The organism is Paenibacillus hubeiensis (genome assembly GCF_032334105.1).
Taxonomy (GTDB): Bacteria; Bacillota; Bacilli; order Paenibacillales; family Paenibacillaceae; genus Paenibacillus; species Paenibacillus hubeiensis.
Map to the genome: position 1 here is coordinate 115,343 of NZ_JAVYAE020000011.1, position 57,671 is coordinate 173,013.

Below are 57,671 nucleotides of genomic sequence, written 5' to 3' on the forward strand. Positions count from 1 at the left end.
GATGAGCCACCAGAATATTCAGATGTGTCGCAGCGATCGCTGCAGCCAGCATTTCTCCTCGGTCTCCCAACACAAGGACAATATCCGGTTTAGCCTGTTCAAAGGCTTGGGTCATACCCAAAATCCCTATCGCAATTGAACGTGCCATATTCCCATGTGTAGCACCCTGAAAAAGTGAATCTACCCGATAGTCTACCGTGAATCCATCCTGTTCAATCTGCTGCACGGTATAGCCGTACTGGGGCGAGAGGTGCATACCTGTCGCAAGAATCAATAATTCCAGCTGTTCATCCGCACGAATAGCCTCCATGATAGGCTGATAAATGCCATAGTCTGCCCGAGTTCCTGTGATCACCATAACTTTTTTCATTGCACATCATCCCAACTGAAGAGCTCTTCTTCCTGGATATCTCGGTTCACAGTACGTCCGATCAATGAATAGTAATGCTTCGGTGCCAGCCCCGTACCAGGACGCTTCACAGTTAAGTCTTCTGCTTCCAGCACCTTGCCCATTGGGATCGCACGTGCCGCCACGACACTTTTGCGCGCAACCGCCCGAGTATTGGCCTCGGACTCCATGCAACGCTTCCTTCCATCCCCCCAAGCCAGCTCCAAGCCTCTCAGCGAACGCACCAGGTGTGACAGTTCTTGCGGCTCCAGCGATGCTTTGTGATCCGGACCGGGAAGTTCCCGATCCAGCGTAAAATGCTTCTCGATCACTTGTGCACCAAATGCAGCCGCCGCGAGGGAAATTTCGATTCCTTCCGTATGATCCGAGTAGCCGATCGTCCGCCCAAAGGTTCGTTTTAAAGTTCCGATCGCCGAGAGATTCACATCCTCCAGCGGGGCAGGGTAGTCTGACGTACAATGCAACAGAATGACCGGGCAGTCCAACAAGGCATCCAACGATTCCTGAATTTCCTCCAGCTCCGCCATACCCGTCGACAGTAACACTGGACGTCGATAGCGATTCAGTTGATGCAGGAATGGTATATTGTTCATATCTCCCGATCCAATCTTGAACGCCTCAACACCGATTGAATCTAGAAATGCTGCGCTTTGCTCATCAAAAGGCGTCGATAAAAAGTCGATTCCCTTCTGCGCACAGTAATCTTTCAGTTTAACAAAATCTTCAAAGCGAAGCTCCAATTTCTTGAGCATCTCCAGCTGACTTTCGGTAGAAGGCGTATTCTCCGTTTGATATTCTGCTTTATGAGCCTGGCGTGTCACCAGATTTTCGCTTACAAAAGTCTGAAACTTCACCGCATCTGCGCCTGCCACTACCGCTTGGTCGATGCAATCGAGTGCGCGTTGCAACGATCCATTATGATTGACCCCGACTTCAGCAATCACATACACCGAGTGTGACTGAGACAAATTCGAGCTTGTTGTTTCAAACAAACGTGTGATACTCATTGGTTACTCTCTCCATTCTCATCAGGGTGTTGCAGCATCCACTCTGCCAAACGAAAATCCCAAAGCGTATCGATGTCAACAGAACGTTCAGGAGGCATGACAAAGCCTTGATTGGACGCACCTACGATCTGCTCCTGTTTAATTAGCAGATCACGCTTCATCAAATACAGAGCTCCATTCAGTTCATAAAGTGCTGTCAGATCCTGACGTCGCGCATGTGCTTCTGCTACGACATAAGGACTCATCTGCCCAGTATCGCTCCTCAGGCGCAGCAGATATGGATGAGTCCGTGCGGGGGTGACGCTTTGCAACGAGTCGGCACCACTTTGCAAGAATTGATTCATGGCCTCTTTTATATCTCCAGCTCTACGAAGTGGGGAAGTGGGCTGTAATAGCAAGATGCAATCGTACTGCTGCCCGTTCTCCTCGACAAACTGAACCGCATGACGAAGAACATCGATGCTTTTCGCTTCATCTGTAGCCAACTCAGCCGGACGTAAAAATGGAACCTCAGCACCAGCGTGCCGGGCGACATCCGCAATTGACTCGTCATCAGTCGATACGACTACACGCGTGACACAGCCGCTCTTTAGCGCTGCTTCGATCGAATACACGATTAACGGCTTACCGTTCAGGAGACGAATATTTTTTCCTGGAAGACCCTTCGATCCCCCTCGGGCGGGAATGACGGCGAGACATGTAGGTTTGCCTGCAATGACCGATTTTGCTCTCATCATCGTATCCTCACTTTCTTTGACCAAAAGCACCAAAAGCCAGGTTATTCGCTTCGAGCAATTCTCTCAACGTCTCCTTGTGCAGCTGTGGAGCAGTATGAGAGGAATACTCCTGATGGGGGGCAGGCACAAAACCCTCGTAGTATGGTCTTTCTATATCGAATACTGTCGGAATGATATACAATGTCTCGTTCTCTACTGCACGTTCCGACTCGTCCAGCGTCATCAGTTCTTCGTAGAGCTTCTCTCCTGGACGTACGCCCACCTCTTCGATCCGACCTAGGTATCGCAATCCTGTCGCCTGTTCATAAGATTCGATCAGACACTCTGCCAAGTCCGTAATTTTCAGAATTGGCATTTTCAGTACAAACACCTCGCCGCCCTTCGAATATTTTGCAGCATTCAATACAAGCTCGGCAGCCTGAGGAATCGACATCATAAAGCGTGTCATCTCACGATGAGTAACTGTAACCTGTTTCCCCTGCTGAATCTGATCACGGAAGAGAGGGATGACCGAACCTCGCGAACCCATCACATTGCCAAAACGCACACAAGCAAAAACCGTAGGCTTGTTTCCCTTGTAAAAATTAGCCGCAGATATCAGACGTTCTGAAAGAAGCTTTGTGGCGCCCATCGTATTGGTTGGATTCACGACTTTATCGGTACTGATCGAGATGACTTTCTTTACGTTATTCTCCAGAGCCGCTTCGATCAAGTTTTGCACACCAATGACATTCGTCTTGACCGCTTCCATTGGGTTATACTCGCAAGCCGGCACATGCTTAAGCGCAGCCGCATGGAAGATGTAATCCACCCCCTCCATCGCATAGCTTAGACGCTGCTTATCACGGATGTCCCCAATCAAGTAACGAATATTTGAATATTCCTTCAATTCATGTTGCAAAGCGAACTGCTTGCTTTCATCCCTACTATAGATACGGATAGCTTTGGGCTGATCTTGCAGAAGTTGTCTCACAATCTCGCTGCCGATCGAACCCGTACCTCCAGTGACAAGTATGATTTGATTTTTGAACATGGCTATCGCTCCAGGTTAGTTATAGGATTCACTATGTTTTCTTTCAATACGAGCAATCGCTTCATCCAAAAATTGCAGCATCGTATCCACATTTTCGCTAATTACCTTTGCAAGTTCAGCCACAGTGTTACGTACGAGTACTGATTTTTTGATTAATCGTTCTTCATTAAACAACACAGGAAGCTTGCGGTCAAAAGCAGCCAGCTCCGCAGGCATAAATGTCTCCCATAATGGCGAGAACCAGTTGGCTCCTGCAATCGACTCCCACAATTCTACGACTTTATCAAAAGACTTGATAGCTTTACTCGGCTTATCTCTACTGTACAACTCCATATTATCGATTTCTTTATTTAATCGTCTGATCTTCAAAGGCAACTCGGAAACAGCCCGACGGACTCCAGATAATCTTTCATGCAAAAACTCGACATCTTCCTTGTCCGGTATGATCGGATGACATTCCAAAAGATCCTTGATGATTCGCTCACTAACCACAGGTTGTTGAAGTAATTCATCCACTAGACTCTCCATCGGTCGGAAGGGTGCACCTTTGATCTCTGCACCCAGCGAACTCGTATTCACACACTCTATCGGCTCCAATGCAATAATTAATTTTTCAATTCCCTGCTTCATTGAAAGGAAAGACAAGTCGGTGCGATTCTCCCCACCCTTCACATTGGTAACTTTAAGATGAGCATGATTGACAAAAGTTTGCGTAACTTCTGGTGCAAAATGGTTAACACCTTCTGCATAAGAACGATCCTCAGGGAACGACAGATCCTGTCCAGCAAGTACAATTCTCTTCGCTCCCAAAGCAGCAGCAACCTGGATTGCTGTACCCGCCACCGTTTCTACCGGAAAAATAATCGTGCTTTCATCAGAACGATTTAAGAAATACTTGGACAGAGAGTCATTTCTCATTATGCTATAAACTTTATCTGATGACTTTTGATCCGATATCTGATAAAAAGAAGATGATGTAAAAAACAAAGTGGGCGCTAATGTGGATGGGTCAGAAAAGATTTTAGTATTGACCGCATGTCCATCCATGATAACAGTAATATGCGGAATGATCCCTTGTTTGACGAGCGCTTGCACGCTAGAACCAGCTGCAATAATGATGACGTGCTGCTGTAATTTTTTGATTGTTTCAATATCTTGAGATAGGGAGGGCCCTGAGGATACGACCAATGCTGTTTCCACATCCAACTTACCTATCAATTGTTCAATGTGAATATGACTAACTGCATCAACCAAATGGTTTAGGTAATTTTGTGTCCATTCATGTTTAAAACGGTCTTCCGTAAAGAGATTGCTCAGCATATCCCGACGATGTATTTGAAAATCTTCTTTGATTTTCTGTACATCTTCTATATGAAGATCCAGATAGTGCCGCTGCGCGATAAATGCCAATCTGTCTTGCATGTAGGTACCTAACATGCTAAAAATAAGCTGAAGCTGATCTTCGCCTACCGATAACCAATAAAGGTTCGGATGGCTCAATACTGGGCTAAGATCATATTCCGTCATCGCTTTCGCAAAATGTTTGACACTGGGCTCATAGACGAAAAACCATTTATGAGGATGCTCTTCGATCAGATCCGCAATTGCAAAGCCGCGTTCAAATCCATACACGAAGACAACTTGGTCATCGCCAACAAGTGTGCGTACAGCCTGCAGCCATACCTCGTCTCGCTCAGTCTGCTCAAAAAAATACTCAGACTCCAGTTCTTCGTCAGTGAAATCATGTAATTCATTACTTTTCAAAACATGAGCAAAACGCTCACTCAATACCTGCTTATTTATGGAAAAGTTATCCAAAACAACGAATCCTCCTTGATGAGCTTTCTCAATCAAAGACTACTAATAAAAGAAAGAGCCGGCAAGAGCATTCTTGACCCGGCACTTTTTTTCATTTTCTCTGATCGAAAAATAAACTGTCTGCCGAGTAGGATTGGTGGTAAGCATTGCGCTGAATCTTGCCCACCTGCAGTCGATTTAACGAATCCTCGGCTTCTTTTTTCAAAATCTCCATTCGTGCCAGAATCACATGATCATAATTTAGAATATCACGAATTTGATGCTTATGAGAATCGAGCAAATCAGATTGAACGGGGTTTAGCTTTAAAATCAATTGCTCCCGTTCCTCGATAAACGCCGTAAAATCATTTTCTGTCATCGCATCTATATTATGAACAGCCTTAAGAGTAAGAACCCTCAACGCATCCAGACATTGCTGAATGTCGAACTCAGGTGCCAGCGTCATACCCCAAAACCCACGCCTATTTGTTTGCTTGCCTCAACCCAAGCTTCGCGGAGTTCTTTTAAATGCTCCAACACTTCTTTTGCAGGTCCAACCTGTTTCTTAACATTAGATTGTATTAATAAATTCAACATATACTCATAGATCCGTACCAAGTCATTGGAGATTGAGTAATCAAAGTTTAAAGATGAGACAAGCTCATGAATAATTGCCTGTGCTTTACAAAGATTGTTATTGGCCTTCTCATTATCATTTTCATTGATCCCTTCGATTCCACCTTGTACAAAACGAATCGCCCCATCGTACATCATGATCAAGAGTTTGGGCTTTGAGGCCGTTTGAGCCTGAGCTTGCTGATACTTCTGGTAAGCAGAATTAATCAAAAGTAGTCCCCCTTACAAATAACTCGAAAGGCTAGATGACGTGTTGTTGTACCTATTGATTGCTGTCTCCATTGCCGAGAACTTTTTGTAATAATTCGTTTCTTTTGTATTCAGTTTGGCTTGGAATTCACTGATTTGTTTTTCCAAGCGACGCAAGGTTTCACCCATCGTGCTATCTACATTAAAACTAGACGTTAGATCACTACTCACTTTAGACGTACCTGCAGTTGAAGCCAGCTCAGACAAAGCATTTGTCGATATTTTCCTCATCCTAGCAAAAATACCATCACCCTTCATGCTTTCAGTATCTGTATAAGGAGTACTTGTGAACGATGAGGCAAAATTTGATCCGAAGAAATCATTTACAATGTTCGGGTTATCATCAAGAGCTGCTTTAAACTTGTCCTCATCGAAGATAAGTTGGCCCTTGGATTGCCACGTTCCAGTCGAAATTCCGAGGTAAGACATATCAACTTCCGTAATCGGGCTCCCGTTTTTGGTAACTACTTGCCCATCCTTCATCAGAGAACCTGATAATTTCACTGGTGTCATCATCGCTGTACGGAACTGACTAAGCGTTGATTCTAAAATGCTATCATTCTTCAGCATGCCGCTTTTGGCTTTAGATGTCCACAATTCGATTTCGCTATCTGACATGTCTTTCTTTTGATCACTGGTTAGAGGATCATATTTTCTATAACGCTCTTCACCAACTTTAGAATTCACAGCACTAAGCAGTTCATTATAGGCAGTCACAAAAGCCTTAACATTCTCAACGATCTTGTCTGTATCTTTAACGGCTTCAATATGTGCTGGCTTTCCTGCTTGTGTGAGAGCATTGAGCGTTAATTCAACACCATTGAGCATAAATGTGTTAGAAGTTTGCTTCATCTCCAGACCGTTTGCTTTAATTACAGCATCATCGCCACCAGTGAAAGCATTGGCACTTGCAAGATTAAAGCTACTTGCGCCGAACAACCCCGTGCCATTATCATTTAGAGTAATATTGTTTCCAGCGGCCCCTGTCGCTTTGCTCGTCAGCGAAATTTTACCGGTCCTAGAGTCATAGACCGCGGATACTCCCGCTTCTGTGTTATTATTTATTTTACTAACGAGCGTACTGATCGTATCGTTCTCGGTCAGTTCGATATCCTTTCCTCCAATGGAAATTTTACTTCCTGAAGAAACTGTCACACCCGAAATATCAGATAGTTTCAAGCTTCCCCAATCCGTTGGCGTGCTCACACCAGAATCTAACGTTGGCGCATTCGAAACAGCACGAGCGGCAGAGGCAAGTTTTGTAACTTCGATATCCAGCACTCCACTCGCAGCACTTCCAGCTTTTGCTGTTACAGCAGATGTATCTCCACTAACCTTTGTTGTTTGTGCATTAAGCGAAGAAGCCTTGGAAAACAAGTCTGTAATTTTTGTTTGAGAAAAGGTGACCAGCCTGGTGCTCATTTCACGATAGCCTTCGCGTTTCCATTCCATCAACTGCTTTTGGGTATTCATCTTGTTCAGTGGTGCGCTTTCAGCAGAGATTAACTTTTGGACTAATGATTCAACATCCATTCCCGAAGCCATACCTGTAATGCGAGTTACCATTTTTTACTCCCCCTTAAATTTTTTTATCAATCAAAATCCCGTTGAGTTCCATCATTTTAGCTACTACATCAAGAATCTTTTCGGCCGGCACTTCACGAATGACATCTCCAGTTTCCTTATTCATAACTTTAATCATAATGGTTTGTGTTTTATCATGGACTGAAATTTGCAAAGTTTTAGGCGGTCCCTGTACTGCTTCCATTGCTTGTTCAAGTTCTTGCAGAGCCTTAACTTGTGCTTCATGTAACTGAGCCACACTGGGTGCAATTGATGCACTTACAACCGCAGCTTCTAGGGACGGATACTTTTGAGGATCTCCTACCGACTTCGACTGAGACACTATACCTGATGTTCCTCCCATCGAAGATACAGTATGTTTTCCACCCATGATTGTTGAATCCATGTGAAAGCCTCCCTTCACACATATCAGAGTAATTACTTTCGATTCTAGACGACGACATACTATGAATTTTTATAGGCTATCTTTTATATCGGAATCTTGTTAAATGAACTTTATGTATTTTATAAAAAAAGCCTCGCCGAAGCGAGGCTTTTTGAACCAAATATGCATATTACTGTTAAGATTAACGGAGCAAGGACAGAACGCCTTGAGGCGCTTGGTTTGCTTGTGCAAGCATCGATTGGGAAGCTTGCAGCAAGATGTTGTTTTTGGACAGAGCAACCATTTCCTTCGCCATGTCCGTGTCACGAATACGTGATTCAGCAGCTGTCAGATTTTCAACTGTTGTTCCCAAGTTGTTGGAAGTGTATTCCAAACGATTTTGAACCGCACCAATCTGTGCACGTTGCTTAGCAACAGAAACGATCGCATCAGTAGCACTTTTCAGAGTAACACCAGATGTAAGTCCTTTAAATCCAGTTGTGCTGATGCCGCTGATTTTAATTTTGAATGCATCATCATCAGCTTGAATATTAATCGAACTTGTGATCTTGATACCGTTGAACTTCGTGTTCGAAGTAATGGCATCAATTTGTTTACCAAGTTGGCCCAACTCCATTTTGATGTTGGATTTATCGCTCGCTTGGTAAGTCTGGTTTTCGGATTGTACAACCAGTTCTTTGATACGAACCAGCATCGCACTAACTTCATTCATCGCACCCTCAGCCGTTTGAGCGAAGGAAATACCATCTTGAACGTTACGTTGTGCTTGTTCCAAACCACGGATTTGACCACGCATTTTTTCGGAAATTGCCAAACCCGCTGCATCGTCAGCTGCACGGTTGATGCGCAGACCGGAAGCCAATTTCTCCATGTTTTTGCTAGATGCAGTTTGGTTCAGACCCATATTGCGGTGAGTGTTTACCGCAGGAATGTTGTGATTGATAATCATTTTATTTTTCCTCCCTGAAATTATAATGTGCCCACATCCATGTGGTATAAGCGTCTTCACAGGTCGGCCGCCCTGAAGAATCATCGCTCTATTCTATATATCGACGCACATTTGTGGTTTGTTTATAGCATTTCGATATTTTTTTGCCCTAGACAAAAAAATAGTGTTAAAACTTAAACACTCAACGCGTGTTTAGTCGAAATAAAACACTCACACCAGCGATTCGGATCACTTCTCAAGGTACAACGCTACCTCACCGAAGCCGTACACGCGGTACGAAACACGGTTCAAGGCACGTTGTCTTACGGAGCACGACCTATCTGCAAACAGACATGGTTTGCTAAACGCCCAAATGGATGTCCGGTGTTGCTCGAGCAAGCTCGACTGTAAAGAGGCCTTCGCAGCCTGGTATGACTGTCTCTCATCTGCAATTAGATCGCTAACTTCGCCAAGGAAAATTAATCTAGTATCCATTGTTGGCGACCTTCCCAAAGACGATCACTCGAAACGGGCCTAAGGGGCCTCTGCAACTTGGATCAGCCATCATTTTGGCCTAGCTGTTTAATGATATTTTTTAATTCTCCCAAATCCATTGCAGCATTTTTATTATTTTGCTGAATTGCCTCTAAAACCTCTCTACGATAGATATCGATTTCTCGTGGTGCCTCTATACCGATCTTGACGTTCTCACCGTCCACAGCCAGGACCGTCAAAACAATATTGTCAGCTATGACGATGGATTCTCCTTTTTTCCGAGTTAATACCAGCATTAAAGGTCACCGTCCTTTTTCTCGGGATCACCATTCTTCCACAAAAAATGTTTTATTTTGTATTCGGTGTTGTGAAGTACGATTTGTTTCCCTAATTTTTTTTGATGATTAAAAACCACAGGAGCTAACAGATTACCTGTTGCCCTCTGAATGTCCTTATGGAGCGTTACAATGCATCTTACTATAATTTGTCCTGGATCCGTGATATCGAGTTCTTCCAAATGTTCGGGCGATAACTCAAACTCATATTCTTCATGAAAATCAAAAGGATTTACGATCATAAACGCCACAGCTGGATCGTCTACTGCACTTAACAAACTGAAAATATCATCATACTGCTGTAATGAAAATTTTCTCAACTCTTCGAATCCAGGCAACCCCTTATTAAATGTGTACACATCGGTAGTCTGATTTTCTTCCATTTCGTTCACCTCATTTTGTTGATAAGTCCAGCTAGATTTTAGAATAAAAAAGCTATGGACCACCTTTATCCATAGCTTAAACAATATTTTGTTCGTTACTACCTCATAAAGTCCATCAGGGAAGGCAGCATAATTTGGGCGGAAGATTTCAATGAAGCCTCGTAGATGGTTTGTGCCGAGGTGGCTTGGATCATTAATTTTGCTACGTCTGCATCCTCTGTCTTGGATTGAAGCGTAGTGAAGTTTAAGTTTTGATCCATCAGACGATTTTGTACCAACTCGATTCGATTCGAACGTGCTCCAACTTCCGATAAAGCAGATTGGATTTTATTTGATCTGGATTCAATGTTATTCAATTCTTGACTTATAGCATTCTGGTTTCCGTTATTCAGGGCTGCTGATAGATTGTCAAGGATTCTAAATACATTGTCCGTATCCGTTTTTGAACCGAAGAGCTCATTACCACTCGTATTAATCTGGAAGGTTACCTGCTGACTAATGGAATAAATAACGCCTTTGGTATCCGTTTCTACATCGGCATAATCGGTTACAGTGGAGGAAAGCTGATAAGGAGCCTGGTCGTACATCTGTCCATTAAAAATGTATTTCCCCCGAATCTGGGTATTGCCGATATCAACCAGATGTTGCTTTAATTCATCCACTTCGAGATTAACAGCTTCCAGATCCGAATCGGACAGCGTTCCGTTGGCCCCCTGAACAGCCAACTCTTTCAATCTTTTCATGACGTCCAATGCCTGCTGCATGTTAGAATCCGTCGCGTCCAGCCAGCTTACGGCCGCATCGGTATTGGACTGATACTGTTCATTTGCAGCCAATTCGGCTCTATAACGAAGAGCATACGTTACGCCCACCGGATCATCGGAAGGTTTATTGATTTTTCGACCCGTGGCGATCTGATTGGACATGTTGTCCATGCGGTAAAGATTCCGATTCAGGTTGCTGAGCATTTGAGTACTCATCATACCGGAAGTTACACGAATAGCCATCTACTTGTTACCCCTTTCTAGACATTAACGACCGACGACGCCGGTACTGTTAATGAGTTTGTTCAGCAGCTCGTCATAGGTTGTCATGAATCGGGCGGAAGCACTATAGGCATGCTGGAATTTAATAAGATTGCTCATCTCCTCATCCAGTGAAACCCCGCTCACCGACTGGCGATTCAAATCAACCTGCTCCGTCAACAGCTGCGCGTTCTGTGCCTGCCGCTCGGATTCCTGTTTTTGGACCCCCAATTGTCCGACGATCGCTCCGAAGTAATCGTCCGAGGTTGTTGGTCTGGACCCACCAAAATCAAACTTGGCATCCTTCAACTGCGACAAAATCAAAGCCAGGCTGTTATTGCCCAGAACTACGCTTTCATCGGCACCTGTACCGGTCGTTCGCATGGAAGTTGCGATCTTGTTAGGATCGTTCTGGATGTCGGTATTCAATGTAATGTTACCGGCTGTGATCGTCCCGGAACCGTCCTTGGTCGCAAAAAAATCACCGCCAGCCGTAGGCGTCGACCCGCTCAGCGTATAACCAAGGTGGTGCAAGCCGTTAATCCCTTGAACCGTCACTGTCAGGTCCGATGCTAACGTTCGGTTGTTGTTTGCATCCGAATACGTAATATTGTTGAACACCGTTCCATTTGGAAGTACGCTGCCTGCAGGAATCGTAATTTCAATATCTCCTGTGGCGAGCGTGTTAGCCAATTTGTTCATCTGGTTGCGATAATCGGCCACATGTACGTCACGGGCATAAATCATGCCGTACACTTCACCGCCACCAAGCGTCCCTGCCTGATAGGAGTTTTCGAGAATCGCGGATGTGACAGGTACAACTGTATTCCCCGTTACCGCAACTTGGCCAGCTACGGTAACCTGATAACCACTATCCAATTCGGCGACGTTAACACCGACGATTTTGGACAGCTGATCCACGGCATAGTCCCGCTGGTCGCGCAAATCATTGGCATTATCCCCAAGTTGCTCTACCCTCATAATGTTGTTGTTCAGATCCGCTATGCTTTGCAGATACGAGTTAATCTCAGTCGTTTTAAGTTCAACATTATTGGTAAGGTCGTTCGTCAATGCATCCAACTGTAAACTGATCTGATTAAGGCCGTCAGTAAGCGCAAGAGTCGTTTCCTTGACGATCTTCCGGTTCGTTACGTCCTGAGGATCTTGGCTAAGATCGGACCATGCGCTCCAGAAGTTATTGAGGACCGTACGAATCCCCGTTTCAGACGGCTCATTCATGATGGTCTCCAGCTTCTCCAGCGTGCTGTTTCGAACCGTCCAACCGCCAAGTGCCGTGTTCTCGTTCCGATACTGTGCATCTAGGAAACCCTCTCTGACACGTCTGATGGAATTAAATTCTACCCCTGTTCCGAGCTGCCCCGGAGCCGACGTACGTAAAAATTGAATGGCATCGATGGGATCCGCTGCCGTCATGTTTACAACCTGGCGCGAGTATCCCGGTGTATTGGCATTGGAAATATTGTGCCCTGTCGTATTCAGGGCAGCCGTCTGCGTAATGATACCGCGTTTGGCAGTTTCAATTGAATGGAATGTTGAAACCATCTGTTAATCCTCCATTTTAAGCCCTTGTATCAAACATTCCGGAGCGTGTCATACCATAGCTTTTCTCCGAAGGGTTCTGATATGTGGCATCAGATTCAGAATGAAACGACATTGTCTCGATAACAAAATCAAGATATGAGAGCGATTGCTGAATAAGCTGTTGATTTGCTTCGTTTAGATGTTTTACTTTCTGTAGAACATCCGTTAAAGAAGATTGGACCTGGTGTAGCAGTCTTTTTTCCTCCGGGTCAAAGACAAGCCTGGACAACTCGCTGATCGTCAGGTTTAGTCTGGACTTAATTCCCCGTCCTTCCAAAAAGCGATGGACCTGCTCAAGCCTCTCGGCCTCGATTTGCTCAATTCGCTTAACCAATTTCGATTCATGATGAGTCAATTGAATCAACACATCCACTTTATTGGAAATAATGGCCTGCTGCTTCATCTCTCCCAATTCCAACATTTCCACATGTGAAGCCTCCAGTTGCCGCAAAACACCTATGATCGGTTCGATCAGCATAGTTCCTCCTAATTATTAGGGAAGTTCTTGAAGTAAGGCAGCAGCTTGTCGGCAAGCCTGTTGCTGTCTACCTGATACGTCCCCGAGCTTATTTGTTCCTTAAGCTCCTGAATCCGCTGCGCACGCGCCGGATCCTGTGTACGGCCTTGTTCCTCAAGCATTTTCATCGCCTCCGGAGAAATGGATACTTCATCCTTACGGCGGCTTTTTTTGGCGTCAGCCTGCTGCTGATTGGATTCAACGTTCCTCTGATATGAATTGATTGCACCAATTCGACTCGGTTCATTGATTTTCATTCCGAACTACACTTCCTTCCACCACAGGATTTTTTCATTATCTTGCATCTGTATGTTCTTAAACTCGATTGGGATAATTAAAAAAACCGATAATCTTTAATAAGTTTATCGGTACGAAATAAAGCAATTGTTATAGTAAAAACGGTATTTAAGCCCTCATTCCTACGAATCCCGTAGTTTGTCGACGGTTCTGTAGGTTCGCCCGCCTAGGTCGTCGTTCTCCTTCTGACCTACTTCCCGTGCGGCTCCGGCCAAGTCCTTGGTCAAACGCGCACGGCAAGAGTCACACATATGCCCTTCCCTGATCAGGTTTCCGCATACTTCACAAGGATACATCAGATTAGGGGCATTTTCGATGGAGATTCTCCCCTCACGGATAAACTTTGTAATCTGTTTGATGGAAACATCCGTAGCGTCGGACAACTCCTGTATGTTAGCACCTTTGTTTTCCCGCAAATACTCGGCGCATGTTTGGTACTCCAATTCGATCTCCTTGATGCAGTTGGAACATACGTCCCTGAAATTCAAGGCGTACAATCTGCCGCAGCGAGGACAATTACCCAAATTCATTCCTCTATCGCCCCTCTCAAGCTTCCTCTTTCCGTATATCGATGTATCTATTACATTACCTTATTTTTAGTCGTGAAGCCATAGGACATTTTACAAAAAAGAGAGAAACAGAATGCATACATGCGCAAGCTGTTTCTCTTGTTGGATTACTAAGTTAACGCTTTGATCGTTAAAACGGCGGACCATGCACTTGAGTTTTGTTCACTAACGGCTCTGATCCGGTATTTGTGCTGACTGGAAGGGAGCAGATCTGCATGATTCCATTGGGGATCACTTGTCGTTCCAACGACTTGCCCATCCGCTTCAATCTCGTAAAACGTGGCGCCTGCTACCGCATCCCAGCCCAATGCGATAGAGGTGCCGTCTGCTGTGCCTTTCAATACCGGTGTACCTAATAGCGTCATGCCGCTGATCAAGTCACTCCACGCGCCCACGCCTGCTGCGTTCTTCGAACGGATACGGAAGGTATGCTCCGTATTGGCGGCAAGACCGCTCTTCGTATACGCCACGCCCGTCACAGGTACCACCGTGCCGTCGATTTCCAGGTCATAGCCCGTTGCTCCGGTGACGGCCGTCCATTTCAGCGCAATTGCTACATTTGTTGTGGAGTTGATCGCCAAGCCGCTTACTGCTCCTGGGACAGTGTTTTGTGTCAGGACTGCTGTCCATGCACTGGTGTTCGTATCGGTCAACGCACGCACCCGGTATTTATGTGCCGTTCCCGGCAGTAAATTGCTATGTGTGTAAGTGGGCTCGTCCACTGTGCCGACAACCACGCCATCCGATTCTACTTCGTATGTTGTGGCATCGGCAATCTCTGCCCACGTCAGGGTTACCTTCGTTTCTTCCGATGTCGCTTTCAACACCGGTGTATTCAGTAACGTAGTCGCGCTAATCGGTTCGCTCCATGTGCCCGGACCTGCTGCGTTCTTCGAGCGGATACGGAAGGTATGCTCCGTATTGGCAACCAGACCGCTCTTCGTGTATGCCACCCCCGTCACAGGCACTACGGTGCCATCAATTTCGAGGTCATAACCTGTTGCTCCGGTGACGGCTGTCCATTTCAGCGCAATCGCCACGTTTGTTGTTGTATTGATCGCCAAGCCGCCCACTGCACCTGGAACGGTGTTTTGCGTTAAAACTGGTGTCCATGCACTTGTGTTCGTATCGGTCAAAGCGCGCACCCGGTATTTATGTGCCGTTCCCGACAATAAATTGCTATGCGTGTAAGTGGGCTCGTCCACTGTGCCGACAACCACGCCGTCCGCTTCTACTTCATATGTTGTGGCATCGGCAATCTCTGCCCACGACAGGGTTACCTTCGTTTCTTCCGATGTTGCTTTCAATACCGGCGTGTTCAGCAGTGTAGTCGCATTAATCGGTTCGCTCCATGCGCCCGGACCTGCTGCATTCTTCGAACGAATGCGGAAGGTGTGCTCCGTATTGGCGGCAAGACCGCTCTTCGTATATGCTACGCCTGTCACAGGCACTACCGTGCCGTCAATTTCGAGATCATAACCCGTTGCTCCGGTTACAGCTGTCCATTTCAGTGCAATCGCCACGTTTGTTGTGGAGTTGATCGCCAAGCCGCTTACTGCACCAGGAACGGTGTTTTGTGTCAGAACTGCTGTCCACGCGCTTGTGTTGGTATCGGTCACCGCACGCACGCGGTATTTGTGTGTCGTTCCCGGCAGCAAACTGCTATGCGTATAGGTCGGCTCGGTCACTGTGCTGACAACCACGCCGTCCGCTTCTACTTCATATGTTGTGGCATCGGCAATCTCTGCCCACGTCAGGGTTACTTTCGTTTCTTCCGATGTTGCTTTCAACACTGGCGTATTCAGCAGCGTAGTTGCACTAATCGGTTCACTCCATGCGCCTACACCTGCTGCATTCTTCGAACGAATGCGGAAGGTATGCTCCGTATTGGCAACCAGACCGCTTTTCGTATACGCCACGCCCGTCACAGGCACTACGGTGCCATCAATCTCCAGGTCATAGCCCGTTGCTCCGGTGACGGCCGTCCATTTCAGCGCGATCGCAACGTTTGTTGTGGAGTTGATCGCCAGGCCGTTTACTGCTCCTGGGACAGTGTTTTGTGTCAGGACTGCTGTCCACGCACTGGTGTTGGTATCGGTCAACGCACGCACTCGGTATTTGTGTGCCGTTCCCGGCAGCAAACTGCTATGCGTATAGGTTGGCTCGGTCACTGTGCCGACAACCACGCCGTCCGCTTCTACTTCATATGTTGTGGCATCGGCAATCTCTGCCCACGTCAGGGTTACCTTCGTTTCTTCCGATGCTGCTTTCAATACCGGTGTATTCAGTAACGTAGTCGCGCTAATTAAATCGCTCCACGCACCTACACCTGCTGCGTTCTTCGAACGAATGCGGAAGGTATGCTCCGTATTGGCGGCAAGACCGCTCTTCGTATACGCCACGCCCGTCACAGGCATTACGGTGCCGTCGATTTCCAGGTCGTAGCCCGTTGCTCCGGTGACGGCCGTCCATTTCAGCGCAATTGCTACATTTGTTGTGGAGTTGATCGCCAAGCCGCTTACTGCTCCTGGGACAGTGTTTTGTGTCAGGACTGCTGTCCATGCACTGGTGTTCGTATCGGTCAACGCACGCACCCGGTATTTATGTGCCGTTCCCGGCAGTAAATTGCTATGTGTGTAAGTGGGCTCGTCCACTGTGCCGACAACCACGCCATCCGATTCTACTTCGTATGTTGTGGCATCGGCAATCTCTGCCCACGTCAGGGTTACCTTCGTTTCTTCCGATGTCGCTTTCAACACCGGTGTATTCAGTAACGTAGTCGCGCTAATCGGTTCGCTCCATGTGCCCGGACCTGCTGCGTTCTTCGAGCGGATACGGAAGGTATGCTCCGTATTGGCGGCAAGGCCGCTCTTTGTATACGCCACGCCTGTCACAGGCACTACGGTGCCATCAATCTCCAGGTCATAGCCCGTTGCTCCGGTGACGGCTGTCCATTTCAGCGCAATCGCCACGTTTGTTGTGGAGTTGATCGCCAGGCCGCTTACTGCACCAGGCACCGTGTTCTGTGTCAAGACTGCTGTCCATGCACTTGTATTGGTATCAGTCAGCGCACGCACCCGGTATTTGTGTGCCGTTCCCGGCAGCAAACTGCTATGCGTATAGGTTGGCTCCGTCACTGTGCCGACAACCACGCCATCTGCCTCCACTTCATATTTCGTCGCGCCGTCAATCTCTGCCCACGTCAGGGTTACCTTCGTTTCTTCCGATGCTGCTTTCAACACTGGCGTATTCAGCAGCGTAGTTGCACTAATCGGTTCACTCCATGCGCCCACGCCTGCTGCGTTCTTCGAACGAATGCGGAAGGTATGCTCCGTATTGGCGGCAAGACCGCTCTTCGTATACGCTACGCCCGTCACTGGCACTACCGTTCCGTCGATTTCGAGATCATAACCCGTTGCTCCGGTGACGGCTGTCCATTTCAGCGCAATTGCTACATTTGTTGTGGAGTTGATCGCCAAGCCATTCACCGCACCTGGCACAGTGTTTTGCGTTAGGATTGCCGTCCATGCACTGGTGTTGGTATCATTCAGCGCACGCACGCGGTATTTGTGTGCCGTTCCTGGCAGCAAGCTGCCATGCACATACGTTGGCTCGGTCACTGTGCCCACAACCATGCCATCGGCCTCTACTTCATATTTCGTCGCGCCGTCAACTGCGGGCCACGCCAACATGACTTCTTCTTGCGAAGGACTCGTTTGAATAACTGGAGTACTCAGTTGCGTTGTCACATTCAACATTTCCGTCCATTTGCCTGCCCCGCCTGCATTTTTGGATCTGATCCGGAAGGTGTGCTCCGTATTTGCACCAAGACCCGTCTTTGTATAGGTCGTACCCGTTACCGGAGTGATCACCCCATCAATCTCAAGATCATATCCGGTAGCACCTTTAATCGCATCCCAGGATATTGAAATTTTGTTCCATGCCACGTCGGTTGTTTTCAAACCATTCGCCGAATTAGGAACAACCAACTGGGTGATCGTGCTGCTCCACTCACTCTCATTGTCCGACGAAAGGGCTTTGACCGAATATGTATGACTCGAATTAGCTTCCAGACCCTCGTGTACATAGGAGGTTACATTTCCTATATCTATGGCTTGTCCGCCATCAATAACCAACTGATACCGATCAGCGTTGTCTACGGCCGTCCATGTTATCGTGTTTTTTCCTTCTTCTGAACTTGAAGACAATTTCGGTTTGGCCAAGAGTGTTTTGACTTCATATACACTGCTCCAATCGCTCGTACCCAAAGGATTCAAAGCCCGGACCCTGTACGTATGGTTCGTATTCGGTGCGAGTGCATTGTTCGTAAACGTTGTACCGTAAAACGGTCCCTTAATCACGCCGTCCTCTTCGATCTCGTATTGAAAAGCCTGCTGCACATGATCCCATGACAGCATAATAGCCGAATCGTTTTTGGTCGCGCTGAGATTAGATGGAGCCGCAGGAATCTGTTTGAAAGGAGTCGGGCTTCCACCTTCAAAATCAGGAATAGCGTACTCTCCCTTTTTTGTATAGTACGGGTTCAAATCGGAGTAGAAATCTACGACTTCTCCGGTATCAGCATTAACAACAAGCGTTAACGGACTCTCCTGGTAGTCATATACATAAGTCGGTGTCGGCAGCCCCAACACATCATCATTAGTGATGGTCCACTGACCAACGTTCATGCCGGATTGTCTATACGTCATTTCGGAATAAGTCTCATAAATCCGGCTAAAATCAACGAAAAACGCATGATCTATCTGCCCTGCATACTTGGAGTTGTAGGATCCGAACTGAATCTCAGTGATATAATCCACGTTTCCAAGAACCGATTGTCTGCGGGTAAAAGAGTATCCTGTAGTAGAAACGCTGTAGGACCTTACCCAACTTAAATTGATGTCCTTCTGGTTCACCTGCAATTTACCGCCGTCCTTTGTCATGACGTAACGGTAATCGTTGCTAGCCGAAACAATCGTTCCCCCACCAACCGCTGCAGCCTGCGCAACCTCCCCTCCATACAAGCCAAGTTGCCCGAATACCAACGTTAAAACCAGCATTCGGACGGCCCACAAATATAAACGGCTTTTTTGTTTTCCTGGTACCACCATCGTTCTCCCCTTCAAAAGATATATTGTGCCACCTCCGGGATATGGCCGATTCTGGAAATGGCAGCAATATGTATTCTATGCCGTGAACCTAATTCCTCTTTTTAACATGGAGGTTATTTATTGTTTTTTTATAAAACCGGTAAGTTCAGCAAACAACATATTTACATATGATATGGATTAATATTAACTCATGCAAAAATCAGCATATTTCAAACGAAATGTACGCATCTCATTATTGAAAATCAAGATCTTGCCAACGTGAGTGTATACACCTCTGTCAAGATGCCGGCTTCCTGCGCAGCCTTCAGGATGACTTCTCCGCAAGCATCCAGGGTGCTCCCCGTCGTATAGATATCGTCTACCAGCAGCAAGCGGAGCGGCGTTTGTGAACGCATGGGTTCTTCAGAACACTTACGGCGTCCTAAATCGACCAGCAGCTGCATCGCATCCGGCTGCAGGGCAAAGGCATGCTGCATCGTCTCGATCCGCTCCGCGCGAGACTTGAAGCTCTGTTTGGCGGTGTTGACCGGGCGGCTGAGCAGGTCAACGAGCGGCATGCGGTGCGCGGCGGCGAGGCCTGCCGCCAGCCGCTCCGCCTGGTTGAAGCCGCGCTCGGCGAGGCGTTCCCCGCTGACCGGAACATAGGTCACGGCGTCCGGCCGCCATGGCGGCAACGGTTTGCGCAGCAGCGACCCGGGTCTTCGGGTCGCTGCCGAGAGGTGGACGCCCGCGGCCATGGACGCGGGCGGGACAGGTGGATGGGGAGCGTCATCCACCCGCAACCGTGCAGAAGCGGCCGGTTGTGCCGCCAAAGCGGGGATCTCTTTTGCCACAGCCGCATTCATCTCCTCGCTCATCGCCCGGAAAGCCTGTACCACCATGGCCGTCAGAAGCGGGCCGTACCGCCCATGCCCCCGGAATTTGTACATGCCGATCCATTCCTTCATCAAAGCATTGTATTGCACGGCACTGCGGTTGCATACAAACGAGCGCTCCCGCATATGCGGGCGAAGGCAATCGGGGCAGCCGATGCCCCGGCCGCAGCGCAAACAGCGGATCGAACGAATCCACGGTATTTGCTGTGCGCAGCGGAAGCAGATGCCGGGATAATCCGCCGACAACCTCGCTCTGGTGCCGCAAGTCAGACAGGTCTCTCCCGGTGGGGCGAGCAATTGATGCAGCAGGCGGGCGAGCCCTCGCAGTTGGCTGGATACTCCTTCGAACCCATTGAACATGATGGCTGAATACCTCCGTTTACGATTTATTGGGATTCCGGCGTGTTCAGATACCCTTTACGGCGGGCGATGGCGTTCATTTTGCGGATTTGAGCCACGGCTTTGACTTGGGAACGCGTCCGTTTGGGAGAAGCAAACACGACCTTGCCTGCCGGATCGTCCAGCGAGCGCCCTGCCCGGCCGGCCATTTGTACCAATGACGCCTCATCGAACAGGCCGTTGTCTGCATCCAAAATGAATACGTCGCTCCGCGGAATGGTCACGCCGCGCTCCAAAATGGTCGTCGTGACGAGCAGCCGGATGTCGCGTTCCCGAAAGGCGACGACTTTGCCGCCCCGTTCGGCGTCCTGGGAAGAGGTGCCCTCGACCCGCACATGCGGAAAGCGGCGGCGAAGCAGAGACACAAACGGTTCGATCTGCGCAATGCGCGTTACGAAAACGAAAACTTGCGCGCCGCGTTTAAGGGAGATCCGGATTTGGTTTTGCAGGGAAGCGGGAAGATCGCGTTTGCGAATGCACTCCGCCACGGCGGGTAACTTCAGCAGTAATGGCACCGGCAGCGGATGGCGATGAAAACGTACCGGTACTCGGGCATGCTCCAGTTTGCCCCAAGCCACTTCTCTTTGCATGCCGGCAGGCGGCGTAGCCGATAAGTAGACAAAGTGTCCTCCCGGTTTGCAGGACGCCGCCGCGGCATGTGCGAGCATGGGATCTCCATGATATGGAAACGCATCGAGCTCATCAATCACAACCAGGTCAAACGCCTGGTAAAACCGCATGAGCTGGTGAGTGGTGGCAAGGGTCAGCTGTGCGTCTTTCCAACGCTCGGTGCTGCCGCCATACAGCGTGGCGAGCGTAGCATGCGGGAACGCTTTGGCGATCCGTGGCGCCAGTTCGAGCACGACGTCCCTGCGCGGCGTTGCCACGAGCGCTCTCCCTCCCCGCTCCACGACATGCTGCAGGAGCGGGAAAATCATTTCGGTCTTGCCGGCCCCGGTCACGGCCCAGAGCAAGAACCGCCCCGGCCGCCCTCCTGCGGGCGGCCGGCCCAAAAACGCCAGCGCCGCGGCAGCCGCCTCGCTCTGCGCTGCGCTAAGCCCCCACCGGGCGAGCCCGCCCCCGGTGGCACCGGCCGTGCCATGCACGGCCGCAGGCGCTGCGCTGCGCAGCAGCAGCGCACAAGCCCGGCTGCGCCCGAGCGCGAGGCATGCCTCGCAGTAGGCGCACGCCGCCAGCCCGCAGGCAGCGCAGGGCACGCGCTGCCTGGCAACGCTGCCGCAGCGGCGGCAGCGGGGCGCGCTTCGCGCGCGGGGCAGCCACGCGGCACGGCGGCGCGTGGCAAGCTCCAGGGCGGCAGCGAGCTGCAGCCGCCCGTGCAGGTGCGCGAGTTGCGCTGCCGCGCACCAGGCAGAGGCCAGCGGCGGGGCGGTGTCCGCCAGCAGCGCCTCTGCCTCGGCCGCCAGCAGTTGGCGGCCGCGAAACCGCTCGGCCAGCAGGGCAGCATCCTGCCCGAGCTGAGCCCAGGCGGTGGCGGGATAAGGCTCCGGCATCCCGCCCGCACCCTCTGCCGCCCAGAAACTCGCCGGGCGGCCTCTACAGGCTTCGCGTTCGCCCGAAGCCTCCTCATACTGCAGCAGTCTGCGCCGCATATACTGCTGCCAATGCTTTCTTTCCCACTGGTCCATGCCCCGCTCCGCTTCGAATCCGTTCACCAGCCAAGAAGCTTGACTCATCGCGAGCGCGCCATCCAGCAAAACCCACCGCAACGCCGCCTTCCCGCCCCTGTCTTCCACCCACCAGGCCGCATCGACCCGAATATCCAGCGACAGCTTCATGACCCATCCTTCGTCTAAACGGACGACATATAGCGCAACTTTCATACTCTCTCTCCTCCCTGTAGCACTCGAATCTCCCCAAACGGGAACCAAAAAAAAGCACATACCGCCCGACAAAATGTCGGGAGCATGTGCTTCATGTCCACTGGATAATCTATTTTTGATTAGCTTGTCCTCTAAATATATCGTGTATATTCGTTTTCCACAAGAACCATTCGTTCATCAACTTGGATGTAAGGCCAACCTTTTACAGTGCGCCGTGGAGCCTCCCCCTGGAATCGTCTCAATAACCAAAGAATTCCCCCGCTCCATCCACTCTCCGTCCATTTCTAAGCGAAAGTGGTCACCTCGTCCGTTCTCATTTCTCGATGTGTCCAACTTGGGAAAAGTTTCTCGAAACACGCGAAACTTTTCCCCGTTCGCTTCGTCTATACTTTTAAATTAAGAATTCCAGGTACGAACAAGTGACGTATGTGCTCTCCTCACTTATGAACCAATATACAACCATAGATTGCAAAAAAATCCATTATAACTTTAATAGCAGAATTGACTACAATGACAAAAAAAGACTACAGCTGCATGCTGTAATCTTCGCTTGTGGATTTATGGCATCCATACGTGGGTTTTGCCCACATGACGACGTAATCCAATCATTCACTGCGCAGGATCACGGAGGTCAATCAGGCGATACGCTGAGCTCCCTTGTTGTTTGGACAAATCCAAATCTGCCGGAACAGCCGGCAACACCGACAGCTCCATCCCCTGCCTCAACATCAGTTTCTCTATAATGCGAACCGTCTCCGCTTCCCTGCGTTCAGCAATGACTGTCATCGTAAAGCTCTTTCCACGATAAAACAGCTCCCGGCAAAGCGTCCGTACAATACCTTCGATCCGTTGTACCTGATTGGAAGGAATGAGCACGATTTGCTCGATGCCTTCGGATTGCGGATGGGACAGATGACGGTGATGCATGACATGAACCGCCATTGCCGCCAGGAAGTAGATGAGCAGAATCATAGTCAGATGAGCAACCATGGCAACTGCACCTCCTCGAAAGGTCATGTTCACCCGTGGCGAACATCCCTGTATACGACAGTATATGCCGCACTTTCGAAAGGGTTACACTTGCTGCAGGTTTATCGCCTTGCTCTGAACATTCGTTCTGCACGTCCCTGCACTTTGTTCATTTGCAGGATTAAAGTCCATTAACCCGCATACCGGTTCAACATTTTGAACAGGCGCGAGTGATCCATAATCCGTATATGATTTCGTTTGCTGCAATTCCCCTTGCTCCTTCAGCCATTACAGCGTAACCCAGCCATACTTAATAGAGTTGATAACAGCCTGTGTACGGTCATCCACTTCCATTTTTTGCAGAATGCTGCTGACATGGTTTTTCACCGTTTTTTCGCTGATGAACAAGAACTCCCCGATCATTTTGTTGCTCTTGCCTTCAGCCATCAGGCGCAGTACCTCAGCCTCGCGACGCGTCAGCGGATTGTTGTCGCCTGCAACGAACTTCACGCCCGCCTCCTTCGACACCCCTTCGCTCATGGCTCCCGTCTCATTCAAATATGTCATGCGGCGCAGCTGCATGATCAGCTTGCCGGTGACCTTCGGATGAATGAACGCATGCCCTTCATGCACGGAACGAATCGCATTGATCAGAGATTCGGCCTCCATGTCTTTCAGCAAATATCCGTTCGCGCCTTTGCGCAGCGTCTCGAACACGTAACTCTCGTCATCGTGAATGGACAAAATGATGACTTTGACGTCCGGGAACAGCTCGCGCAATTTCTCGGTCGCCTCTACCCCGTTCTCCACCGGCATATTGATGTCCATCAATACGATATCCGGTTTGTCCTGATTGCAGAACTCAAGCACCTGGATGCCGTCGCCGCATTCGCCGATGACCTCAATGTCGTCCTCCATATTCAAAATGCGTTTCAGTCCTTCGCGGAACAGCTGATGATCATCAGCGAGCAGAACCTTAATCGGTGCGTTTCCAGTATCACGGTTTTCCATCATGCTACTCCTTTCCCTTATCCACGTTTGTCGGAATATGAATCACGATTTTGGTTCCCTGATTCTCCGCGGATTCAATTTCTATTCTGCCTTCCAGTAGCTCAACCCGCTCTTTCATCCCAATCAAACCGAAATGGTTGTGCTCCTTGCTCTTCTTGGCGAGAAGCTCCGGTTTAAACCCAAGCCCATTGTCTTGAACGACAATTTTGACGAGCTGAGCCTGGTATGTAATTTCCACTACAACATAAGTGGGATAAGCATGCTTTGCGGCATTGGACAATCCCTCCTGCACGAGGCGGTAAATGGCTGCCTCCATTGCAGAAGACAAGCGATGTTCCTTTCCCCTTGTTTCAAAAAGCGCGCGGATTTTCGTTTTTTCCTCAAAATCCTGCACGTATTTCCGAAGCGTGGGGATCAGACCAAGATCATCCAGTGCCATAGGACGCAAATTGAATATCACTTTTCTCATCTCTTCAAGACTTGAGCGGACCTGGCCTTTCAAGTCTACTATTTCGGCCTGGACCATCTTAAAATCCTGCTTGGTGAGCATTCTTTCTACAATTTCCGTCCTAAGCACTAGATTGGCAAGCATCTGCGCAGGGCCGTCATGAATCTCGCGGGCAATGCGTTTTCGCTCTTCTTCCTGGGCCAAAATGATTTTCAAGCCGATCATTTGTCGGTTTTTGGCGGACTCAATGATGCGTGTCACTTGACCTAGTTCGCCAGACAGGTACTCCAGCACAACCCCCATCTGAGAACCGATCGTCTCGGCACGCTCCACAGAAGCCTCCACGTTTTTGGCGCGCTTCTGCAGATCGTCCCGACGAGCCTTCAGATACATTTCCTTCTCACGGTAAATCATCAAATCCAGCTGCAGCTGCGTGGCCTTCTCGTAGGCCTGCTTGATATCATGCTCGGAATAACGGACAAAGTCGCGGCTGACCTCGGTCAAACGAATGCGGGAGCGGCGGTAGTTCAACTCCAATTGATCGACCTTTTCGATCGTTTCCGCCGCTTCCTTCAGCACGGACTTCAGCTCATCGTTGAGCGTCTTCAGCTCCTCGCGCGTGGAGTCCATAATTTCGAACATCTGATATTTGCTGTTTTCCATGACTTGTATGGCGTTTTTGATGACGCGATCTATGGCATCGGCTTGTAAATCCACGTTAATTCGACTCCATTTCTATCGTTTCCGGTATATATCATACCATATCACGATGAGATGGTAACGGTCTTCGTGTTCTGTTCCCATTTTACGGTCAATCCAAGCTGCTCGGATACGAGTCGAAGAGGGACTAAAGTCCTACCTCCACTTACGTAAGGCGCAACCGCTGCGCTCTGTCGTTTTCCGTTCAAAACGAATTCTTTCTGCCCGACCACAAGGTCGATCAATTTTCCGCCGCGGATCACGGTAATGCGCTGGTTTTTGCTATCCCAGCCCGCCTGACCGCCAAAAGCGTCGAGCACATGTTTGATCGGTACGTAGGTTGTGCCGTTTTTCAGCACGGGTGCGGCATCAATCGTTTTTTTCGTGCCGTTTACCGTCATTGATTTTTGCCCCAGCACCAGGGATGCCATGCCTGTCGGCAAACCGACCTCGCTCGATTTGGATGGCATCGTAAACGCGATGTTGTCGAAGGCAACGGTTCCTGTTTTTGCGCGTTCATCCTGCCCCTCTTCCACGTTTACGACATAGACGCGTTTCAGTTTGGCCGGATAAGCGATATTCAGGCCGTTCAGATCAACGTTTACCGTTTTCCAACCGGTCCAATCAATCGCTTTGGCGATATCCGCGTATACCGTATTGCCGTTTGCATCGGTGAACTCGGCACGCATCCAGTTCAAACTCTTGTCGCCCATAACGTCCATCGACATGGATGTGGCCGCAGCGGATACTTCTTTGCCCGTCGTACCGTTAAGCTGTGCGTATGCATACATTTTGCCGGTTCCAGCCGTCATGTCATAGCTTAATTGCAGCACTTTGGAACCTGCTTTGTCCCCCGTTCCCGCCGCTACCGTCGCAGAACCGGTCACTCCTGCCGCGTTGGTCGTGAAGCTGATCGGGTAATTCACGTTCTCGAAATTTTCCCATATCGTTTGGCTGTCTGCCGCCGTAAGCACAACTACCGTGCTGAACCCGTCATACCGCCCGATGGCATATCCGACCTGTGCTCCGGAATCCACGGAAGATACCGTAAGCTGGTCCCCGGACACTTTGCCTTTGAAGCCGATGAATTCCCATTTCAGCGAATCCGCCGGAACCGTTACGCTTTGTCCGTCCTTCGTTTTGGCCGTTACCGGAATCGAAACGGTTGCGCCGGATTTCAGCGAGCCCATGCCCGATCCTGCCGTCAGCGAAGCCAGCTCGCTGCTGCCCAGCACCGTCACTTTAACCGAGGAAGAAACGCCGTTGCTTGTGGCCGTCAATGTCGCCGTACCCGGCTTCACGCCTTTGACCGCGCCATTGCTTACGCTCACGATGCCGTTGTTGCTGGATTTCCAGGACAGGGTAACGTTGCCCATATCAATCGGGTTGTAGTAGGTGTCATATCCTTTGGAGGTATACTTCCCTTCCTGGCCGACCAAAAGCGTTTTGGCACCACTGATCGCAAAGCCTTTCAGCTTGCCTTCCGGCGCTGTAGAGAACACACCCAGGGAATTCACAACTTGACGCTGCTCCGTGCCATATTCCGTATTAAAGGTCAGGCTGGCCGTTTCCTCTCCAAGTGGCCGGGTTACCATCGTTGTGGAACCGCCGCCGTCCAGATTCATTCCTTTCCAGACGCCGATGTTGGTCATGAACGACTGGAGCTCCGTTAACGACATGCCGCTGCTGCTGCTGTTTTTCTCCGCGGCCACGATGTAAACATAACGACCGTCCTGAGAGTAACCAACCGCCGTTCTCGCCCGAATGCCTCCAATGCCGGAAGCCGCGATATCACGCGAAAAAGACGCCGCCTTCCCGCCGTTAACCAGAATGGTATGGCCGCCGATCATCGTTTGCAAATCGGATGGGTCGATCGTCTGTCCCGACGTTTTGGCCTTGAGCTTGTAATCCGTTCCCAGCTTCTGGCCAACAGCCAGATGGTTCATGATCCACGCCGCAGCCGTGCCATGTGCACGCAGAATGTACCCATCTTCAGGAACGGTCATATTGAGGGCAGCCTTATCCGAAATTTGGGTAATAACCCCGTTCTGCACAAGCACTTCGGTTGGCGTGGTCGAAGGATCGTTTGGACGTTTGGTTGAAGTCCAAGCCGGTGTATAAATATACATGGAGTTGGCATGGCTGTATTTGACGGAATCCGTTTCCACCGTATAATCTTCCTTATTAATACCACGAAGCGGGAACGTTGAACCATCATCCGCCGTTACAATACCTTCAAAGGAATATTCGTCGATCATCGGTTTGCCGTCCTTGGTCACCGTGAGGGCATACATGCCCGAAAGCTCCGAAGGCGTCGACACGATTACGCCATCAGACACCTGTCCGCCAATCGGCGCGAGTTCGCCCGAGACGTTGAAATAATCGCCGTTCACGGCAGCTACCGCTTCGTTTTCCTTGGCCATGCCGCCCGTGCTTTGTTTGCTGTTCAGATTGCCGCCTTTGCCGGTCATGACATCCAGCTTCACGTATGGATTTTGCAAATCCACCTGCACGACATCAGCCAGCACATTCACCTTTTGTCCTGAACGCGTCGTAGTATATTGATATTTGATCAGTTTTGCCCCTGATGTCAGAATTTCCTCGCTAAGCTTGCTTGTGTTCGTTGCCGCCGCGGCAGCCACCGACCGCCACGAAGTGCCGGACCATACCTGCGATCCCGCGCCCAATACGGGAGTAATCCAGATCACGCCTGCGAGCGTGACGATCATCCATTTTTTCGTTCTGCTGCCCTTCACGTCTTTCCGTAGTTTCCCGTGTTTCCCCAGCATGTTTGAAACGACTCTCCCATCTTGTATATCAAACTTAGGCATTCCGGATCCGGCTGCCGAAAGGCAGCCAAACGATCGGATTCCTAGCATACTCTACTAGTAATAGACTGCTTTGGGCCCGAAAAGTTACGCAAGCTGCTAGAATTGTCCGGCTAGATCGTGATATTCGTTCCCTGTTTGCGTTGAGGGTTACTCTCTCATTTTGCAAAAAAAAGACTTCAGTTGCGCCTTTTCTTTGCGCACATCTGAAGTCTGATAAATTGTGGATTCATTATGAATGTTTAATCTATATAAGTTGAACCGATGATTTTTACACGGAGTCACTACGTGGTCAGAACCATCTTCCGATCACTGTTATCCCCAGATTTCTTGATCCTCTTTGTTCAAAGGGAAAATCCGGTGATAAATGCGACCGCTTCGCTTCTCCAGATTCTTTCTGCCCTCTCCGTTATCGTGTAAATGTCTAGTTCAACCTATATACTATAAATATCCCAGTTTATTCAGCACACGTTTCAGCATCACTGCTGCCTGTGCCCGGGTCGCATTGCCTTGCGGTTGGAAGGTCGTCGAAGTCATGCCCTGAATGATGCCCTCCTGTACGGCTTTGGCGACCGAATCCTTGGACTGAATCTTTTTGTTGTCTTTGAATTTGGCCAGCGTTGCGGTCGTGGAAGACTGCAATCTTACCGTGTTTCCGCCATATTCAAGGGCACGCACCATCATGATCGCCATCTGCTCCCGCGTGATCAGGCTGTCCGGCTTAAACGTGCCGTCCGTATTTCCGGTAATGATTCCGGCATCCGCAGCTGCGCCAATGTAGGCGCTGGCGGCATTTCCTCCGCGAATATCACGGAAACGCATCGCTCCCGTATCATTGCCTTTCAACCCTAATCCTTTGGCAACCAATTCAGCAAACTCCGCACGGGTAATTTTCTGATCCGGTCCATAATAAGAACCGTTGGAAGTACCGATGATCCACTTGGAAGCCAGCTCCTTGATGACTGCACTTGCCCAATGATAGTTGGTGTCCTGGTACACGACCTCATGCGTCACGGGCACGATCATTTGATTTCCATTCAATTGGCCCTTTATGATCATTCCACCATTGTAGGTCGTGAACGTGCTCGGAACGTAAGACAGCAGAAATGTCATCGGATCGATCGTAGTGAATGTCGATGCATTGGTTAGCGTATTTCCGGACAACTGCTCCGCTAACTGGCTCGTGTTGTTTTGCTCCACTCTTTGATTGCTCACACTGTTATAAGCATACTGATACACGTCCGTTACATTCGCAAGCTTTTGCGCACCCGCGCTTGCCAGCATGCTATCCATGATCCCCGTACCCGACACCGGGACAGGTTCGATCTGCACGTAGTAGTAAGGACCGGTTGAACCGGATGTGGTGCTCGCCCCAGTTCCTACGCTTTGCAGCATGGAAGTCAAATTCAGATCGGATAAAGACACCATCCATAGACGTTCACCATATTTGATGCCGATCTTGCCTGTTCGATGGCTTGACGCGATCTGGACCAGCGTATTTATCGGAAAACCGACATATGCGGAAGATTCGGTCGCCGGAACTTCGAATACAACAGGTTGTGCCGACTTTCCGACTGCTGCCGCGTATTCAAACGCCTGAGTCAATTTGGCCGCATCTACGTTGAACTGACGTGTATTGCGATTATTTCTTGTCATGGCCGACACCGAAGTCGCCGTATCGCTGCTCATCGCAAGCAAAGCCTGGCCGAAGCCCGAATCGGCAGCCCCTGCTTCTGTAAGCCAACTTGGACGGCTGTTCGTTGGCGTCGATGTATTGCCTCCGCCTTGTTGCAGCGTCAATGGGCCGAAGGCCGCTACGGTTGTATTGAGCGAATCCCTTAATGGAACAGCTCCCGGTGTATAGCTGACTGTTCCGGTCTGTCCTGCAGAAGCGGCATTGGACAGCTTCAAGGTCACTACCGAACCAGATGCCGATGCCGAAAGAACACTCGCCGTAGCACCGGCAATCTGCACGTTGAACTGTGTTACCGTTAACGCCGACTGCGCTTGAAGCGGATTGCGGAAGTTGATCTGCACCGTATCTCCTTGCAGCGTCGCGGACAGAATTGTTCCGTTACCATAAGTATAAGTGACAGGTGTAAGGTTAAGGTATCCTGCGGGATTGCCGTTCAGGTCCGTCAACCGCAGCGCACCCGGTACATACGACAACGTCACATTCTGTGTGCTCGAGACGGAAGAAGCCAGTGTCAGGGTGACCACATCGTCTTCGATTTCGCTATCGTTAACAAATATGGCTTTGCCGTCTACCAATACGGAATACTGGCTCTTGAGCGGTTTGTTCGTGCGGCTCAGCGGCTCGTTGTAACGTATCCATAATTTGTTCCCGCTAACCTCAGCGCTTTGGAATTCAGGGGCTTTATTATCGACGCTGTTGCGAACGTAGAAGCCACTGAACCCTGCCAACGCCTGACCTCGACTGTCTTTCACGGGCCAACTTCCGGGTTGATAGGATACGCGAACCACTTCGCCATTCTGGATGGAACGGCTCAGATTAAGCGTAACGAGAGAATTGCTGCCGGTTGAAATACTGCTAATGCCGACGTCCGATCCATCTGCTGTAACACTGAATTGTCCAGATGTGTCACTCGATGAAATATACACAGTCTCAGGATAATAGAGGCTGACCGTATTATAGTAAGCTGTACCTTCTCTCGGCTTCGACATAATAGAGTCCAGACCGTTTTCCACATCTCTGGCACTGAAGGCTGCCGCTGGATTGGACGATAGATCCTGAATCTTGCGCGCACTTGTTCCAGGAGCATATGAAATGCGGACGACTTGTCCTACAGCAACGCCGGTATCCAGAACAACATACACGCTATCGCCAGATACATATGAAGTGCTCACATTTCGTGTCTCTCCGTTAACCGTTACGGTGAAACTGGACCCATACGGATCTGTGCTGGACAGGAATTTGTCATACGTCAGACGGATGATCGTATTGCTGTACATTTTGGCTGTTTTGAGAACCGGAGCCGTCGTATCCGGGCTGAGCGTTCTGAATGTCCATGATGCTGCGCCATTTAATCCTGCGAACAAGTTCCCCGATTTATCGCGCAGCACCCCGCCGGGAATATCTACGGTGTAAGCCGTATTGCTTGTAAGGCTGCTTAACGGAATAATGCGCAGCTGTCGTGGATTGGAGCTGTTGATTTCAACCTTTGTCGAAACGACGCTTCCGCTGGAGTTTTTCAGCGTGACCGAACCTGAGTAGCTTGGGTCCAGCTCTTTGCTGAAGGTCACGATCAGTTCCGGATTCAATGCAATGCCGGTCGCTCCATTTGCCGGTGATACGGAGGACATCGTCAGTGCTGTGGGATCGGACTGAAACGCTGTAAACATCCACTCATTGGCATTGATGCCGGCAATGTCGTTGTCCGAGGCATCCCGTAATGCCCCCGTCGGAATCACAACGTTGTATGTAGCATTATTGGCAAATTTGCTAGAAGGCGTTACCGTAAGCGTACTACCGCTCACACTGACGCGAGAGGAAGTTGAAACGTCGAATTCTTCAACGGTATTTGCTCCCTGCATAATCTGAATTTTTCCCGTTCCTTTACGGATTGCATCATTATAAATAATTTGTAGTTGCGAATTGACAGGTACATTCGTCGCCATTTTAGCCGGTAAAAAAGTTGCTGGCTTGATCGCACTCATCCCAATGGTCTTGAATACCCATGTCGTATTCCCAGTAATGGCTTGCACTTTCTGCGGAGATGTACCTTCTGGCTCCACGGTTTCAAATGAATCCGCATCGACCTCAATGTAATACGAAGTATCTTTCTCCAGCGTGTTATGCATGATTCGCAACACATTTCCCGTTGCGGAGCCACTGCCCGCAGCTGTGAGATCAGAATGAAGCGTAACTTTCTGATTATCCGAAATATTGATTTTCTCCGCTAATGTCCCGTTGCCGGACAAACGCATAATTCGAATTTCCCCCTGCGTTCCCTCAATCTTGCGAATTTCTTTCGAAAATTGAATATATAGCGGTGCTGAACGATCTACGTTGGTATCGTTCGTTTTAGGCAAGAATGTTAAGTCAAGTGCACTCGTGTCACCATCGGCAGCATGCGCCGTATTTAAGGGACTGAGCGGAATGCCTGACCAACCTGCAGCGGTTATTATAAGTACAAGCAAAACGATCATGCCCTTTTGAGCCCATTTTTTTACGCTCACGTTCTTTCCTCCTCCTTAACTAGATATCAACCGTCTGATACACAGACTTCATGATGTATATCGGCTTCGGGGAAAAATTTAATTAGCCATATGTAAATGATTAGGAATGAAACTCTGTGAAAATGTGGATACGCAAAAAGCCCCGATTCCTCGTTCAAGGATCGGGGCTTCCATACATTCGAACGGTGCAGCCGAGCTTACAGGCCTGCCTGGGATTTCAACGTATCCGCTTTGTCCACGCGTTCCCAAGGTACATCCAGGTCTGTACGGCCGAAGTGGCCGTATGCAGCCGTTTGTTTGTAGATCGGGCGACGCAGGTCCAGCATGCGGATGATGCCTGCAGGACGAAGGTCAAAGTTGTTGCGAACGAGTTCAACCAGCTTCTCTTCGCTGACTTTGCCTGTGCCGTATGTATCGACGTTGATCGATACCGGGTTGGCTACGCCGATCGCATAAGCAAGCTGAATTTCCACCTTGTCCGCCAGACCGGCAGCCACAAGGTTTTTAGCCACATAACGAGCTGCATACGCTGCGGAACGGTCTACTTTCGTCGGATCTTTACCGGAGAAGGCACCGCCGCCATGACGGGCATAACCGCCATACGTATCAACGATGATTTTGCGTCCGGTCAAACCGGCATCGCCTTGAGGTCCGCCAATCACGAAACGGCCGGTCGGGTTGATGAAATATTTGGTCTGCTCGTCCAGCAATTCAGCCGGAACGACAGGCAGGATCACATGTTCCTTGATATCTTTCTGGATTTGCTCCAGGGTTATTTCTTCGGCATGCTGCGTGGACACGACGATGGTATCGACGCGTACAGGCTTGTCGCCATCGTATTCAATGGTGACTTGCGTTTTGCCGTCCGGACGAAGGTACTCCAACGTACCGTTTTTGCGGACTTCAGCAAGACGACGCGCGATCCGGTGGGACAAAGCAATTGGCAATGGCATAAGTTCAGGTGTTTCGTTTGTGGCAAAACCAAACATCAAACCTTGGTCGCCTGCACCGATATTTTCGGTTTCACGAGCCATTTGCTCTGGATCACGATTCTCCAGCGCAGCGTTTACGCCTTGGGCAATATCCGCAGACTGCTCATTCAGGGAAGTCAGGACTGCGCAAGTGTTGTAATCGAAACCGTATTTGGCACGAGTATATCCGATCTCCTTCACCGTGTTGCGTACGATGGACGGAATGTCCACGTATTCCGATGCAGAGCTGATTTCACCGATAACAAGCACAAGGCCTGTAGCCACCGAAACCTCGCACGCCACGCGCGCATTGGGGTCATTCGCCAGGAATGCGTCCAATACGGCGTCAGAGATCTGGTCACAGATTTTATCCGGATGTCCTTCGGTCACAGACTCCGATGTGAATAAATGCCGGCCTTTCACAGACATTGAAGCTCAACCTCCCATAACTTGTAGTATGGCTATTGCCCGAATAAAACATTTACGGTAATTTCGTTAATTGTACGCGCATTCTGTTTTCACGAGAAACCAAAGAATGACCTACGTTGGCGAAAATGAAATTGTTCAGGTAATTGCCTCGAGATTCCAATAAAAAATCAACCTTTTCCGCTCGGGAAAAGGTTGCATACCTCAAATGCCATCTTATCGCATTTGTCAAACGGTGTCAATTATAGCAGTAGGGAATAAAACCTTGGAAAATGCCTATAAAGACTGTTCTGCCTGACGGATGAGCCGCTTGGTGATCTCCCCGCCAACCGATCCGTTTTCACGCGAGGTGAGATGCCCCCACCCTTTGTATTGTCCGTAAGAATGATTGCCGATTTCCCCCAGCTCGGAACCGAATTCCGTATCTGCCCCAGCCGATCCTCTGCTGCCATACCCAACGTTCAAACCGAATTCAGCCGCGATTTCGTACTTCATTTGATCCAACATCTGCCGGCTCTCCGGCACGACCTTACGATTGCTTCTCGCCACGATAAACTGCACCTCCGAATGATGGTTTAGTACAGTTATAGAGTAAACCGCCTGGTCATGGGTTAGCCGTATTAATGTTTGTTAGAACTGGTTAATCTGGACAAGGCATGATTTTCATGAATGTATAATTACCGTCAACACTGCACAACTTATTTCAGAGTATAACCGCCGCGAACCATGACAGTCAGGCTGTATTTGTTGCCTTCCACGACCTGAATGCCCCGTCCTTCCTTCGGAATCGTAAGCAAATGGTTCATTGGCGCCGCTTGACCATTGATCAAATCAACACCATCCGTCAGGTCGGCCACGCCGTTGGTGCCTTCGCTGATGATGACCGCTTTCCCGCTGCGAACGATGAATTCCGTTCCTGTTGATCCGATCAACTGTTGTCCAGGCTTCACAGTGACGATCTCCAAAGCCTCGGAAGCGCCTGAAGCAAGAGGAGGAAGCTCGGTTGCACTACCGGCACTACCCGCATTTGCAGAAGAGGACGCATTGCTGCCAGTACTGGCTGCATTTCCTGCATTTCCTGCATTTCCTGCATTCCCGGTATTTCCGGCATTCCCCGTTCCTGAACTAATACCGCCCCCAAGCGCCTTCTGAATCTGCTGATCCACATAGCTTTTCGTAACGACAGGATCATCGGCCGTTCCCGGCTGAATGGTACCCGCGCCCGTAGCCGTATTGCTGTATACGGACCCGATCCACACACCTGCGCCTATGGCCAGTGCAGCCAGGGACACTTTCATATAAGATTTCATTAAACTACCTTCCTTTCTAATTCCATATAGACTTTCTATCACTCTATCATAGCTTAGTAGGAAGATTCTACATTTTCTCGCAACTTACTCCCCGCCTGGTAGGTTGCCTACTGCCGGGGCAAATCCCATCGCTTGCGTGGCCAACTTAATCCGTTGCCCTTGAAACTCATCATAGATAGCGATCGTGTAAGCACCGCTTCGTCTATCATCAAAAACAACGTCCTGGATGGTCCAATTAATGAACTGGTTATTGCCTTCTTTTAAATCCTTGTCCAATATAATTTCTTTATCAAAAGATTTTCCTGTCGGCTCGATGATTTGCAATATTAACTTATGCTCATTTTCAGGCAGGTTTAAATCGTTAATTCGGGATGCATCATAATTCCAAGAAAGATTAACCGTTGTTCCGCCACTTAACGTAGCTTTGAAATCCTTGGTTTCTAATGTATATGGATAAATATTTATATGTTTGATTGTCTCTTGCGCCGATTCCTGGTCAGGTTTGAGCGCAAAAGATACTGCATCGACATAACCTTTTCCCGACGTTCCTTGGGTTCCTTGAGTTCCTGTCGTGCTCTCACCTGCCACGGTTTGGCCAACCAGCAGTTTCATGTCCGACACAATCGTTTTCCGAGGAATTTTTGCCCATACGGTTACTAATGCAGAGTTGCCCGGCCCGGCAGGATAATCAATCTGCTTCACGGTTGTTTTATAATACTCGCCATTTTTGGATTCATAGTACCCCGTTAACTTAGCCAAATCAACTTGACGGTCTTCTACGTTTTTAACCTCCAGCTCGGTATACACGATATCGGAAGATGTTCCCGGATAGATCAAAGTTCGTTTCACTTTCATTTCGGCTTTCTTCCCGGAGGCATTAATCGCATAATTATTCCCTACGTCAATTGTCGGAATCGCAGGCAGCTGTCCAATATGCGTAAGTCGGATCAACTCGGAGGAGTTTTCACCAGTAACTTCTGATAATGCTACCTGCAGTTGAGTTACGTCCAGATTGGTAGGGAGTGTAGTCAACAAATGGATATCAACGGACATCCCCGGTCCGAGAAGAGCGGAGCTCTGGCTCGTTAACAATTGCGTATCCGGAATATCGGCAGAATCAATAGACAACATTCCCTTTAGCTCAGGAAGTTTAAGCGTGTTGGTTGAGATGTTACGTAAAGTAACTCTCGCAGACAGAACGTCAGCATTCTCCCATGGCAGACGCTGAATCGAATTCCATGTAACCCCTAAAGTCCCATTCTGTAATTGGAGGGTGTTTTCAGCACCGATCGATTTTTGCAAAGAAGTAGCTTCTGGCATAATATAAACTCCCGCAGGGTAGGAGAATTTAATTTCCTTGCTTTCAGCATTTTCAGCTTTAGGTGTGTTCATAACCAGCCTTAATGTTCCACTGGCCTCCTCATACGGAAGCTTAAAGGTCAAACGAATTAAACGCTCCTCATCGGGCTTTAATTTCAGATCGTCCAGCGCTTTCGTTGTTAAAGGATAATCATTTCCCTTGGCGTTCTGCACCGAAAATTCGTACTTGGGCACAGCAACTTCACGGGAGCCGATATTTTTTAGCCTGAAGCTGACCGTATAATAGTTATTCCAGTGAACCTGGCTATAGCTAACGTCCTTGACCTGTGTCTCGATCTTTCCTTTGTTATCTTCAAGCGTAATGACATTCTTTTTACCCACTGCGATCTCAGAACTTTTTATCGTAGAAGCTTTTGGCATCTGCATGGTCGCTAGCGGAATAACCGATTTATCGGCTTCATTCTCCTGCACCATAATGAGCTCTGCTCCATCCAATTTAACCTTTTTGGGAATGGTAGTAATGTAGTTAATGCTTTTGGACTCCTGAGGCTGGAGACTATAAGTCGCTTCATTGGCATTTATGTTCAATGGATAACTACTGCCGCCAGCTGTCCTCAGTATCCATTTCACTGCCGGATTCTCTAAACCTTTGTAACCGACGTTGTGCAAATTGATTTTGACGCTTGCATAATTGTTGGTGTCAGAAGCAGCGAACGTTTGCAGGCTTTGGACTTTGATTTTTACAGGTACATCATTGATGCGAACCTTTTTGGACGTGTTCATTGGTGTTGCCACCACATAGGATGATGGAATATTAATTTTGCCGAGCACATTCTCATAATTCGGTTTGCTAAAATCCCATTTCACGATTTCGAAATTCAGATTGCTCAACTGGACGTTTTTACCGACAGTAGTCACATATGTAACGGATAACGTCGATCCAGCCGCAACACTTTTTTTCTCTGCATCCTGAGCCAACAATTTGGAAGTATAACTTGTTCCACCCTTACTGCGAACCTTTGTCCAATAATCAACCAGCTGCAAGCTTTTTTTCTCATTGTTCGTATATGTGAGGGTATATGTAACAAGCTTGCCTTCATCCTGTGTCAGTACATTCACATCCGAAATTTTAACACTGCTTTTGTTCGATAGCTTGACACCCGGAACATTGGCCAGCGTTTTTAAGGTTGTTTTCGTTTGGGATATGGATTTCGAAGCATTTGCAGCTTGTACAGCTGGCAGATCATGTACCCAAACGGTTTGAGTGATTCCCAGCACGACACTTGCGATCATGACTTTCCTCAGGTTATTTTTCACTTGAAACCTCCAAACATTAATTTCCATAGTATCTATAGTATAGACGATATTTTAGAGGAGGAAGTTTCAAAGAGGTAACTTTTAATTGAATTCAAGATTTCAGGATGATGAGAGCATAACAAAAAGCAGCCTTGCATCTATAAAGATGCAAGGCTGCTACAGAAAATATTAGTTAGTCAGCAGTTTTCCATAAGAAAACTCATCCAGCGCATTACCACGTCCATCAGTAATAGCTTTAGCTGCTTTGTTTTTAGCACCATCAAATTTCACAGTTGCAACTTGATTAGTTGTATCACCAGTTACATTTGCTGTAATAGTGATCGTTCTCTTATCAGATTCGATATGAGCACCAGTAACAGTAAATTTCACATTAGCACCTGCATCAATACTGAAGAGTCCATCGATGTATTCTTGTTTGTAGTTTCCAAGGTCTGCCTCAATATTCTCAGAAGCATAAACAGTTACTGTAACAACACCACTATTTCTAACGATATCTTTCAAAGTAACAGTTGGTTTAATACCATCTTTCACTTCTGCTTCAGTAAATGCTTTGAGTTTGTTACCAAAAGCATCTTGAGTACTTGGGTTAATTGCAGACAATTTGAAATCTTTAACATCGTTTCCGATTGTATTATCGGCAAATTTCAAGATAATCGTTTTGTTGGAATCAGCCAAAGTGTAGCTTGTTGGACGAATGCCATTCAAATCAAAGTCACTCAGATTAACATTAGACAATGCATTGTTAAACTTAACTTTAACTTCATTATTGCTTGTTGCATATACATCATCGGTAGCAGCTTCAACTTGGGAATTATTCACATTGTTTCCAACGGAGTAGTTCGAAGAATTGAAGTATTTACCTTCTGAATCTTTGATGTAGCTTGCAGAAACTTTAGCATTTTTCCAAGAAGCCTTAGGAAGGTTCTCATTTGTAACGGCAATACGCACTGTGTTTGTAGAAATCAATGTAATATCATTGTTTTCTTTTGCAATTTGATATTGAGTATTGTTCAAAGTAACCATATACTTCGCTGCATCCAGAGCATTTCCATCACCAGATGTAGCTAACGTTTTGTTGAATTGAACGTATACATATCTAGGTTGGTCGTTTAATTCAAGTTGCTCTGCTGTAAGGTCAGTCCATACACGTGTCACACTACCGTTTTGTGCAGTATTAGCATTCAACGTAGCAGTGTAAGGCAACAATACGTTTCCGATATACGCAGTATCAATAACACCAGATACAGTCAAAGTATAAGTAGCATCAGGTTTCAAGTTGCTTCCCAGATTAACTTTAACGGTTTTGTTGTTTTCAGTATAAACTGGTTTGATTACTGGGTAACCTTTGGAAGTCAGACCAGAAACAGTTACGACTTTACCTTCGGCATCTTTCAATACATAGTTTTCAGGATTTTCTGCAGAATCTACTTTCAACGATTTGCTGAATTGAATTTCAGCGATATAGTTGCCGTTTTCCATTTTGAACTTAGTATCTACAACTGCTGGACGAACTGTATCCAGTGTTGGAGTTACTTTAGTATCAACGGAAGCAGAGTTATTGCTGTAGTCGGAAACTGCAGTCAGGTAAACTGTGTTTTCCGATACATTCAACGGATTGTTGAATTTCAATGTAACTTTGTTATCGTTGATTTCGATGGATTGAGCAGTGTTGCCTGTAGTGTTAGCATAAGCACTTGCTACACTTTTCACAGTTTCGTCGAACTCAACAGTTACTTCTTTCAAGTCGTTGGATTTAACACCTACAACTTTAGGAGCAGCTGTATCTTCAGTTGCTGTAAATTTGCTTTCCACTGGTACGATCGACAGGTCAGAGTAGTCTTTCACGCCGCTTACACGCAATGTGTGCTCACCAGCAGTCATATCTGTAGTTACGATTGCCGTATTAGGGTAAACGTATTTTACAGAAGCTGCAATTACGTTGTTATCTACACGGAACGAAGTTGCGTTCACTGATTCAGGTCTAACCGGCTCGCTGAATACAACTTTGAACGCTTTAGTTCCGAGTGCTTTAACTTCTTTCACTTCAGGAACTGCAACATCAAGTGGAGTGAACTCTACTTTTTGTGTAAATGTTTTAGTCGCATCAGCATTTTTAACGTTGTTAATTTGCAGGCTTGTTGCTCTTTGGTTAGTCAGCGTAGTATTACCTTCGCTCACCAACAACGTTACAGTTGTTTTGTCATCGGACAATGTAGCGCTTTTGAACGTCAAGCCGCTAACAACATAGTTATTAGTGCTTTCAGCGGAATTCGGGTCTACAGTACCGTCGAATTTAACTGTGATTTCTTTCAAGTTAGTCGCGGATACGGAAGATACCGCTTGAGCTACTGTAGTTACATAAGTAACTTTTTCAGTGAACTCTTTATCTTTGTAAGTAAATTTCACTTCAGTTTCTTTGTTAGCTTCGAGAGCTTTATCCAAAGTCACTTTTACAGTTTCGCCGTCGCTGATTGTGAAAGTAACGACTTTACCTGCTTCACTTACTTCATATTTTGTAACTTTCAGGTTTTGCGCTTGGTCAATTGCGTAAGCAGCGCCTACGAGCAATTCACGGGAAGCGTTTTTGGTGAAGTCCAAACCGGAATCAAGCAAACCAGCGTTGATTGCTGCTTGAACATAACCTTTAGCCCAAGCTGGAGCACTGTTGTTAGTTTCAGTTGGAACTTCCAGATCCAGTGCACGAGTCAGGATTGTAGCCATTTCAGCAATGGTTACTTTACCGTTGAAGTCGAAGATTTTTTTCTCAGTGTTTTTACCTTCCATGATACCAGCAGCTGTTACTGCTTCGATGTAAGGTACAGCCCAGTTTTTAGCTGTGTAGTTTGGATCGTTGTAGGAAAGAGTTCCAGTAACTTCTTTCAGACCCAGCAATTTAGTGATGACTTTTGCGAACTCAGCGCGAGTCATGTCTTTGTCCAGACCTGCTGTACCATTTGGATAGCCGTTGAAGATGCCTTTAGCTTTCAAAGCATCGAATTGTTGTTGAGGTGTTACTGCTGTATCACCGAATGCTACAGATGCAAACATCGAGAATGCCATTGCTGTAGACAAAGCGACGGATAAAATTTTCTTCATAACCTTTTTTTCTCCTCCTTGGGCGTTCATAACATGGGAATTTTCTTTAATAAGTTCGCTCGTGTTCCTCATATATTGTTGCACCCCCTTTCCAGAGTCCTGAGCAAGTTAATATAAATGATGTCTGTGAGCATATCACAGAAACTTGTAAACCAAATCAATCACACAAAAATAGAGTAGTTTCCTAATCCTACCTACGTATTATACAATGGGTCCCGCGTGGCGTAAAGCAATTTTTTCTAATAAATAGACAAGATTCTTCACGAGGTCATTCTTGGCAAGAGGCCCAATGTTTTTGACTCTACATCTTAAACGCAGCAAATTTCAAAAAGTTGCGGGTTACTCAAAAAAAGTTTTAGATTTTTTTTCGTTTAGCTGCCAAACAAAGAATCGTTTGGTTTAAAACCGTATGCAAAAGCCTGCTGCATCAGCATTTCCGCTCAACTTTAACCATGCTTCACTTTAAACATTGCCCCCGTATTACCCCGGATTAAACAACATTTTCTTCAAAATAAAAATAAAAAACACCCCAATAATGGGGTGTCCATAATTCCTGAGGTATCCATGAATCAACGGATTTTCATCGCCAAGTCGATAATTTGCGCCCGCATTTTGGGATCACTGTTCAATCTCAGGTACATATCATCGATCGGTTGTCTGTTCTCGCGATAGGTTTTCTCATGCTTCATCGTTGTATGGGACCAGTCGATCAGTTCGTTTTCGGCAAGAACCAGGTTGTTGTATGCATCATGGAAACCGGTCGCTTGTACAAGGCCTTCCATAACCTCCTGGCTGATTTCCTGCGTTTTGCGTGTATCTTCAATCTTTTTCTCCAGAATGACAGCTTGCTTCTCAAACTGTGTCTTCGCCTTCATATAGCTCAACTGAGCTTTCGAATAAATCGGTTTCATTTGCTAACTTCACCCTCTAGATCATTGTGTATTTACCGATATTGTATCTTAAACTCTAGCAAATTACAAAAATAGTTATTGGTAAAATTTATTTTCCTACTATTATAAATGTGTCTTTTACCAAACGACTTTTGGCCATAAAAGGACCCGTCCCTCTGTCCAAGAGACGGGCCTTTATCATTCCATCTTGTTCCCCAGTGGTGCTTAGCTCAAGTTTTTAGGAAAGACTTTGGTACTTTTCTTGAGCAGCTCCACGGCAATCTTACCCGCTTCAGCGCGCGTCAGGTTGCCTTTCGGATTAAATGCATATTGAGGTTTGGTTTGTCCAGCAACCGTTACAGGCGAACCTTCCATGATTTTCGCCTTGGACACGGCCTGAATTGCCGGTCTTGCATACGTCTCCATGCTGCCGGAGTCAATGAATGATTTAGCTAAAGCCGTCTGCAGTTTACTGTCATTCGCAGCAACCTTCAGTTCAAGCGCCCTTGTGATCATTACGGCTGCCTGTTCGCGTGTAAGCGGCTGGTCCGGACCAAATACGCCATCAGTCAATCCGGTAATGATCCCCGCTCTTGCCGCCGTTTCGATACTGTCATAATCCCACGTAATGGAGCGTGTGCCCACGCCTACATCTGTAAAGGTCGGATTATTGTCTGTTGTCGTCGGCAGATTAAGACCCTTAACGAGCAGAGTAGCGAACTCACCTCGGGTTGTCCGATCATCCGTACCAAATTGTTCGAAGCGGAGTGGTGTCATGAACCCTTTGGCATACAGGGCATTAAGAATGTTTCTTGCCCATCCATGGTTGGTGATGTCGTTATAGCTTCTTTTCAATTTCATGACTTTGTAATAGCCGAAATTGTCAAATGGTACAGTCACCGTATGTTTCTTGGAATCCACTTCCCCACCAATACGCTTCCACTCCCGATTTGGTGTGTAGTAGAACACAGAAATCGTAGAACCAGCGTCATCAACGACGTTTGAATCATAAGTCAACGTGAGTGTACCACGCTGCGAAGGCTGGATCTTTCGTTCAGGAAGCATCTGAGGGTCGCCATATAGCGCCTCCGTTGTGTACGGACCAATACCATTCGTTGCAGCTTTGTAATTGGAGCTGCCTTTTGTTCCCGATTCGCCCAGACCACCACTGATCCAGTAAATCTCCGAAATCGGGCTAAAGTTCACGGAGTCTCCCTCAATGGCGGAAAATCTTCTGTAATACAGTTCAGGCACGACTAGAGGAGAAGGATCTTCTTCTGCCGTTCTGAAACCGACAAGGCTGCCATAGTCGTTACGACGTTCTACAATTCCTGTCGTTGGATCAGCAATTCCGAATAACAGTTTGTTATTCGGATAAAATGTTTTGATCCCGTTCGTGTCCGTGCTTTCCATTACAGTCCCTTTCGGGAAACTCAATGTCAGCTGTTTATTAAACGCAGAATATTTGGTATTCACTTTAGGTGCCATATACTGTGAGTCCACTCCTGTGGCACTCGTGTAGTATATCTCGATAGTGTCTGTGGTTTTCACGCCATTCCGGTCAACCGTAATTTTAATCTTATTGGACTTGTCTTGTTTCAAACCTACGTAATCCAGTGCAAAACGATCTGTTTCCGTGCCTTGCATCTTCGTGGCGTTCTCCTTGTCGATCACGACAGAAGTTGCACCTTCAGCCTCGATATCAAAATGCACGAAGTTTTTGTTAACGACAATTTGCTTGCCGGACGTCGGTTGTGGGGACAAAATGCGGTACCCCGCCGCTTCTCGTACAAGTTCTACCTTCTGGCTTGTTTTTGCACCTGTCTTGTTGTACAAGTCGAGCGTATAGATATATGTCCCTGGTGTGTCGGCCTTAAGATTCCGCAGACGGATCAAGAAATCCTGCTGACGGCCGATTCGGTCAACAATCACTGAATCATTGTCCAGCCCATATTGCGTGTCAATGATCGGTTCTTTCCATGCCGTACTATCCGCATCAGGAATTTCCAAGTCAAAAATCTTTTGCGTTCCCATACTCAGACTCATCCGCGTTGCACCCGCTCCACGAATAGCAAGATCGAAAGTTTTCAGAGTGGTCGTATACTTTTGATCTTTGTACGTAAATTCTGGAGAGAGCGTAAGCAGGTTCTTCACCCAAAGGTCATCCGGATTAAACGGTTCAACGAAATTCGGACGCTCTTTGGTTGGCGTCGGCAGGAAACTCTGGATTGTAGATACGTTATTGTCATTAACATAGATTCGGAGTTCTTTAGAAACCTGGTTCAGCTGACCCTGGTCTCCTTTTCCGATCCCTGTAAACACAATCCGGTTTTCCCCGAAAAACAATGGTCCCTTATCGCCATCGATATCAATAACAACATCCTTAAACTTACCGCTAGAGTCCAGAGTCAGCGGCTTTTGGTCACCAACCGGTTGAGTAGAATACACTTTCACCCCGTTGGCAAAAATCTCTGCGACAAAGTAGTTGCTATCCAGCGTCGCAAAATCAATGTACTGTCCGTTAAGCTTGAGTTGTCGGTTACCATTACTAGCATCATACGTTTGCCCATCAGTCAGGTTTTCTACAAAGATATAGCTTTTTGACGCAAACGAGATTGTTGCATTTTTGCTTGATGTGGAATTGTCAAATTTGAATTGAACAGTCTGGGTCCCGTTCTTGAACCCTTTGATTTGATAAATGAACTTATTCGCTTGGCCTGAAACAAATGGTCCGTTGAGCGTAATTCCGCTTGTGCTGATCGGAAGATACTGCGCCAACAGCTGTGCGCTTCCCGGGTCTCTGCTCGTTTCTACCATAATATAGAAATCTGCAGAATTCACGCTGGCACCGTTCAGAGGCACACCTTGCGGAATCGTTCCAGTACCGTCATAATCCTTAAGGTATGTCAGGTTAGTGATAACCGTCTCGTTCTCGGCATAAATGAAATTCATATCCGTTCTGGCCGTAACCCCGCCATATTTGACTGACAAGGTATGTTCTTGCGATCGCAAAGGAACGCCTGGAGCCGATTCTTTTAGAGCAAGAGAAGGAATTTTAAAAGAAATGTTCACATAAGATGGCGTATTCCCTCCAACCGAAGGAATCTTTGTTACATTGGGAACAATGGTTGTATTTACTGCGCCATCTACCGTAATTTCAGTTACCCCTGTTGTTTTATCATCAGGAAGCAACAGCTGCACATCAACATTGGCCTGACCCGGGTTGCCACCATAAGTTGGAACAGTGGACAACATGCTTTGGGCAATACCGGCCGCCCCTTCTCTCAAATCGAGTTTGGAGAATGGATTTTCCTCATCATAGTACAATATTGAATAGTTAAGCACATTTTTGTCCACGCCGCCTTCAATCGTAACCTGGATATCATTGACGCCCGCCTTCAAGTTGAGTACGGACGAGTAGAATGTCCCGCCTTGGAGCAGTGAAGTTGGCAATGCAGCACTGCCGTTCAGGGATACTGTAACCTTTGTCGCATTGTTGGCGATCCCTTCCAGTGTTACCTGCCCGTTATCCACAACGATCTGTGCGCCTTCATTCAGATTCTGTGGTTCTGCTCCGCCATGTACCTGCAATTTTTCGATATACGGTACGGAATCATACAGGATGTAGAAGCTTTCGGATCGTTCGCTCGGTCCTTGCGATCCCGTGAAGGTCACTTTGTTCATTCCCGGAAACAAGGTTAGATTCGCTTTAAAGCGGTTATCCGGACGGTCCGGGTCGACGGTGATGACCCCTGGCGCAACACGCGTGCTGTCAGGAACCCACGTACCGTCTTTTAAATTCAACAACTGTACATTCACGCCAAGCGTAGAGCCCGTTACATTCGTAAATGTACCCGTTACCTCTTGTTGACTGGTCGTTACTTGAAACGCATTGGAACGAGACAAAAAGTCTGTCGTACCTGTCAGTTTCAAACCAACTGTATCTTTCAATTGTACATTAGCCGCATTGTCAGGAGTAAAATAACTCGTTTGTCCTGCCGCCGATGCGACTGGTGCAAGGCCTGCTGGTATCAACGTAACCACCAGCGCCAACATCATCAGCCAAATCATCGGCTTTTTCATACGCTGCATGCCATCATCTCTCCTTCTTTTAAGTCAGTTACCCTTATATATCGGTCATCAGGTTCCATTTTTTTAGTAAAAAAAGCAAATAAAACAAAAAAACCTTGTCCACGGGGGACAAGGCTTGAGGTTATTTATAATTCATATAATGGCTGAAATCAATAAGTTTCGACCCTAGGACTTGGAACGTGTTTCCGGGTTCAGTTTCATGCGCATGCGCATCAGGAAATTAATAACCGGTTTTCTGGTTTTGCTGACAAGCCCGATAACTTCCGCCCCTACCTGCAGGAAGAACATCATGATACAGATCACGACGAAAGTGACCCAGTTCGCTTCGAACATGGCTGCCGATGATTGAATGATCGCCAGTACGCCGAAGAATGCGGCAATGCCATAGATGATCAGTACCGTCTGACGATGACTGAAACCGAGCTCACGCAAGCAGTGATGCAGGTGACCTTTGTCCGGCGAAAAAATCGGTTTCCGCTGCACCGCGCGGCGAATGATCGCGAACAGCGTATCGGAGAGCGGCACGCCGATAATAATCAGCGGGGTAATGAAGGACACGACGGCAATCTGCTTGAAGCCGAGCATGGACAGCATCGCCAGCGAGAAACCAAGGAACAACGAGCCTGAATCGCCCATGAATATTTTGGCCGGGTGGAAGTTGAAGAACAGGAACCCGATAATGCTGCCCAGCAGCACCAGACACATCAAGGCAATCATCATGTTGCCCATGAGGAACGACATGACGGCAATCGTACCGATCGCAATGCCGGATACGCCGGCAGCCAGACCATCCAGACCGTCAATCAGGTTAATGGCATTCGTTACCCCGACGATCCACAGAATAGTCAATGGAATGGATACCCATGCTTCCAAGGAGGAGTACGCGTCCTGGAAAGGAATATTGACGAAATCCACCCGAATGTTAAATCCGAACACGACGACTGATGCGGCAACGATCTGTGCAAGCAGCTTTACTTTTGCCGACAATTCGAAGCGGTCATCCAGCGCACCGGTCAATACGATAATCGTTCCGCCGACCAGGAATGCGCTGACAAAGCTCATGTCCCTTGTCGTAAACCACGCCGACACAAAAGGAAGCAATGCGGCTACTGTCACCATGAATGCGAGAAAGATGCCCAATCCGCCGAGACGCGGCATGACCCGCGTATGCACTTTGCGCGCATTTGGCTGGTCCATGGCCCCGACCTTAACCGCAAACTTCTTGACGAGCGGTGTCAGTGCAAGAGCCAGTCCCATCGACACAAGAAATCCAATGATAAAAATAGCTACCATTTGAGTATTCGACCCCCAATGATCTTACCTGTACGAATTATAAATCCCCTAATCTCTGTTTCTATATAAAGTTGATACTGACATACATTAAATAACGAACCTATATAGGTTGAACTAAATATTTACACAAAAACGGAAGGGTCAGAAAGAATCTGGAGAAGCGTAGCGTTCGCGTTTATCACCGGATTTTCCCTTTGAAAAAGAGGGATCAAAAAATCTGGGGATAATGGCGATCGAAAGATGGTTCTGACCATGTAGTGACCCCGTGTAAAAATCATTGGATCAACATATATAGCAATCGAAGTGCTAATGAGATGGGCAATATAAACGCCCCTGCATAATCCGTTCTGAATTATACGCTGAATATGGGCGAAAAGCCATCCTCAATTTTTAGCAAAAACACGTGATTTCCTCCATATTCGCCTATATTTATCGGGATTTTATCACGTTTTCTTTATCGCGCATCACTTTCAAGGCGAATTTCGGAAGCGCAAGCATCCGGCCGGCACGGCTCGGTTCCCGCAGCAACCGATAGAACCACTCAAGTCTCAGCTTCTGGAACAGCTTGGGTGCGCGTTTGCTCTTACCCGAAATCACGTCAAAACTGCCTCCGACGCCCATCATGACAGGCACTTGAAGCTTGTTCTTATACTTGTGAATCCACGGTTCCTGAGTATCGGCTCCCCGGGCAACGAACAGCAGATCCGGCGCAGCTGCGCGAATCGACTCAACCACCTGCTCATCTTCATCCGGACCGAAGTACCCGTCGCGATACCCTACAATGCGCACCGCAGGATATTGCTGTTGTAACCGTTCCGCCGTCGCTTGAATCACTTCCGGCGTGGAACCGAGCAAATATACGCCCCAGCGATAGTGTTCACCGACGCGCAGCAATTCATGTAAAAGCTCAAACCCCGGCACGCGCTCCGCCACCGGTTCACCGCAATAGTTCGCGGCCCACACGACGCCGGTGCCGTCAGGAACGATCAGCTCGGCCGACTGCATGACTTTCATCATCGCCGGATTCTCCAATGCGGCCATGACCATGATCGGATTAGCTGTAATCACCTGATGCGGCTGTTTGGACAATACCGCTTCCCGGAGAACCTCCACCGTTTCTTTCATGTCCAGCTTCGAGAACGGGATGCCATAGATCGGAACCGTAGGAACAGAACTGGTCTGATTCATCTTCATTTCACCCTTTGCGGCCCAAATAGTTAATAATTTGCTGTGCAGGCACTTTGGCTTCCTGCTTCAGCTCTGTAATGCCTTCTTCGCGCTCCTTCAACCACTGCGAGCGCTGATCCAGCAATTTGGCCACCGTTTTGGCCAGTTTGTCGGCATCCAGCGCCTTCGTATCGCCCACCGACTCACTGTCCAGGCGCAGCAGGAACTGGTCGATCTTCGGATCGTACGAGATACCGACAGGCGGCACGTACTGCGAAGCCGCGTAGATCAGGCTGTGCAGGCGCATGCCGATCATGACATCGCACTTGCTGACTTCCTGCAGCATAAGCTGCGGGTCGGTCAAATCCTGCGTGATGCTGATTTCGCTGCCTTTGCCGGACACGTCTCCGATCATTTCCATCACGAAACGCGAAGCCTGCTCATCGCCTGGCAGGTGAAAGGGCATGAAACGCAGATGCACGTTTTTGTGCGTGCACAGCTTCTTTAACCCGGCCGCGATGGCATGAAGCTCTTTGCGATCCGATTCCCAGAAACGGACCGAGACGCCGATCACCGGGAGCTTGCCGTCCTTGGCCTTGGAAGACGATACAGATGCATTGCGATTTTGTGTTTCGTCAGGCAGCGGAAGCCCCATCACAGGGTCCGGCACCACATTGATCTTGTTCCACTGCAATCCGAGCTGGCGCAAATATTCGGCCGATTGCTCGTCCCGCACGGAAATGTATTTACAGCTTTTGAAAACCGAACGAATCATCGGATTAAAAATCTTTCGATTCACCGGCCCTATGCCTTGCGCATAGATAAAGGTCGGTTTCTTCATCCACTGGGCCAGCTTGATCACGCCAAGGTAATACGGAATGGACTTCAACCCGGTCGCGTCCTGCAAAAGGCTTCCGCCGCCGCTGATCAGTCCGTCGCTTTCCTTGATGGCTTCGCGAACCTCTTTGAACTTCATCCGGTGCACGGACCGCACTCCATACATAGAGGCGGTCGACTCCGGGTCAATGGAAAGCACGATCGGCTCGATCGTTATGCCCGAGCGTCGGCTCTCCTCTTCCAGCGATGTCAGGATAGATTTCAGCACCGCTTCGTCTCCGCTGTTGCGAAAACCGTAATATCCCGAGATGACTAACTTTTGAGAAGTGGTGACCATTTTTTCCAACATCCTTCCGCTACTTGCCATACACCGATGGCGATGAGTCCGAAGATCAGGCCGATGCCCAGCCCCATCACGCCGCGAATAAGCGACAGTACGGCCGGTGTATGGATATGCGCAAACGTATCAACCATGGACAGCTGTCCGATGGCTGCAATAAACAGTACAAACACGACATTCCGATATTTTAATGCAGCGAACACACCAACGATAAACAGCGGATGTCCCAGCACGAATTCCTTAAATCTTGGACGAACGCCGAACGTATCCTCCAGCGCCGTACGCAGGAACATTTCAAACGGCGTCACCGAACCGGCATTGCCCGTGCGGGTCAAATAATAATACCCTGCGCCTGCGGCAATCACGGCGAGTACTACCATCAAAATGTTAATCCGAGTCAACAGCAAACCTCTGATCTGCTGAACAGAGATGGTGCCCTTACCCCGATAAAACAGGATATAAATGGCAGCCAGGCCCATTGGAGCAAAATGCAGCAAACTAACGCCGCGGAACTGGTTAATAACCAGGCTATACGTAATATTGTTCAACAGCGCAATCATAAAGGGAACGGCGAGCAATGATAAAATTGAAGTTCTGACATATAAAATCAATGATTGTTTCAGTCTGCGACCTGCCGGCGCATCCGGATTGCGTCTCTGTTGTTCATTCACGGAGCGAACGGCAAGAATGACCGCTATGGTCGGCGCGCTAATGGCTACCAACAACGCTACGCCCTGCTCCAGCAATGTTGGTTTCAAGAGGAAGAGACCTGCGCTTCCCACCAAACCAAGCGCAAATACGAGCAGCGTAATCATAGGCACGAAATAGGAAACCATCAATGAAATCATGGCAAGCGCACCAATCAAGGCAACAAGCTTGGCAGGACGCTGGATCGAAGATTCCTTCACGGTGAAGGCTTCGGCTTGTCCAAGTTCAAAACCATGCTTCGCCATGCGTTCAACGGCATGTCCCGGTTCGCCAAGACTGTTGATCAGGTTGTCGATTGGGTCGGTGATCATCGCTTTGGCCGTATTCCGGCTAGGTGCTGCATTCATATAAAGCATGCGAATGTTGCGATCCTTCGTCGCCAAGACGAAGCGGTCGGCAATGACATTCACGTCCAGGTTGGCATCCGCATCGCTAAGCGAGTACAGCCGGGTTACGTTGTAATCCGTTTTGTACGCGAGTGTCGCAAACCCGGACTGCGGTTTTTTCAAATTTTCGATGGCAGCCAGGCCGATATGATGTTCGTTCAGCAGCTGTGCGAACTGGTCCAGGCTTTTCGTCTCTGCATTATCATTGTATCCTTTTACGGCATCGCCATCAAACAGGATGCGGGTTACCCCATTCTCTTCGAAATAGGTAAGCAGTCGTTCCATCGATTCCTGGTTGTACGGAACGCTGTCCGAAATCCGGGGCAAAATGTGGAATCCGTATCCCCGCAGCATTTCGATCGCGCCCGGATCAGGCATGAGCGGCTGCATGTTGGCATTTTCCGGAGGTGTCTGCAAAATCAAACCGCTGCGGCCTTCATATTGCCATGGAACAACCGGGATCTCACGGTCCGTAAAGGTTTGCTCGATAATCGGCGCATAGGTCTGCGCATTCTCTTCGCTCGTGAACACCACATACGTATAGTTGTCATTGGATGACACGACTTCTTTATTCGCCGTGGCGATATCCGCACCGTTATATACCATCAACTTCCGTGATTTTCGCAGCTCGTCGAGCGAGCTCTCGAACACGGCCATCGTCGTAATTCCGGCCTCTTTCAGGCGCGGCAGCTGTTCTTTCAGAAAATCCTGGGGATGAGCCTGATAGGTCGAGATGTCCAGGAGTCCCCGGTAGTTAAAGACCAGCTCCACCTTGTTGGCCGAATTCTCGGTCTGCACCCGATCCGAAATGACGGGAATGGTCGCAATCAAACCGATGATCACGACGATCCACAACCATTTCCGGGAAGCATTATTCCATTTAAGCCATTTTTGACGCACTACATGTACCTCCTCAAGTGTTGGAACCAAATTGCACCTTTCGCTCAACATCAATTCCATTCATCATTGCTGCCAGAATCCGGATATCAACAGCTTGCGTCAACAAGCCTTCTTATATCCGGACGATTGCACCGGCAAACGGTTCATTGCTTGACTTCCGTTCACATTCCAAAGAAAAAGCCTCTCCGCCAATCAACCTTTCGGTGCGGAGAGGCTTTCTCGCTTGCATGCGTGTATTGCAAATTCAAATTATTGGGCGTCTACCCGTGCCATGACTTCGGCAGCGAGGCGATCGATGCGGCTCTCCGCATCTTCCAGACTCTCTCCACGAACGGCAAAATACACTTTAATCTTCGGTTCCGTACCCGAAGGACGCAGGCAGAACCAGGAGCCGTCTGCCAATATGAATTTCAGGACGTTTTCCTTCGGCAGGCCGTCCAAGCCAAGAGAGTAGTCCAGCACGTCCTGTACGGCCACGCCTGCAACTTCTGTTGGCGGATTGCTGCGCCAGTCGCTCATTTTGCCTTGAATCTGTGCAACACCGTCCTTGCCTTTCAATGTGCGGGACTCCAGTCTTTCCAGGAATGTGCCGAACTGGCTGTAAAGGTCCTGCAGCACATCGTAGAGCGTTTTGCCTTGATTTTTGTAATAAGCGGCCGCTTCCGCGATCAGCATCGAAGCCAGGATGGCATCTTTGTCGCGCGCATAATTGCCTGCAAGGTAGCCGTAGCTTTCTTCGTAACCGAACAGGAACGTATGACTGCCCGTTGCCGCGAATTGGTCCATCTTTTCGCCGATATATTTGAAGCCCGTCAGGGTGTTCATCACTTCGGCGCCGTAGTGCTTCGCAATGACCGCACCCATCTCGCTGGTAACAATCGTTTTAATGACAGCGCCGTTGGCCGGCATTTTGCCGGTTTCCTGCAAACGGCTCAGCAAGTAGTGCACCATGATGGCACCCGACTGGTTGCCAGACAGCACGAAATATTTGCCGTTGTTGTCCTTGACGACCGCACCCATGCGGTCCGCATCCGGGTCCGTTCCGATCAGAATGTCCGCGCCGACGGACTCGCCCAGCTTCATCGCCAGCGTAAACGCTTCGCGCTCTTCCGGGTTAGGGGATTTCACGGTCGAAAACTCGGCATCCGGCTGCTCTTGCTCGGGAACGATGTACACCTGCTCGAAACCGATCTGCTCCAATACGCGGCGTACCGGGATGTTTCCGGTTCCGTGCAGCGGCGTGAAAACAATTTTGAAATCGCGGCCGATGCCGGATTGGATCAGTTCACGGCTCAGGCTAACGCTGGCCACCGTTTCCGCGAATGCGCGATCTTCATCGTCTCCGAGCCATACGAGCAGTCCTTGCGCTTCGGCTTCTTCCTGCGTCAGCTTTTTCACGTCAGCCAGGGAAGGAACCTCCTGAATGTATTGGATTACTTGCTCCGCCTCATGCGGAACAAGCTGACCGCCTTCATGGTTGTACACTTTGTATCCGTTATATTCCGGCGGGTTATGGCTCGCCGTGACCACGATGCCTCCGGTGGCTTGCAGATGCCGCACGCTGAATGACAGTTGAGGCGTAGGACGGAGCGACGTAAACAGCTTGGCCACGATGCCGTTGCCTGCAAGCACCAGTGCTGCGTCAAGCGCGAACTCCGGCGAGAAGTGACGGGAATCATGCGCAATGACAACGGAAGGTCGGCCTTCCTTGTCTCCGTGCTGCTCCAACAAATACCGCGCAAAGCCTTGTGTCGCACGCCCCACGGTATAACGGTTCATGCGGTTGCTTCCCGCACCGATCACGCCGCGCAATCCGCCGGTACCGAACTCCAGATTTCTGTAAAAGCGATCTTCGAGTTCCTTCGGTTGATCCTGCAAATCGCGGAGTTCCTGTTTCGTCGCTTCATCGATCGAAGCATCCTCCAACCACTGCTGTAATGTCTGTGCTGCTGTCGAACTTAACTGTTCCATTGCTGCAAACCCCTTCCCACGATATCAATTCATTGATAATGACTTGCTAAAGCGACGCAGAGTAATGTACTCCGTCCGTATGCGCTGCTTATGAAATCAGCTTGGGTCAGACAAGGCAAACATAATTTCGCCTTCGGCGACAACCTTGTCTCCGACTCTTGCCGTAGCTTGGCCTTTTCCGATGGAGCCTTTGAGACGCGTAATTTCGACTTCCAGCATCAACGTATCGCCAGGTACGACCTGACCACGGAAACGGAAGTTATCGAGTCCTGCCAAAAATCCGATTTTCCCCTTGTTGCTCTCCACGTTAAGAATGGCCGCGGCGCCAACCTGCGCCAATGCTTCGGTGATCAATACGCCTGGCATGACCGGATATTCCGGAAAATGGCCGATGAAGAACGGTTCGTTGATGGTTACGTTTTTCAATCCGACGGCGCGTTTGCCGTCCTCCATTTCCACGATCTTGTCCACCAACAGGAATGGGGGACGGTGTGGAATGATGGCTTGAATCTGTTTGCTATCGAGCACGGTATTTTCTCCTCCCGGGGCTATTGATAGGATGCTTTTCCGTTATGGCTGACATTTTAACACCAACGACTTAGCCGTTCCGGTTACGGATCGTTCTTCCGATCGCTGTTGTCTCCGAATTTTCCGAATGGTTTGAAAGGAGGTTGAAATTCGGAGACAAAGGCGAACGCTTCGCTTCTCCAGAATCGATTCCGTCCCCCGCCACTAGGTCGTCAAAAAGAATCATCCCTAAAACAAAGCACCTATCAAGTTCATTTTTTATTTTTCTTTTGCATAAAAAACTCATTTCGCGTCCACACTAGTATTACCCTTCATGACTGCAGTAGTGAAGGTTAAGATAAGGGGTCTCTCTTCGCGACGACAATCGTCTTTCGCAGGGGAGGCCTCTTTTGACGTCAAAACGTCAAACGTCACCCACCATTATACTGTTTTCAACGCCAAAAAGAAAACTCCTGCCTGCGCAGGAGTTTTCGATCCATTTCACCGCTTTATGGGGCGAACACCAAATCATATACATGCTTCCAGGTATCCAGCTCGAACACGGAGCCGAAATCCTGTTTGCCCAGTACCACATAGCCGGCCACCATGCCGCCGCCGAGGGCCAGAACAAGCAGGAATGGAACCAGAAACCATCTCAGGACCCGCCATCCGCTTTTCTTTTTCTTAACCTTCGTCTTATCCGGCTTCTCATTCTGCCGCTGTGTATCTGTCATTGCATTCACCTAGGCTCTCAAATTGTTGGCAAGGCCCGCCATGGAATCACTGGATGTCAATGCTCGAGCTGCCAACTGATATGTTCGTTGCCCTTGCAGTAACAAAGCCATTTCCTGCGTCAGATCGACGTTGGATTGCTCCAGATAGCCTGGACGAATGTTTGCCGTTGAAGGGCGAGTTGCCGCATTCGCTCCAAAGACGTCATCTTCGGTCAGCCCGGCACCCAATCCGAACAAATTGTCCGAATACTGTACCAGTCCTTCAGGACGTTCAATGTCAACGACTTGCAGCTGTGCCGCAATGGTTGCGTTGGCCGCATTGCCTCGACGAACCAGCAGATTCCCGTTTTCGTCGAAAGCGACTTTGCTGTTGTTCGGAGCTGTGATCCGTTCACCGTTGCGTCCCAGCACAAAATATCCTTCGCCGTTCACGAGCACCATCCGGTCCGGATCGTTCGGATTCGCTTTAGGTCTCGTGTCTTCCACGAAATGGAATGCGCCTTGACGCGTCCACATTTTTTGCCCGTCTACCTCAACGGCAAACATCGCGTTTCCTTCAATGGCCAGATCTGTAGGATTTCCCGTTTGGTTGAGCGATCCCTGGCCCATGTCCTTGGTCAAGTTTGCCAAACGTACGCCAAAACCAAGATTGTAGCCCATCGGGGATGAGCGTCCATCCAGCTTGTACTTGTCCGGTTGTTGCTGCACTCGGGTAAGAACGTCCTCAAACGCAGCTTGTTTGCTTTTATAGCCTGCCGTATTTACGTTGGCAATATTATCGGCAATAACATCCAGCCGCTGCTGAATGCCCGTCATGGAAACCATGGCGCTAATCATGGAATTGTTCATCCGCGGGTTAACCTCCCTGCTCTGCTCGCCAAGCACATTCCGCTCTCGGCGCTGCAGCAATAATCATATGGTAGATGCCGGCGTCGTTATACGCGCCCTACTTCGTTCACGGCCTTGTCCAAACTGCGATCATAAAATTGCACCATCTTCTGGTTCGCTTCGTATGCGCGATAAGCGGCGTTCATGTCAACGGTGGCACGCGAGGCATCCACGTTGGAGCCTTCCAAATATCCTTGACGGATCTGCACGTTGTCTCCGGCGGCCATCATTCTAACCGTAGCTCCCCCTTGACCGTTCAGGCTAAAGTTGCCGTCACCTTCACGCACCAGCTGGTTCGGTTGGTCAACCACACTGATTCCCAAAGTGACTCCCGTCGGATCACCTGTATTGACATCGACCAAGCGTCCTTGCCCATCCACTTTAAATTGCTCGACCGAGCCTGTCAATACAACCGGCTGACCATTATTGTCCAGCACTTCTGCTCCCGTGGAGCTCAGCAGCGATCCATCCCCTGTAATCTGGAAATGCCCGTCGCGCGTATATCTCGTATTTCCGTTCTGGTCTCTAACCGTAAAATAAGCCTGCGGCTGATAAAGAACCGTTCCGTCCTCACGCACGAATTTGCCGGATTCATTAAAGGCAACCGGTTGTCCTGTCTGCGGATCGTTAAGGGTCAGGTCGGAGGAAATGGCGAAATCGTTCTTCTGCCCGCTTTCCATCAGGGTTCCCTGCACGTTCATGGACAAGCTTTCTTCCGCAAATACCCCCGTGTTCAGCCGGCCAAGGCGCTTCGTCGGCACATTGGCATCTCCGCCCACCAGGCCGATCAGCATTTCCGGAAAAGAACGGCTTACGCTGTTGACCTGTTTATATCCTGTTGTGTTCATGTTCACGATGTTCTGGGTGGCGGTGTCATGGCGGCGCTGCTGCGTAATCATGCCGGCAGCGGCGGTATACAGCCCTCTTAACATGGAGTAATCCCCTTTCTATCCTATGCTTGTCCTACGTAAAAGGAAGAAAATATGCCCGTTCCATTCTTCCTTCCGGACAACTCTTTGATGTTTATATCGGCAGATCAGAACTTTTTCTTAACGACTTGATCCAAATTGTTCAGCATGATTCCCGTTCCCTTGACGACGCAATGCATCGGGTCCTCTGCTACCCATACCGGTACGTGAAGCTCGTTGGTTAACAGTTCGTCCAATCCATTGAGCAGCGCTCCTCCGCCCGTCAACACAACGCCCCGGTCGATAATGTCCGCCGACAATTCCGGCGGTGTCCGCTCCAATACCGATTTGGCAGCCGCGATGATCGACTGCACCGAATCCCAGAGCGCTTCCTGTACCTCACTCCCCGAGATGGTGACTGTAACCGGTAAACCCGATACCATGTCACGCCCGCGAATATCCATTTCTTTTTTCACTCCGTCCGGATGGACGGAACCGATGGCGATTTTGATATCTTCCGCCGTACGCTCGCCGATCATGAGTTTGTATTTGGCCTTAATGAATTTAATAATAGCTTCGTCAAACTTGTCCCCTGCTACTTTAATGGAAGAGGCGGTGACAATATCGCCCATGGAAAGCACGGCAATATCCGTCGTTCCGCCGCCGATGTCCACAACCATATTACCGCTCGGCTGAAAAATGTCCATGCCTGCGCCGATCGCCGCCGCCTTTGGCTCTTCTTCCAAAAATACTTCTTTGGCACCGCTGCGTTCGGCCGCCTCACGGATCGCTTTCTGTTCCACGGAGGTAATGTTCGTCGGCGCGCAGATCAAAATACGCGGACGGCTGTACCAGTTGCGCGCCCCCACACGATTGATGAAATGCCGCAGCATGGCTTCCGTGATTTCGAAGTCCGCGATAACGCCGTCGCGCAGCGGTCTGATGGCAACAATGTTGCCGGGCGTGCGTCCCACCATGCGACGCGCTTCTTCTCCCACCGCAAGGACACGCTTCGTATCGCTTTCAATGGTCACGACAGAAGGTTCGTCGAGAACGACCCCGCTTCCTTTCACGTGAATGAGCACGTTCGCCGTGCCAAGATCAATACCGATATCCTTGCTTAACATAAAAGAGCCCCCAAAGTGATATTATTTTGGTCAGCGTATCCTGTGAAAAAGAGTCCCTTATCACGTCACCGCTCGTTCGACAAAGTGCAGCATTTATATGTAAAAATCGGGCTG

General features: G+C 48.7%; 43 protein-coding genes (1 of these 43 cut by a window edge). 1 reads left to right on the top strand and 42 read right to left on the bottom strand.

All coding sequences use genetic code 11. The features are described 5' to 3' along the window. The 19 genes from neuC to RSX24_RS23630 form a co-directional block, all read right to left on the bottom strand. Positions 1-370, bottom strand: partial view of a UDP-N-acetylglucosamine 2-epimerase gene (gene neuC / locus RSX24_RS23540; protein ID WP_343261955.1) — the beginning only. Its footprint begins 770 nt before the window's first position; the window shows 370 of its 1,140 coding nt (coding positions 1-370); its start codon is at positions 368-370; its stop codon lies beyond the left edge, outside the window. Next, entirely contained in the window at positions 367-1,416 is a 1,050-nt protein-coding gene (gene neuB / locus RSX24_RS23545; protein ID WP_343261956.1) for an N-acetylneuraminate synthase, read from the bottom strand. Before neuB ends, neuC begins: the two co-directional genes overlap by 4 nt. Next, positions 1,413-2,153, bottom strand: coding sequence for an acylneuraminate cytidylyltransferase family protein (locus RSX24_RS23550; RefSeq protein ID WP_343261957.1), 741 nt, complete (start codon positions 2,151-2,153; stop codon positions 1,413-1,415). Before RSX24_RS23550 ends, neuB begins: the two co-directional genes overlap by 4 nt. Positions 2,154-2,160: 7 nt before the next feature. After that, complete coding sequence (locus RSX24_RS23555; RefSeq protein ID WP_343261958.1) at positions 2,161-3,186, bottom strand: UDP-N-acetylglucosamine 4,6-dehydratase family protein; 1,026 nt, start codon at positions 3,184-3,186, stop codon at positions 2,161-2,163. Positions 3,187-3,201: 15 nt separating this feature from the next. Continuing rightward, positions 3,202-5,004: a motility associated factor glycosyltransferase family protein gene (locus RSX24_RS23560; RefSeq protein WP_343261959.1), complete on the bottom strand. Its 1,803-nt coding sequence runs from the start codon at positions 5,002-5,004 to the stop codon at positions 3,202-3,204. A 91-nt stretch (positions 5,005-5,095) separates the two neighbouring features. After that, on the bottom strand, positions 5,096-5,449 hold the full coding sequence (locus tag RSX24_RS23565) for a hypothetical protein (protein WP_343261960.1): 354 nt from the start codon (positions 5,447-5,449) through the stop codon (positions 5,096-5,098). After that, a complete protein-coding gene (fliS, locus tag RSX24_RS23570; RefSeq protein ID WP_343261961.1) occupies positions 5,446-5,829 on the bottom strand; it encodes a flagellar export chaperone FliS in 384 nt (127 codons plus the stop codon). Before fliS ends, RSX24_RS23565 begins: the two co-directional genes overlap by 4 nt. A gap of 12 nt (positions 5,830-5,841) precedes the next feature. Further along, positions 5,842-7,434 (bottom strand): flagellar filament capping protein FliD, encoded by a 1,593-nt coding sequence (fliD, locus tag RSX24_RS23575; RefSeq protein ID WP_343261962.1) that lies wholly within the window; start codon positions 7,432-7,434, stop codon positions 5,842-5,844. Between the two features lie 13 nt (positions 7,435-7,447). Continuing rightward, positions 7,448-7,837 (bottom strand): flagellar protein FlaG, encoded by a 390-nt coding sequence (locus RSX24_RS23580; protein ID WP_343261963.1) that lies wholly within the window; start codon positions 7,835-7,837, stop codon positions 7,448-7,450. A gap of 181 nt (positions 7,838-8,018) precedes the next feature. Beyond that, positions 8,019-8,786, bottom strand: a complete 768-nt coding sequence (locus RSX24_RS23585) for a flagellin N-terminal helical domain-containing protein (RefSeq protein ID WP_343261964.1) — start codon at positions 8,784-8,786, stop codon at positions 8,019-8,021. A gap of 536 nt (positions 8,787-9,322) precedes the next feature. Next, entirely contained in the window at positions 9,323-9,556 is a 234-nt protein-coding gene (gene csrA, locus RSX24_RS23590; RefSeq protein ID WP_343261965.1) for a carbon storage regulator CsrA, read from the bottom strand. Beyond that, entirely contained in the window at positions 9,556-9,978 is a 423-nt protein-coding gene (gene fliW, locus RSX24_RS23595; protein ID WP_343261966.1) for a flagellar assembly protein FliW, read from the bottom strand. The genes csrA and fliW overlap by 1 nt, the downstream gene beginning before the upstream one ends. Positions 9,979-10,076: 98 nt before the next feature. Beyond that, complete coding sequence (gene flgL, locus RSX24_RS23600; RefSeq protein ID WP_343261967.1) at positions 10,077-10,985, bottom strand: flagellar hook-associated protein FlgL; 909 nt, start codon at positions 10,983-10,985, stop codon at positions 10,077-10,079. 24 nt (positions 10,986-11,009) lie between these two features. After that, entirely contained in the window at positions 11,010-12,566 is a 1,557-nt protein-coding gene (flgK, locus tag RSX24_RS23605) for a flagellar hook-associated protein FlgK (RefSeq protein WP_343261968.1), read from the bottom strand. A gap of 16 nt (positions 12,567-12,582) precedes the next feature. Beyond that, positions 12,583-13,083: a flagellar protein FlgN gene (locus tag RSX24_RS23610; RefSeq protein ID WP_236420936.1), complete on the bottom strand. Its 501-nt coding sequence runs from the start codon at positions 13,081-13,083 to the stop codon at positions 12,583-12,585. 8 nt (positions 13,084-13,091) lie between these two features. Further along, positions 13,092-13,379: a flagellar biosynthesis anti-sigma factor FlgM gene (gene flgM, locus RSX24_RS23615; protein WP_236420937.1), complete on the bottom strand. Its 288-nt coding sequence runs from the start codon at positions 13,377-13,379 to the stop codon at positions 13,092-13,094. Positions 13,380-13,541: 162 nt separating this feature from the next. Then, the gene (locus RSX24_RS23620) at positions 13,542-13,949 is read right to left on the bottom strand and encodes a TIGR03826 family flagellar region protein (RefSeq protein ID WP_236420938.1); all 408 of its coding nucleotides are present in this window, start codon (positions 13,947-13,949) and stop codon (positions 13,542-13,544) included. 149 nt (positions 13,950-14,098) lie between these two features. Further along, positions 14,099-19,099, bottom strand: a complete 5,001-nt coding sequence (locus RSX24_RS23625) for a fibronectin type III domain-containing protein (RefSeq protein WP_343261969.1) — start codon at positions 19,097-19,099, stop codon at positions 14,099-14,101. 242 nt (positions 19,100-19,341) lie between these two features. Beyond that, positions 19,342-20,028, bottom strand: coding sequence for a ComF family protein (locus RSX24_RS23630; RefSeq protein WP_343261970.1), 687 nt, complete (start codon positions 20,026-20,028; stop codon positions 19,342-19,344). Positions 20,029-20,100: 72 nt separating this feature from the next. On the opposite strand from RSX24_RS23630, the gene RSX24_RS23635 reads away from it, so the two are divergent. Continuing rightward, positions 20,101-20,343: a hypothetical protein gene (locus tag RSX24_RS23635; protein ID WP_343261971.1), complete on the top strand. Its 243-nt coding sequence runs from the start codon at positions 20,101-20,103 to the stop codon at positions 20,341-20,343. Positions 20,344-20,360: 17 nt separating this feature from the next. Here the strand turns inward: RSX24_RS23635 and RSX24_RS23640 are convergent, their stop codons facing one another. The 23 genes from RSX24_RS23640 to RSX24_RS23750 all read right to left on the bottom strand — a co-directional run bounded on the left by RSX24_RS23640 (position 20,361) and on the right by RSX24_RS23750 (position 57,557). Next, the gene (locus tag RSX24_RS23640; RefSeq protein ID WP_438286876.1) at positions 20,361-22,214 is read right to left on the bottom strand and encodes a helicase-related protein; all 1,854 of its coding nucleotides are present in this window, start codon (positions 22,212-22,214) and stop codon (positions 20,361-20,363) included. A 609-nt stretch (positions 22,215-22,823) separates the two neighbouring features. Then, positions 22,824-23,204: a hypothetical protein gene (locus RSX24_RS23645; RefSeq protein WP_236420940.1), complete on the bottom strand. Its 381-nt coding sequence runs from the start codon at positions 23,202-23,204 to the stop codon at positions 22,824-22,826. A gap of 267 nt (positions 23,205-23,471) precedes the next feature. Then, entirely contained in the window at positions 23,472-24,194 is a 723-nt protein-coding gene (locus RSX24_RS23650; protein ID WP_236420949.1) for a response regulator transcription factor, read from the bottom strand. Positions 24,195-24,198: 4 nt separating this feature from the next. After that, entirely contained in the window at positions 24,199-25,359 is a 1,161-nt protein-coding gene (locus RSX24_RS23655; protein ID WP_236420941.1) for a sensor histidine kinase, read from the bottom strand. A 47-nt stretch (positions 25,360-25,406) separates the two neighbouring features. Beyond that, positions 25,407-28,130, bottom strand: coding sequence for a stalk domain-containing protein (locus RSX24_RS23660; RefSeq protein ID WP_343261973.1), 2,724 nt, complete (start codon positions 28,128-28,130; stop codon positions 25,407-25,409). Positions 28,131-28,610: 480 nt separating this feature from the next. Then, positions 28,611-32,369, bottom strand: a complete 3,759-nt coding sequence (locus RSX24_RS23665) for a SwmB domain-containing protein (protein WP_343261974.1) — start codon at positions 32,367-32,369, stop codon at positions 28,611-28,613. A 197-nt stretch (positions 32,370-32,566) separates the two neighbouring features. Next, positions 32,567-33,769 carry a methionine adenosyltransferase gene (metK, locus tag RSX24_RS23670; protein WP_236412985.1) on the bottom strand — a complete coding sequence of 401 codons (1,203 nt, stop codon included), beginning with the start codon at positions 33,767-33,769 and terminating at the stop codon, positions 32,567-32,569. 273 nt (positions 33,770-34,042) lie between these two features. Then, positions 34,043-34,315 carry an alpha/beta-type small acid-soluble spore protein gene (locus RSX24_RS23675; protein ID WP_290371414.1) on the bottom strand — a complete coding sequence of 91 codons (273 nt, stop codon included), beginning with the start codon at positions 34,313-34,315 and terminating at the stop codon, positions 34,043-34,045. Between the two features lie 149 nt (positions 34,316-34,464). Beyond that, positions 34,465-35,076, bottom strand: coding sequence for a hypothetical protein (locus RSX24_RS23680; RefSeq protein ID WP_343261975.1), 612 nt, complete (start codon positions 35,074-35,076; stop codon positions 34,465-34,467). A gap of 84 nt (positions 35,077-35,160) precedes the next feature. Next, the gene (locus RSX24_RS23685) at positions 35,161-37,713 is read right to left on the bottom strand and encodes a hypothetical protein (protein WP_343261976.1); all 2,553 of its coding nucleotides are present in this window, start codon (positions 37,711-37,713) and stop codon (positions 35,161-35,163) included. 168 nt (positions 37,714-37,881) lie between these two features. Beyond that, positions 37,882-40,881: an S-layer homology domain-containing protein gene (locus RSX24_RS23690; RefSeq protein WP_343261977.1), complete on the bottom strand. Its 3,000-nt coding sequence runs from the start codon at positions 40,879-40,881 to the stop codon at positions 37,882-37,884. A 497-nt stretch (positions 40,882-41,378) separates the two neighbouring features. Then, positions 41,379-41,720 (bottom strand): hypothetical protein, encoded by a 342-nt coding sequence (locus RSX24_RS23695; protein WP_236412993.1) that lies wholly within the window; start codon positions 41,718-41,720, stop codon positions 41,379-41,381. 204 nt (positions 41,721-41,924) lie between these two features. Beyond that, the gene (locus RSX24_RS23700) at positions 41,925-45,791 is read right to left on the bottom strand and encodes an S-layer homology domain-containing protein (RefSeq protein WP_343261978.1); all 3,867 of its coding nucleotides are present in this window, start codon (positions 45,789-45,791) and stop codon (positions 41,925-41,927) included. A gap of 165 nt (positions 45,792-45,956) precedes the next feature. Next, on the bottom strand, positions 45,957-47,084 hold the full coding sequence (locus RSX24_RS23705) for a glycosyltransferase family 4 protein (protein WP_339274953.1): 1,128 nt from the start codon (positions 47,082-47,084) through the stop codon (positions 45,957-45,959). A gap of 429 nt (positions 47,085-47,513) precedes the next feature. Continuing rightward, positions 47,514-48,272 (bottom strand): WecB/TagA/CpsF family glycosyltransferase, encoded by a 759-nt coding sequence (locus tag RSX24_RS23710; RefSeq protein ID WP_438286877.1) that lies wholly within the window; start codon positions 48,270-48,272, stop codon positions 47,514-47,516. A gap of 7 nt (positions 48,273-48,279) precedes the next feature. Beyond that, positions 48,280-49,425, bottom strand: coding sequence for a polysaccharide pyruvyl transferase CsaB (csaB, locus tag RSX24_RS23715; protein ID WP_343261979.1), 1,146 nt, complete (start codon positions 49,423-49,425; stop codon positions 48,280-48,282). After that, positions 49,401-51,422, bottom strand: a complete 2,022-nt coding sequence (locus RSX24_RS23720) for a DUF5693 family protein (protein ID WP_343261980.1) — start codon at positions 51,420-51,422, stop codon at positions 49,401-49,403. The genes csaB and RSX24_RS23720 overlap by 25 nt, the downstream gene beginning before the upstream one ends. A 249-nt stretch (positions 51,423-51,671) precedes the next feature. After that, the gene (locus tag RSX24_RS23725; protein WP_236412999.1) at positions 51,672-53,393 is read right to left on the bottom strand and encodes a phospho-sugar mutase; all 1,722 of its coding nucleotides are present in this window, start codon (positions 53,391-53,393) and stop codon (positions 51,672-51,674) included. A 96-nt stretch (positions 53,394-53,489) separates the two neighbouring features. Further along, positions 53,490-53,921: a 3-hydroxyacyl-ACP dehydratase FabZ gene (gene fabZ / locus RSX24_RS23730; RefSeq protein WP_236413000.1), complete on the bottom strand. Its 432-nt coding sequence runs from the start codon at positions 53,919-53,921 to the stop codon at positions 53,490-53,492. A gap of 488 nt (positions 53,922-54,409) precedes the next feature. Further along, complete coding sequence (locus RSX24_RS23735) at positions 54,410-54,634, bottom strand: DNA-directed RNA polymerase subunit beta (protein WP_236413001.1); 225 nt, start codon at positions 54,632-54,634, stop codon at positions 54,410-54,412. Between the two features lie 9 nt (positions 54,635-54,643). Beyond that, positions 54,644-55,483 carry a flagellar hook-basal body protein gene (locus tag RSX24_RS23740; protein WP_236413003.1) on the bottom strand — a complete coding sequence of 280 codons (840 nt, stop codon included), beginning with the start codon at positions 55,481-55,483 and terminating at the stop codon, positions 54,644-54,646. An 86-nt stretch (positions 55,484-55,569) separates the two neighbouring features. Then, on the bottom strand, positions 55,570-56,454 hold the full coding sequence (locus tag RSX24_RS23745; RefSeq protein ID WP_339274960.1) for a flagellar hook-basal body protein: 885 nt from the start codon (positions 56,452-56,454) through the stop codon (positions 55,570-55,572). Between the two features lie 104 nt (positions 56,455-56,558). Further along, positions 56,559-57,557 carry a rod shape-determining protein gene (locus RSX24_RS23750; protein ID WP_236413006.1) on the bottom strand — a complete coding sequence of 333 codons (999 nt, stop codon included), beginning with the start codon at positions 57,555-57,557 and terminating at the stop codon, positions 56,559-56,561. Positions 57,558-57,671 lie beyond the last annotated feature (114 nt).

Bases quoted from the DNA above. Each gene is read 5' to 3' on its own strand.
- neuB (WP_343261956.1), bottom strand. From the start codon at position 1,416: ATGAGTATCACACGTTTGTTTGAAACAACAAGCTCGAATTTGTCTCAG.
- RSX24_RS23550 (WP_343261957.1), bottom strand. From the start codon at position 2,153: ATGATGAGAGCAAAATCGGTCATTGCAGGCAAACCTACATGTCTCGCC.
- RSX24_RS23555 (WP_343261958.1), bottom strand. From the start codon at position 3,186: ATGTTCAAAAATCAAATCATACTTGTCACTGGAGGTACGGGTTCGATC.
- RSX24_RS23565 (WP_343261960.1), bottom strand. From the start codon at position 5,449: ATGACGCTGGCACCTGAGTTCGACATTCAGCAATGTCTGGATGCGTTG.
- fliD (WP_343261962.1), bottom strand. From the start codon at position 7,434: ATGGTAACTCGCATTACAGGTATGGCTTCGGGAATGGATGTTGAATCA.
- RSX24_RS23580 (WP_343261963.1), bottom strand. From the start codon at position 7,837: ATGGATTCAACAATCATGGGTGGAAAACATACTGTATCTTCGATGGGA.
- RSX24_RS23585 (WP_343261964.1), bottom strand. From the start codon at position 8,786: ATGATTATCAATCACAACATTCCTGCGGTAAACACTCACCGCAATATG.
- csrA (WP_343261965.1), bottom strand. From the start codon at position 9,556: ATGCTGGTATTAACTCGGAAAAAAGGAGAATCCATCGTCATAGCTGAC.
- fliW (WP_343261966.1), bottom strand. From the start codon at position 9,978: ATGGAAGAAAATCAGACTACCGATGTGTACACATTTAATAAGGGGTTG.
- flgL (WP_343261967.1), bottom strand. From the start codon at position 10,985: ATGGCTATTCGTGTAACTTCCGGTATGATGAGTACTCAAATGCTCAGC.
- flgK (WP_343261968.1), bottom strand. From the start codon at position 12,566: ATGGTTTCAACATTCCATTCAATTGAAACTGCCAAACGCGGTATCATT.
- RSX24_RS23610 (WP_236420936.1), bottom strand. From the start codon at position 13,083: ATGCTGATCGAACCGATCATAGGTGTTTTGCGGCAACTGGAGGCTTCA.
- flgM (WP_236420937.1), bottom strand. From the start codon at position 13,379: ATGAAAATCAATGAACCGAGTCGAATTGGTGCAATCAATTCATATCAG.
- RSX24_RS23620 (WP_236420938.1), bottom strand. From the start codon at position 13,949: ATGAATTTGGGTAATTGTCCTCGCTGCGGCAGATTGTACGCCTTGAAT.
- RSX24_RS23625 (WP_343261969.1), bottom strand. From the start codon at position 19,099: ATGGTGGTACCAGGAAAACAAAAAAGCCGTTTATATTTGTGGGCCGTC.
- RSX24_RS23630 (WP_343261970.1), bottom strand. From the start codon at position 20,028: ATGTACAAATTCCGGGGGCATGGGCGGTACGGCCCGCTTCTGACGGCC.
- RSX24_RS23635 (WP_343261971.1), top strand. From the start codon at position 20,101: ATGCGGGCGAAGGCAATCGGGGCAGCCGATGCCCCGGCCGCAGCGCAA.
- RSX24_RS23640 (WP_438286876.1), bottom strand. From the start codon at position 22,214: ATGAAAGTTGCGCTATATGTCGTCCGTTTAGACGAAGGATGGGTCATG.
- RSX24_RS23645 (WP_236420940.1), bottom strand. From the start codon at position 23,204: ATGGTTGCTCATCTGACTATGATTCTGCTCATCTACTTCCTGGCGGCA.
- RSX24_RS23650 (WP_236420949.1), bottom strand. From the start codon at position 24,194: ATGGAAAACCGTGATACTGGAAACGCACCGATTAAGGTTCTGCTCGCT.
- RSX24_RS23660 (WP_343261973.1), bottom strand. From the start codon at position 28,130: ATGCTGGGGAAACACGGGAAACTACGGAAAGACGTGAAGGGCAGCAGA.
- metK (WP_236412985.1), bottom strand. From the start codon at position 33,769: ATGTCTGTGAAAGGCCGGCATTTATTCACATCGGAGTCTGTGACCGAA.
- RSX24_RS23680 (WP_343261975.1), bottom strand. From the start codon at position 35,076: ATGAAATCTTATATGAAAGTGTCCCTGGCTGCACTGGCCATAGGCGCA.
- RSX24_RS23690 (WP_343261977.1), bottom strand. From the start codon at position 40,881: ATGAGGAACACGAGCGAACTTATTAAAGAAAATTCCCATGTTATGAAC.
- RSX24_RS23695 (WP_236412993.1), bottom strand. From the start codon at position 41,720: ATGAAACCGATTTATTCGAAAGCTCAGTTGAGCTATATGAAGGCGAAG.
- RSX24_RS23700 (WP_343261978.1), bottom strand. From the start codon at position 45,791: ATGCAGCGTATGAAAAAGCCGATGATTTGGCTGATGATGTTGGCGCTG.
- RSX24_RS23705 (WP_339274953.1), bottom strand. From the start codon at position 47,084: ATGGTAGCTATTTTTATCATTGGATTTCTTGTGTCGATGGGACTGGCT.
- RSX24_RS23710 (WP_438286877.1), bottom strand. From the start codon at position 48,272: ATGAATCAGACCAGTTCTGTTCCTACGGTTCCGATCTATGGCATCCCG.
- csaB (WP_343261979.1), bottom strand. From the start codon at position 49,425: ATGGTCACCACTTCTCAAAAGTTAGTCATCTCGGGATATTACGGTTTT.
- RSX24_RS23725 (WP_236412999.1), bottom strand. From the start codon at position 53,393: ATGGAACAGTTAAGTTCGACAGCAGCACAGACATTACAGCAGTGGTTG.
- RSX24_RS23735 (WP_236413001.1), bottom strand. From the start codon at position 54,634: ATGACAGATACACAGCGGCAGAATGAGAAGCCGGATAAGACGAAGGTT.
- RSX24_RS23740 (WP_236413003.1), bottom strand. From the start codon at position 55,483: ATGAACAATTCCATGATTAGCGCCATGGTTTCCATGACGGGCATTCAG.
- RSX24_RS23745 (WP_339274960.1), bottom strand. From the start codon at position 56,454: ATGTTAAGAGGGCTGTATACCGCCGCTGCCGGCATGATTACGCAGCAG.
- RSX24_RS23750 (WP_236413006.1), bottom strand. From the start codon at position 57,557: ATGTTAAGCAAGGATATCGGTATTGATCTTGGCACGGCGAACGTGCTC.